General features: G+C 61.4%; 51 protein-coding genes, 1 tRNA gene and 1 pseudogene (1 of these 53 running past the window's edge). 27 read left to right on the top strand and 26 right to left on the bottom strand.

Going from position 1 to position 57,671, the window contains the following annotated elements:
- Positions 1 to 125: 125 nt before the first annotated feature.
- Complete coding sequence (locus HWX39_RS32105) at positions 126 to 425, top strand: hypothetical protein (RefSeq protein ID WP_175971625.1); 300 nt, start codon at positions 126 to 128, stop codon at positions 423 to 425.
- An 88-nt stretch (positions 426 to 513) separates the two neighbouring features.
- On the opposite strand, the gene HWX39_RS32110 is transcribed toward HWX39_RS32105, so the two are convergent.
- Positions 514 to 978 carry a hypothetical protein gene (locus HWX39_RS32110; protein WP_175971626.1) on the bottom strand — a complete coding sequence of 155 codons (465 nt, stop codon included), beginning with the start codon at positions 976 to 978 and terminating at the stop codon, positions 514 to 516.
- A gap of 134 nt (positions 979 to 1,112) precedes the next feature.
- Entirely contained in the window at positions 1,113 to 2,567 is a 1,455-nt protein-coding gene (locus HWX39_RS32115; RefSeq protein WP_175971627.1) for a site-specific integrase, read from the bottom strand.
- Positions 2,568 to 2,769: 202 nt separating this feature from the next.
- On the opposite strand from HWX39_RS32115, the pseudogene HWX39_RS32120 reads away from it, so the two are divergent.
- The 8 genes and pseudogenes from HWX39_RS32120 to HWX39_RS32155 form a co-directional block, all read left to right on the top strand.
- A pseudogene (locus tag HWX39_RS32120) lies at positions 2,770 to 3,318 on the top strand (Nif3-like dinuclear metal center hexameric protein); the annotation flags it as partial.
- Positions 3,319 to 3,536: 218 nt separating this feature from the next.
- Positions 3,537 to 4,157: a ubiquinol-cytochrome c reductase iron-sulfur subunit gene (petA, locus tag HWX39_RS32125; protein WP_175971702.1), complete on the top strand. Its 621-nt coding sequence runs from the start codon at positions 3,537 to 3,539 to the stop codon at positions 4,155 to 4,157.
- A complete protein-coding gene (locus HWX39_RS32130; RefSeq protein WP_175971628.1) occupies positions 4,154 to 5,536 on the top strand; it encodes a cytochrome bc complex cytochrome b subunit in 1,383 nt (460 codons plus the stop codon). Before petA ends, HWX39_RS32130 begins: the two co-directional genes overlap by 4 nt.
- A gap of 21 nt (positions 5,537 to 5,557) precedes the next feature.
- A complete protein-coding gene (locus HWX39_RS32135) occupies positions 5,558 to 6,316 on the top strand; it encodes a cytochrome c1 (protein WP_175971629.1) in 759 nt (252 codons plus the stop codon).
- 92 nt (positions 6,317 to 6,408) lie between these two features.
- Positions 6,409 to 7,020 carry a glutathione S-transferase N-terminal domain-containing protein gene (locus HWX39_RS32140; protein WP_006400565.1) on the top strand — a complete coding sequence of 204 codons (612 nt, stop codon included), beginning with the start codon at positions 6,409 to 6,411 and terminating at the stop codon, positions 7,018 to 7,020.
- A 71-nt stretch (positions 7,021 to 7,091) separates the two neighbouring features.
- Positions 7,092 to 7,619 carry a ClpXP protease specificity-enhancing factor gene (locus tag HWX39_RS32145; protein ID WP_175971630.1) on the top strand — a complete coding sequence of 176 codons (528 nt, stop codon included), beginning with the start codon at positions 7,092 to 7,094 and terminating at the stop codon, positions 7,617 to 7,619.
- A gap of 18 nt (positions 7,620 to 7,637) precedes the next feature.
- A tRNA-Thr gene (locus HWX39_RS32150) sits at positions 7,638 to 7,713 on the top strand.
- A 174-nt stretch (positions 7,714 to 7,887) separates the two neighbouring features.
- Positions 7,888 to 9,105 (top strand): integrase arm-type DNA-binding domain-containing protein, encoded by a 1,218-nt coding sequence (locus HWX39_RS32155; RefSeq protein WP_175971631.1) that lies wholly within the window; start codon positions 7,888 to 7,890, stop codon positions 9,103 to 9,105.
- 621 nt (positions 9,106 to 9,726) lie between these two features.
- Here HWX39_RS32155 and HWX39_RS32160 read toward each other — a convergent pair.
- From HWX39_RS32160 to HWX39_RS32225, 14 genes are all read right to left on the bottom strand, one after another.
- Complete coding sequence (locus tag HWX39_RS32160) at positions 9,727 to 12,588, bottom strand: DUF927 domain-containing protein (protein ID WP_175971632.1); 2,862 nt, start codon at positions 12,586 to 12,588, stop codon at positions 9,727 to 9,729.
- A gap of 127 nt (positions 12,589 to 12,715) precedes the next feature.
- On the bottom strand, positions 12,716 to 13,042 hold the full coding sequence (locus tag HWX39_RS32165) for a hypothetical protein (protein WP_175971633.1): 327 nt from the start codon (positions 13,040 to 13,042) through the stop codon (positions 12,716 to 12,718).
- Positions 13,043 to 13,051: 9 nt separating this feature from the next.
- Complete coding sequence (locus HWX39_RS32170) at positions 13,052 to 13,399, bottom strand: hypothetical protein (RefSeq protein ID WP_009908645.1); 348 nt, start codon at positions 13,397 to 13,399, stop codon at positions 13,052 to 13,054.
- Positions 13,392 to 13,604: a hypothetical protein gene (locus HWX39_RS32175; protein ID WP_175971634.1), complete on the bottom strand. Its 213-nt coding sequence runs from the start codon at positions 13,602 to 13,604 to the stop codon at positions 13,392 to 13,394. The genes HWX39_RS32170 and HWX39_RS32175 overlap by 8 nt, the downstream gene beginning before the upstream one ends.
- Positions 13,597 to 13,899, bottom strand: coding sequence for a hypothetical protein (locus HWX39_RS32180; protein WP_175971635.1), 303 nt, complete (start codon positions 13,897 to 13,899; stop codon positions 13,597 to 13,599). The genes HWX39_RS32175 and HWX39_RS32180 overlap by 8 nt, the downstream gene beginning before the upstream one ends.
- The gene (locus HWX39_RS32185; protein ID WP_009964272.1) at positions 13,892 to 14,068 is read right to left on the bottom strand and encodes a hypothetical protein; all 177 of its coding nucleotides are present in this window, start codon (positions 14,066 to 14,068) and stop codon (positions 13,892 to 13,894) included. The genes HWX39_RS32180 and HWX39_RS32185 overlap by 8 nt, the downstream gene beginning before the upstream one ends.
- A gap of 328 nt (positions 14,069 to 14,396) precedes the next feature.
- Positions 14,397 to 14,930, bottom strand: coding sequence for a hypothetical protein (locus HWX39_RS32190; protein ID WP_175971636.1), 534 nt, complete (start codon positions 14,928 to 14,930; stop codon positions 14,397 to 14,399).
- Positions 14,927 to 15,133, bottom strand: a complete 207-nt coding sequence (locus HWX39_RS32195) for an AlpA family phage regulatory protein (protein WP_175971637.1) — start codon at positions 15,131 to 15,133, stop codon at positions 14,927 to 14,929. Before HWX39_RS32195 ends, HWX39_RS32190 begins: the two co-directional genes overlap by 4 nt.
- Positions 15,134 to 15,257: 124 nt before the next feature.
- Complete coding sequence (locus HWX39_RS32200; RefSeq protein WP_175971638.1) at positions 15,258 to 15,956, bottom strand: DNA-binding protein; 699 nt, start codon at positions 15,954 to 15,956, stop codon at positions 15,258 to 15,260.
- A gap of 262 nt (positions 15,957 to 16,218) precedes the next feature.
- Positions 16,219 to 17,253 carry a hypothetical protein gene (locus HWX39_RS32205; protein WP_175971639.1) on the bottom strand — a complete coding sequence of 345 codons (1,035 nt, stop codon included), beginning with the start codon at positions 17,251 to 17,253 and terminating at the stop codon, positions 16,219 to 16,221.
- 121 nt (positions 17,254 to 17,374) lie between these two features.
- Complete coding sequence (locus HWX39_RS32210; protein ID WP_175971640.1) at positions 17,375 to 17,635, bottom strand: PAAR domain-containing protein; 261 nt, start codon at positions 17,633 to 17,635, stop codon at positions 17,375 to 17,377.
- A gap of 294 nt (positions 17,636 to 17,929) precedes the next feature.
- Positions 17,930 to 19,561, bottom strand: coding sequence for a DUF2875 family protein (locus HWX39_RS32215; RefSeq protein ID WP_175971641.1), 1,632 nt, complete (start codon positions 19,559 to 19,561; stop codon positions 17,930 to 17,932).
- A gap of 5 nt (positions 19,562 to 19,566) precedes the next feature.
- A complete protein-coding gene (locus HWX39_RS32220) occupies positions 19,567 to 21,972 on the bottom strand; it encodes a DUF3274 domain-containing protein (protein WP_175971642.1) in 2,406 nt (801 codons plus the stop codon).
- 6 nt (positions 21,973 to 21,978) lie between these two features.
- Positions 21,979 to 24,777: a type VI secretion system Vgr family protein gene (locus tag HWX39_RS32225; protein ID WP_244135135.1), complete on the bottom strand. Its 2,799-nt coding sequence runs from the start codon at positions 24,775 to 24,777 to the stop codon at positions 21,979 to 21,981.
- Between the two features lie 592 nt (positions 24,778 to 25,369).
- Between HWX39_RS32225 and HWX39_RS32230 the strand changes: the two genes are divergently transcribed.
- The 6 genes from HWX39_RS32230 to HWX39_RS32260 all read left to right on the top strand — a co-directional run bounded on the left by HWX39_RS32230 (position 25,370) and on the right by HWX39_RS32260 (position 35,186).
- Positions 25,370 to 25,945 carry a recombinase family protein gene (locus tag HWX39_RS32230; RefSeq protein WP_041189726.1) on the top strand — a complete coding sequence of 192 codons (576 nt, stop codon included), beginning with the start codon at positions 25,370 to 25,372 and terminating at the stop codon, positions 25,943 to 25,945.
- 38 nt (positions 25,946 to 25,983) lie between these two features.
- Complete coding sequence (locus HWX39_RS32235) at positions 25,984 to 27,138, top strand: HNH endonuclease (protein ID WP_175971643.1); 1,155 nt, start codon at positions 25,984 to 25,986, stop codon at positions 27,136 to 27,138.
- A 1,218-nt stretch (positions 27,139 to 28,356) separates the two neighbouring features.
- A complete protein-coding gene (locus tag HWX39_RS32245; protein WP_175971644.1) occupies positions 28,357 to 31,107 on the top strand; it encodes a type VI secretion system Vgr family protein in 2,751 nt (916 codons plus the stop codon).
- 19 nt (positions 31,108 to 31,126) lie between these two features.
- Positions 31,127 to 33,436 carry a hypothetical protein gene (locus HWX39_RS32250; protein ID WP_244135136.1) on the top strand — a complete coding sequence of 770 codons (2,310 nt, stop codon included), beginning with the start codon at positions 31,127 to 31,129 and terminating at the stop codon, positions 33,434 to 33,436.
- A complete protein-coding gene (locus HWX39_RS32255) occupies positions 33,433 to 34,914 on the top strand; it encodes a virulence factor (protein ID WP_175971645.1) in 1,482 nt (493 codons plus the stop codon). The genes HWX39_RS32250 and HWX39_RS32255 overlap by 4 nt, the downstream gene beginning before the upstream one ends.
- Before the next feature lie 14 nt (positions 34,915 to 34,928).
- Positions 34,929 to 35,186 carry a PAAR domain-containing protein gene (locus tag HWX39_RS32260; protein WP_175971646.1) on the top strand — a complete coding sequence of 86 codons (258 nt, stop codon included), beginning with the start codon at positions 34,929 to 34,931 and terminating at the stop codon, positions 35,184 to 35,186.
- Between the two features lie 122 nt (positions 35,187 to 35,308).
- On the opposite strand, the gene HWX39_RS32265 is transcribed toward HWX39_RS32260, so the two are convergent.
- The 3 genes from HWX39_RS32265 to HWX39_RS32275 form a co-directional block, all read right to left on the bottom strand.
- Entirely contained in the window at positions 35,309 to 35,893 is a 585-nt protein-coding gene (locus HWX39_RS32265; protein ID WP_175971647.1) for a hypothetical protein, read from the bottom strand.
- Between the two features lie 194 nt (positions 35,894 to 36,087).
- Positions 36,088 to 36,822: a LytTR family DNA-binding domain-containing protein gene (locus tag HWX39_RS32270; protein ID WP_175971648.1), complete on the bottom strand. Its 735-nt coding sequence runs from the start codon at positions 36,820 to 36,822 to the stop codon at positions 36,088 to 36,090.
- 1 nt (position 36,823) lies between these two features.
- Positions 36,824 to 37,909 (bottom strand): histidine kinase, encoded by a 1,086-nt coding sequence (locus tag HWX39_RS32275; protein ID WP_244135137.1) that lies wholly within the window; start codon positions 37,907 to 37,909, stop codon positions 36,824 to 36,826.
- A gap of 417 nt (positions 37,910 to 38,326) precedes the next feature.
- Here HWX39_RS32275 and HWX39_RS32280 point away from each other — a divergent pair, with 417 nt between their 5' ends.
- Entirely contained in the window at positions 38,327 to 38,869 is a 543-nt protein-coding gene (locus HWX39_RS32280; protein ID WP_175971650.1) for a hypothetical protein, read from the top strand.
- A 336-nt stretch (positions 38,870 to 39,205) separates the two neighbouring features.
- Positions 39,206 to 39,409 (top strand): hypothetical protein, encoded by a 204-nt coding sequence (locus HWX39_RS32285; protein ID WP_175971706.1) that lies wholly within the window; start codon positions 39,206 to 39,208, stop codon positions 39,407 to 39,409.
- A gap of 59 nt (positions 39,410 to 39,468) precedes the next feature.
- On the opposite strand, the gene HWX39_RS32290 is transcribed toward HWX39_RS32285, so the two are convergent.
- On the bottom strand, positions 39,469 to 40,269 hold the full coding sequence (locus HWX39_RS32290; protein ID WP_069255595.1) for a transporter substrate-binding domain-containing protein: 801 nt from the start codon (positions 40,267 to 40,269) through the stop codon (positions 39,469 to 39,471).
- A gap of 431 nt (positions 40,270 to 40,700) precedes the next feature.
- On the opposite strand from HWX39_RS32290, the gene HWX39_RS32295 reads away from it, so the two are divergent.
- Positions 40,701 to 41,003, top strand: a complete 303-nt coding sequence (locus HWX39_RS32295; RefSeq protein ID WP_175971651.1) for a hypothetical protein — start codon at positions 40,701 to 40,703, stop codon at positions 41,001 to 41,003.
- Between the two features lie 95 nt (positions 41,004 to 41,098).
- On the opposite strand, the gene icmH is transcribed toward HWX39_RS32295, so the two are convergent.
- The 3 genes from icmH to tssJ form a co-directional block, all read right to left on the bottom strand.
- A complete protein-coding gene (icmH, locus tag HWX39_RS32300; protein WP_175971652.1) occupies positions 41,099 to 41,881 on the bottom strand; it encodes a type IVB secretion system protein IcmH/DotU in 783 nt (260 codons plus the stop codon).
- Positions 41,878 to 43,224 (bottom strand): type VI secretion system baseplate subunit TssK, encoded by a 1,347-nt coding sequence (tssK, locus tag HWX39_RS32305; RefSeq protein ID WP_175971653.1) that lies wholly within the window; start codon positions 43,222 to 43,224, stop codon positions 41,878 to 41,880. The genes icmH and tssK overlap by 4 nt, the downstream gene beginning before the upstream one ends.
- A 103-nt stretch (positions 43,225 to 43,327) precedes the next feature.
- Complete coding sequence (gene tssJ, locus HWX39_RS32310; protein ID WP_011350757.1) at positions 43,328 to 43,939, bottom strand: type VI secretion system lipoprotein TssJ; 612 nt, start codon at positions 43,937 to 43,939, stop codon at positions 43,328 to 43,330.
- Between the two features lie 374 nt (positions 43,940 to 44,313).
- On the opposite strand from tssJ, the gene HWX39_RS32315 reads away from it, so the two are divergent.
- The 9 genes from HWX39_RS32315 (at position 44,314) to tssA (ending at position 54,985) form a co-directional block, all read left to right on the top strand.
- Entirely contained in the window at positions 44,314 to 44,943 is a 630-nt protein-coding gene (locus tag HWX39_RS32315) for a tetratricopeptide repeat protein (RefSeq protein WP_175971654.1), read from the top strand.
- A 45-nt stretch (positions 44,944 to 44,988) separates the two neighbouring features.
- Positions 44,989 to 45,504, top strand: coding sequence for a type VI secretion system contractile sheath small subunit (gene tssB / locus HWX39_RS32320; RefSeq protein ID WP_006484395.1), 516 nt, complete (start codon positions 44,989 to 44,991; stop codon positions 45,502 to 45,504).
- A 15-nt stretch (positions 45,505 to 45,519) separates the two neighbouring features.
- Positions 45,520 to 47,010, top strand: coding sequence for a type VI secretion system contractile sheath large subunit (gene tssC / locus HWX39_RS32325; RefSeq protein WP_011350759.1), 1,491 nt, complete (start codon positions 45,520 to 45,522; stop codon positions 47,008 to 47,010).
- 70 nt (positions 47,011 to 47,080) lie between these two features.
- Positions 47,081 to 47,584 carry a type VI secretion system tube protein Hcp gene (locus tag HWX39_RS32330; protein ID WP_006477093.1) on the top strand — a complete coding sequence of 168 codons (504 nt, stop codon included), beginning with the start codon at positions 47,081 to 47,083 and terminating at the stop codon, positions 47,582 to 47,584.
- 62 nt (positions 47,585 to 47,646) lie between these two features.
- Entirely contained in the window at positions 47,647 to 48,132 is a 486-nt protein-coding gene (tssE, locus tag HWX39_RS32335; RefSeq protein ID WP_006477092.1) for a type VI secretion system baseplate subunit TssE, read from the top strand.
- A gap of 76 nt (positions 48,133 to 48,208) precedes the next feature.
- The gene (gene tssF / locus HWX39_RS32340) at positions 48,209 to 50,044 is read left to right on the top strand and encodes a type VI secretion system baseplate subunit TssF (RefSeq protein ID WP_175971655.1); all 1,836 of its coding nucleotides are present in this window, start codon (positions 48,209 to 48,211) and stop codon (positions 50,042 to 50,044) included.
- Positions 50,008 to 51,108 (top strand): type VI secretion system baseplate subunit TssG, encoded by a 1,101-nt coding sequence (gene tssG, locus HWX39_RS32345; RefSeq protein WP_175971656.1) that lies wholly within the window; start codon positions 50,008 to 50,010, stop codon positions 51,106 to 51,108. Before tssF ends, tssG begins: the two co-directional genes overlap by 37 nt.
- Positions 51,109 to 51,151: 43 nt before the next feature.
- On the top strand, positions 51,152 to 53,821 hold the full coding sequence (tssH, locus tag HWX39_RS32350; RefSeq protein WP_175971657.1) for a type VI secretion system ATPase TssH: 2,670 nt from the start codon (positions 51,152 to 51,154) through the stop codon (positions 53,819 to 53,821).
- 42 nt (positions 53,822 to 53,863) lie between these two features.
- Positions 53,864 to 54,985 carry a type VI secretion system protein TssA gene (tssA, locus tag HWX39_RS32355; protein ID WP_071335508.1) on the top strand — a complete coding sequence of 374 codons (1,122 nt, stop codon included), beginning with the start codon at positions 53,864 to 53,866 and terminating at the stop codon, positions 54,983 to 54,985.
- Positions 54,986 to 55,066: 81 nt separating this feature from the next.
- On the opposite strand, the gene HWX39_RS32360 is transcribed toward tssA, so the two are convergent.
- The 3 genes in view from HWX39_RS32360 to tssM are tightly spaced (at most 4 nt apart) and all read right to left on the bottom strand, a layout consistent with a single transcriptional unit that may run on beyond the window.
- Entirely contained in the window at positions 55,067 to 56,029 is a 963-nt protein-coding gene (locus HWX39_RS32360; protein WP_175971658.1) for an OmpA family protein, read from the bottom strand.
- 4 nt (positions 56,030 to 56,033) lie between these two features.
- A complete protein-coding gene (tagF, locus tag HWX39_RS32365; RefSeq protein WP_175957678.1) occupies positions 56,034 to 57,023 on the bottom strand; it encodes a type VI secretion system-associated protein TagF in 990 nt (329 codons plus the stop codon).
- On the bottom strand, positions 57,020 to 57,671 hold the end of the coding sequence (gene tssM / locus HWX39_RS32370; protein WP_175971659.1) for a type VI secretion system membrane subunit TssM. Its footprint extends 3,296 nt past the window's final position; only the last 652 of its 3,948 coding nucleotides appear in the window; the start codon falls outside the window, past its right edge; it ends in the stop codon at positions 57,020 to 57,022. Before tssM ends, tagF begins: the two co-directional genes overlap by 4 nt.

Here is a 57,671-nt window from a genome sequence, read left to right on the forward strand (position 1 = left end):
GTTCTGATAAAATAATAATAAGAAAACAAAACCAAAAATCAAGTCCTTTAAGAAATTAAAGGGCTTTTTTTATTGCTTTTTCTATCTTTTCTTTTAATATGATTAAAGACAATGGAGAAAAAACAATGGGAACAATGGCAAAGAAACCTTTTTATGTGAGTGATAAAATAGGATTGTTTAAGTTTATTGATTGCCCTGGCTACGGTATAAAAGCTATGGGTGTCGGTCGTTCTGGTGTCTTGGTGGGTGAGTGCGACAATAAATTTAATCTCATCTATATAACTGACTTTGAGAAACAAAAGAACATTTTGTCAATTTTGGAAAGATTGAGAACAGAAAGCTATAAACAAAAGATTGAAAGATTTAATCCTAAAATGTTGACAAGTCATTATAAAATCACTAAAAGGTTAGATATGATTGATTGATTTTCTTGATTTCTTTCCTGTGTTCTTCCTTATGACTTTGACCAAAAAAAAGCCACCTAAAAGGTGGCTCTTTTGTTGGTAGATCTGTTTATGCGAACAAACCATCAATGTATTTCTTGCCTTCGTCGGTGTCGTAGTAGGCTTTACCTTCGGCATTGAGCTTGCTGATAAAGTAGTCCTTGCCTTTGCCTTTAAGGTTCGTCCAATAGGTTTTAGCATCTGCTGTGAGTGCTTTACAATCCCTGCCTTTCCAAACCTTGAAAGTAGAGCTACGACCTTCTTTTGTTTTGATTGCTTCCTCAACAATAACCACCTTCGTTTCTGTGGTGGCAGTTTTCGGGAGAATAATCAAACCTTCACTTGCCAAAAGATTAGTCAAGATTTGTGGTTCAATCTTGGCATCTTTGATAGTATCAATCAAGGTTTTGGCTTGTGCTTCTGCCTTTTTCTTGGTGTCTGCTTCTGCTTTTGAAATCTTGGAAAGCTCTTCATAATCGGTAGCAGTAGCAGTGCCATTTTGAACCTTGGTTAACAGTTCTTGCAGAGTAGCCATTTGAAAATTCTCCTTAAAGAAAAAACCTTGTCGGTTGGACTTCAACAAGACTGTTCTTGTTGATAGGTGTCATCATCGTTCATAGGAAAGAGATCGTCAACACTTTTTTTATCTTTTTAATGTAAAGTTTTTTATTATTCCGTTAGTTCTAAAAGTAGGTTTAAAAGCTCTTTTTCTTCTTCTGCTGACAATGATTGTTCTTTCTTTTTGGCTCTCAAAAACTTTAATTTAGCCAGTTTGTCAACCTCGGTAAGTATTGGGTTTAAGTAATGTTTATAACTGACTTCATTATTATGACCGTTAGAATTAAGCATCCCTTGTTGTGTGGATAAATTAGTGTTTCCTTTGGTGTGAATTTCTTCAAATTTTCTCACACTTGAAAAACCTAACAATTTGGCAATAAGCATTGTATTGCCTTCACCACCAACAGAAAGCATTTTAGATACTTTGGTTCTTCTTAAATCGTGAAAGTGAATATCTTCAAGATTGTTGGCTTTCATTAGTCCAGAAAAGACACGACCAAAGCCCATAATAGTATAGGTAAAAAATCTATCTTTTTCTGCTTCTTTTGCTGGCTTCAAATTTCGTAAAAACTCTCTGGCTGTTTCGTCTAAATATACATCCCTTGGTCGTCCACTTTTTGTTGTGGTCAAATGGATACGTCTAAAATCATCAAAAATTTGTGAATGTTTTAGATAAATAATTTCGGACCTTCTCATACTTGTTAGCAAAGATAAACGGCAAATATCAGCTAATTGTTTATTGGAGTAGGTGCTAATGACTTCTAAAAATTTGCTTTCTTCTTCTTCTGTTAAAACTCGTTTTCTATAATTAATGGTGTTTTGTAAAAGTTTCTTATTATACTCTTTGGTTACATTCCTAATGTCTTCGTAAGCTTCGTCAATATTTTCAAGGTTGTTATAGACATTAGAAATAAATGTGATTTCACGAACTACACTAACGGGCTTGACTGCTTTATTTTTAGCATCGCCTTCAAGTCGTGATTTGATATAGTTATTAATATCAATCTTGCTAATCTCTGTTCTAATATCAAACTTACCAAAAAGACGATAGGTAAGTTTTTCGTGTCCTATTCCCATTGCTTCTTTTTCTTCATTGGTAATATATCTATCGGGAATGGATACAGAACAGATTTTATTGATAAAAGCCTTCTTCATTGCTAGGTTTCTTCTTTTGAGTTCTGGCAATGCTTTTAGGGCTTCTTTGTCGTCAATGTCTATTCTCTTAAAGCCTTCGTCTTTAAAGGCTTCGTCTTGTAGCCATCTTTTTGCTACATATTCAAAGGTAAAGTCTTTTCCTTCTTTTTCTTTGATAGCTTCTTTTCTTGCTTTTTGTCGTTCTTCTTCACTGATTGAATAGATAAGCTCTTTCCCTTTTTCAAGTTTTGATAGGGTAAGAAAACTTACTGCTTCTTTAAGATTGTCAAAATAATTATTCTTTTTTCCTTGGTAGTCTTTACGAGAAATACGAACACGGTATTTCGTAGTAGTGCTACCATCTCCATTAGTCCACTGAACAACCTGTATCCCTCTTGGTGGCTTGTTGTTCGGTGTTTTAGCTGTTGCCATCGGCTGTCCTATTGGGTGATTTGTTGGGTGAATTGGTGGTAAATTTGCCCAAAAATTCTAGCAAATTTGCCCAATGAGAGTCAACCGTCCACTTTCAACCGATTGGAGCTAAGTCCATGATTTTTAAAGAGAAAGGAGGTGATTTACAGCCACGGCTTGAGAATATTGTTCTCGGCGGTGGCTGTAGATCACCCCAAAAAGTTTTTGGCGCAACGAGGCGCCGCAGATCACGGGTCGCAAGTACCAGCGCCTGAAGCTGCTGCTCGCGAACGACCTGAACCTGTTCGCGTTCCACCTGCCGCTCGACGCACATCCCGAATTCGGCAACAACGCGCAGCTCGGCGAGCGGCTCGGCCTGATCGGCGAGCAGCGTTTCGGCGAAGGCGACCTCGGCTGGATGGCGACGTTGCCGATGCCCGTCACGCTCGAGCACTTCGTTGCGAAGGTCGAGCGCACGCTTGGCCGCACGCCGCTCGTGCTCGGCGATCCGGACATGCAGCTGCGCCGCATCGCGTGGTGCACCGGTGCCGCGCAAAGCTATTTCGATGCGGCGATCGACGCCGGGGCGGACGTGTTCCTGACCGGAGAGGTGTCCGAATACGTGACGCACACGGCCGCCGAGAGCGGCGTCGCGTTCGTTGCGGCAGGGCACCATGCAACCGAGCGCTACGGAATCCAGGCACTTGGCGCCCACTTGTCCGAAGAATTCGATATCGAACACCTTTTTATCGATATCCATAATCCCGTCTGAATGCCGGATTTGCGGCAGCGCATCGAAATTTCACAATGTAGCGAATGCTTAAAAGTGAAATGATTTAATCGCTCCGATAGTGGGGGAAAACCCTTAACTATCAAACACTTCGAAGGGATTTTCATCTCCGGGCCTTGTAAATGACGACTCCATTCGCGCAAACTAGCGGCGGAATGGAAAGTCGTGACGGAAAATCCAACTCAGAAGTGGGGCGTGTGATGCGAGACAAGGAAGACAAACGCGTCGACAGCGGCCGCCGTACCTGGCTGATTGCGACATCCGTAGCAGGTGGCGTGGGAGGCGTAGCCACCGTCATACCTTTCGCGGCGTCGCTTGCGCCGTCCGCGAAAGCGAAAGCGGCCGGTGCACCGGTCGAAGTCGACATCAGCGGGCTGAAGCCTGGGGAAATGGTGACCGTGCCGTGGCGCGGCAAGCCGGTGTGGATCCTGAACCGCACCGACGCGATGCTCGCCGACGTGGTCAAGGCCGACAAGGAAGTGGCCGATCCGACCACCGAAAAGCCCTATACGATGCCGTTGCCCGCATATTGCGCGAACGAATATCGCTCGCGAGCCGATCGCAAGAACATCCTCGTTGTGATGGCCGTGTGTACGCACCTCGGCTGCACGCCAAGCCAACGCTTCACGCCGGGTCCGCAGCCGAACCTGCCGGACGACTGGCCGGGCGGTTTCCTGTGCCCGTGCCATGGTTCGACCTACGACCTCGCCGGCCGTGTGTTCAAGAACAAGCCGGCGCCTCAGAATCTCGACATCCCGCCCTACATGTTCACGTCGGCAACGACCCTCGTGATCGGCAAGGACGAGAAAGGAGAAGCGTGATGGCCGACAACAAGGAAGTCTCCACGACAGGTCTCACCGGCTGGATCGATCAGCGCTTCCCGCTCACGTCCACCTGGAAGAAGCACGTTTCCGAGTACTACGCGCCGAAGAACTTCAACTTCTGGTACTTCTTCGGCTCCCTCGCGCTGCTGGTGCTCGTCAACCAGATCGTCACGGGCATCTTCCTGACGATGAACTACAAGCCCGATTCGACGCTCGCGTTCGCGTCGGTCGAGTACATCATGCGCGAGGTGCCGTGGGGCTGGCTGATCCGCTACATGCACTCCACGGGCGCGTCGATGTTCTTCGTGGTCGTCTACCTGCACATGTTCCGCGGGCTGCTCTACGGCTCGTACCGGAAGCCGCGCGAACTCGTGTGGATCTTCGGCTGCGCGATCTTCCTGTGCCTGATGGCCGAGGCGTTCTTCGGCTACCTGCTGCCGTGGGGCCAGATGTCGTTCTGGGGCGCGCAGGTGATCGTGAACCTGTTCTCGGCAATCCCGTTCGTCGGCCCCGACCTGTCGCTGTGGATTCGCGGCGACTACGTCGTGTCGGACGTCACGCTGAACCGCTTCTTCGCGTTCCACGTGATCGCGATTCCGCTCGTGCTGGTCGGCCTGGTGATCGCGCACCTCGTCGCGCTGCACGAAGTGGGCTCGAACAACCCGGACGGCATCGAGATCAAGGCGAAGAAGGACGAGAACGGCATTCCGCTCGACGGCATTCCGTTCCATCCGTACTACTCGGTGCACGATTTCCTCGGCGTGTGCGGCTTCCTGATGGTGTTCGCGCTGATCGTGTTCTTCTCGCCGGAGATGGGCGGCTACTTCCTCGAGGCGAACAACTTCGTCCCGGCGAACCCGCTGCAGACGCCGCCCGAGATCGCGCCGGTCTGGTACTTCACCGCGTTCTACGCGATGCTGCGCGCGACCACCGACCCGTTCAAGATCGTGCTGATGATCGTGATCGCGCTGCTCGGCGTGCTCGCGCTGATCCGCGCCCGCGGCAAGTGGAAAGCAGGCCTGCCGGTGCTGGCCGCGGCGATCGTCGTGTTCATGTACCTGACGGAGTCGAAGTTCTGGGGCGTCGTCGTGATGGGGTCGGCGGTGATCACGCTGTTCTTCCTGCCGTGGCTCGACCGCAGCCCGGTGAAGTCGATCCGCTACCGGCCGTTGTTCCACAAGGTGTTCCTCGGGATCTTCGTCGTAGCGTTCCTGACCCTCGGGTTCCTCGGCACGCGGCCACCCTCCCCGGCCTCGACGCTGATCGCGCAGGCCTGCGCGCTGATCTACTTCGCGTTCTTCCTCGGCATGCCCGTCTGGACGCCGCTTGGCACGTTCAAGCAGCCGCCGGAGCGGGTGCGCTTCAAGCCCCATTAACGTGAGCGAGGAGAGAACGACATGAAGAAACTGCTTTCGACACTCGCGCTGATCGGGGCGACCGCGTGTGCGCTGCTGGCGGCGCCGGCGATTCGGGCGGAAGGTAATTTTCCGCTCGACCGGGCGCCCGATAACACGGAAAATCTCGTTTCGCTTCAGCACGGCGCGCAATTGTTTGTAAACTATTGCCTGAACTGCCACAGCGCGAACCTGATGCGCTACAACCGCCTGACGGATCTGGGCATATCCCAGAAGGAGATCGAAAAGAATCTCCTGTTCACGACCGACAAGGTCGGCAACACGATGTCCGTCGCGATGCGGCCCGAAGACGCGAAGAACTGGCTCGGCACCTCGCCGCCCGACCTGTCGGTCGAGGAGCGTGCACGCGGCCGAGACTGGCTGTACACGTATTTGCGGAGCTTCTACCGCGACGATACGCGGCCGACCGGATGGAACAACGCGGTGTTCGAGAACGTCGGCATGCCCCATGTACTGTGGCAGCTGCAGGGGCAGCGCACCGCCAAATTCGAAGACAAGACGGACGAGGAGACGGGCGAGAAGGTTCATACGCTCGTCGGCTTCCAGCAGGTCACACCGGGGACATTGTCCGCGGTGGATTATGATGCTGCGGTTGCCGACCTGGTGGCGTACATGACCTGGATGTCCGAGCCGGCTCAGCAGACTCGCAAACGCCTCGGCGTATGGGTGCTGATCTTTCTCGGTGTCCTGACTTTCCTGGCCTGGCGGCTCAATGCCGCGTACTGGAAAGATATCAAGTAATCACGCCTGACCGGCGTGGGGCCGGCGCAAGGTGGAACCCCGGATGGAGTTCGCCGCGTGCCGGCCCTCGGCTTTTTTGAGGAAACGCAAACATGATGGTTCTGTATTCCGGCACAACTTGCCCGTTCTCCCAGCGTTGCCGGCTGGTGCTGTTCGAGAAGGGCATGGACTTCGAAATCCGTGACGTCGACCTGTTCAACAAGCCGGAAGACATTTCGGTGATGAACCCGTACGGTCAGGTGCCGATCCTGGTCGAGCGCGATCTGATCCTGTACGAATCGAACATCATCAACGAGTACATCGACGAGCGCTTCCCGCATCCGCAACTGATGCCGGCCGACCCCGTGCAGCGCGCACGTGCACGCCTGTTCCTGCTCAACTTCGAGAAGGAGCTGTTCGTCCACGTCAGCACGCTCGAGAACGAGAAGGGCAAGGCAGCGGAGAAGAACCACGAGAAGGCACGCCTCGCGATCCGCGATCGCCTGACGCAGCTCGCGCCGATCTTCGTGAAGAACAAGTACATGCTCGGCGAGGAATTCTCGATGCTCGACGTCGCGATCGCGCCGCTGCTGTGGCGTCTGGATCATTACGGCATCGAGCTGTCGAAGAACGCGGCGCCGCTGATGAAGTACGCCGAGCGGATCTTCAGCCGTCCGGCCTACATCGAAGCACTGACGCCGTCCGAAAAGGTCATGCGTCGTTGATGGTGCAATGAGTGCATGACGGAGAGGGCGGCGCGGCGTGCCGCGCCCCCGCTCCGGGTTCGAGGATTGTGATGCAAGAGATTTCAACGAAGCCTTATCTGCTGCGCGCGTTGTACGAGTGGTGCACCGATAACGGTTACACGCCGCATATCGCGGTGAGGGTCGACAACTCGACGCGCGTGCCGCGTCAGTTCGTGCGTGACGGCGAGATCGTGCTCAACATCAGCTTCGAGGCGACGAGCCAGTTGCAGATGGGCAACGAGTGGATCGAGTTCACGGCCCGGTTCTCCGGGAAGGCGCACAAGATCGAGATTCCGGTTGCCAACGTGCTCGCGATCTATGCGCGCGAGAACGGGCAGGGCATGGCGTTCCAGGTCGATGCGGTCGCGGGTGAAGGCGCGGATTCGGGCGCGTTCGACGAAGATGCGGCGCAGCCGGATGATGCGCAGCGCGACGAGTCGCCTGCTGCGTTGACGCCGGTGGCCGACAGCGGCGCGAACGAGGAGCCTTCCGAAGGCGCCGACGAACCGCCGAAAACCGACGGCGATGGCGACGGTTCAAAAGGTGGCAGCAGACCTCGCCTCAAGATCGTGAAATGAGGTAGAATCTCGCGCTACGCCGGCTTAGCTCATCTGGTAGAGCAGTTGATTTGTAATCATCAGGTGGCGGGTTCGAGTCCTGCAGCCGGCACCAAACACTAGTTTCAAGTAGTACCCGGAAGTCCCAAAACCCGCGTCCAGCCTAGCGCTGACGCGGGTTTTTTGTTTCAGGACGTCCCGTGAGAGGCCGGGGCATCCCCAAAATTTGGGGGTAAGATTCGGGGTATGACTTCCGGGATTTGGGGGTATGCCGTGCCCCCGACGAACAATGAAAACCAAACCTCTTACCGACGCCAAGTGCCGCAACGCCAGATTCGATGAGGCCGGGGGAAACAAACTCTTCGACGGCGGCGGCCTGTATCTCGATCTGCGCTCCAGTGGTTCGAAGAAATGGCGGCTCAAATACCGGTTCAATGGCAAAGAAAACCTGCTGACGTTCGGCGACTATCCCGCGACGTCGCTCGCTGATGCTCGGTCGAGGCGTGACGAAGCGAAGCGGCTGTTAGCCGAAGGGAAGAACCCTGCGTTCGAGCGCGACGTCGAGAAGCAGACTCGCGCAATTGCCGCACAGAACACCTTCGGGGCCGTCGCGCTGGAGTGGTACGAGGCGCAGCAAGCGACATGGAGCGCTTCGCACGCGAGCCGAGTCAAGAAGCAGCTTGATCGGGAGGTGTTTCCGCTGATCGGTCAGCGTCCGATTTCGTCGATCGGTGCACCGGATTTGCTCGCGGTCATTCGACGGATTGAAGGGCGAGAGGCGTTCGAAACCGCGCGCAAGACGTTGCAGACATGCGGCCAAGTGTTTCGCTATGCCGTCGCGACAAGCCGTGCCGAGCGAGATCCGTCGCCGGATCTGCGAGGCGCGTTGAAGGCGGTGCCCGTCAAGCATATGGCGCGAGTTGGCGAAAGCGAGCTGCCGGAGCTGCTTCGCTCGATCGCTACCTATGAAGGCGAGCCCGAGACTCGGCTCGCTCTGCGATTCCTGGCATTGACCTTCGTTCGCACTATCGAACTGCGGCAGGCGGAGTGGACCGAGATCGACTTGGAGCGCCGAGAGTGGCGCATTCCGGCCGAGAAGATGAAGATGCGCCGCGTGCATATCGTGCCGCTCGCCGAGCAGGCGATCGCGCTGCTTTCCGAGCTGCGCGGGCTTACGGGCCACCGGCGCTGGCTGTTCCCGAATAGCCGCAGACCGTTGCAGCAGATGAGCGAGAACACGATTCTGTACGCTCTGTACCGTATGGGCTATCGCAGCCGCATGACCGGGCATGGGTTTCGGGGTCTTGCTTCAACGATCTTGAACGAGAAGGGATTCAATTCCGACTGGATCGAGCGCCAGCTCGCCCACTCGGAGCAGGATGGCGTGCGGGCGGCATACAACCATGCCGAGTATCTTTCTGAGCGCCACCGCATGATGCAGTGGTGGGCGGACTATCTCGACAAACAGGGTGGGGCGAAGATCATCCCGATCGCGGCGGCAAGATAGATCCGTACCGCTGCGAGTATGACCCCCTTCCGTGCGTTTCCCACCAGTAAAACGGAAACGGCCTAGGCATAGGGTAAGCCGATGATTTGGCCCCTTATTATTATGTGCCCCCCCTATGTTTGCCGTCAGTAGAGAAAAAACGCGGGTGTGAGCCCCCGCGTCTTTGCCCTAGACGCAGGGTCCCCCGGTTTCTGGCCACCCCGACACTTGCAGACCGCGCAACAATGCCCGATCCGGACGCATCGCGGACACCCCCCTCAAAAACGCGTTACCGACACCCCTCGAATCCCGGAGAGCCGCGCCCCGTGTAGCTTCGCGATCGATCGAGTCGGTCGACGCCTGTCCGCTCGATGCAAAACGAGTTGGAGATTTGGAGATAAACGCCTGAATCGGCCGCAAAGCCCTGTCGGGTAAGGCTTCGCGTGTCTCCAAACGATTTGGAGAACGCTGGAGATACTGGAGATAAACCGGGCTGGATTGTTACGGCTGAGGCAAGATTCGCGGCAACCGCCCGCCCAGTTCCATCTGGAGCGGATCGCTCAAAGTAACTTTGACGCGCGGGCCCAAAATGCCGCGCAAAGGAATGCCCGCCACCGCCCTCCGGGACGGCGGCGGCGCATTTCACAGCTCAAGCGTGAAGATCGACGGCAGCACGCGATAGACCATGAACTTGCCATGACCGGGGATGTACTCCTGCCGGTACGGATAGCCGTCGCTGCGCGGCATCAGCACGCCCCGCTTCATGAGTGCCTTGGCGACGATCTTGTGGTCGAAGCCGGCGCACACGTCCTTGCGGAACACAGCCGCTTCGATCAGGTACTCCGTCTCGACGCTTTCGGCATCGTCGGCGCTCATCTTGCCGCCGAACTCGGCGTAGTACTCGCGATCGGAGGCGATGGGCGTGCGCCGCTCGTCGCGCTTCACGTGCTGCTTGAAACCCGCTCGATGCGGCACGTTCGGCCGATGGTCGTCCTGCGCCCGGTTCATCCACACGAAACGGTTGTCGCCGTGTGCGGCGAGGAAATGCTGTACCTGCCGCACGGCTTCGGCCTCGTCCGAATTGCCCGTGCCGCCGCGCAGTTCGAGCCAGCCTTCGAAGCAGCGACGCGCGGCCTCGACTGCTTCGCCCTGCGGCCAGCCAGTCAGCCCGTGCGCCGTCGCCAGCTCGCCGGCCACCGCAACGAGGCAGAACCGTTTTGCGACGCGCGCGACCTGCGAATGTGAGCCGTCCGGCACCCATTGCCCGACCAGCTCATCGACGCGCATGCGCAGATGCTCGGCCAGCTCGCCGGCCTGCGACGACGCCCACTCGATGAACGCGGGGCCGGCCGTGCCGTAATGCATGCCGGCGTGCCGCTCTAGATGCTCGATCAGCGCGGCCGGCGTCGGGAAGCCGTGCAACTTCTCTACGACGCCCATTTCGCCCACCTCGGCCGGGATCGCGGGCAAGCGCACCTCGATACCGCCTTTCATGGGTTTGTTGCCCTCGGCCATCAGCGCGGACACGCTCTTTTCGCCGTTCGACAGGAACAGCAGCCTCCACGTGAGCACCGGCTTTGCCGAGCCGCTACGCGACGCGCGGGCCTTGCCCGACTCATTCGCGAGCATGTAGATCACATCGCCGACCAAGCGCGGCTCGACCTGTCCGATTTCATCGAGGATCAACAGCGCGTCGCTATGCTGCGTGGCCACGGCTTCGAGCGCGTTGTCGGTCGCCTTCCAGCTCCGCACATAGTCGGGCGAGCCGAACACGGACGCGGCAATGACGCCGCCCGTCGACTTGCCCTTGGACGTCGTGCCGAGCAGGTGAAAGCCGCCCGACTGAAGCCCGGAGAAATGCAGCAGCGGACCAGCGAAGGCGGTAGCGACGCAGAACAGCAACCGGCTATTGCCGACGCAGTAGGCCGCAACCTCGCGTTGCCAGTCGTCCAACGTGCCGCGCTCCTTGAACTGGCTCTGGATCGGCGTATCGGCCTGATAGATCAGCGCCTCCTTGCCGGTGCCGATGACGCGATCGGGCAGCACGAACGCGCCGTGATGCCAGCCGACGCGCGGCACGCAGCGCACGCGCTCGTCCGGTTGCGCCATCTGCACATAGTTCGCGATCTGCGTGCGAGCGATCTGCGTCACGCCGAGCTTCACGCCCATATCGAGCAGCATGCGGCGCAGCTCCGTGCCGTCGCCGGCAAAGAGGCCGGCCGGCACCGCCCACCGTTTCAGGATGCCGTCGCGGTCCGTGAATTCGAGCAGGTAGCCCCACTCGCTGTTCATTTCGTTTCGCGTCTCCGCGATCACATCGATACGCGTACTGACCCAATGCGGCGGGAGCGGATCGCCCTGATTGTTGAAGCCGTGAAACCACACGCCCTTGTCGTCAACGACGAACCGCGACTTGCCGTCCTGCGCGCGGGCCGTTTTCGGGCGCTTGGCGGGCTTCGCGGCGGCTGGAGCGGTCTTGCCCTTGCCGACGTCAGCCGAGCCGGCCGGCGCGAGCGCAGCACGCACGGCGGCGGTCACCGCATCCGGGCCGAGGTGCGCAGCCAGGTCGTTGAAGTCGGTGCCGGCTGCCGGGCGATTCGGACCGAAGTCGGGCACGGCGACGATGCCGGCGACTGCCTCGGCCGCCGCGCGGGCCTTCGTCACGCCCGGATTGCCCTTCGTCGTGTGATCGTCGTCGGCGCATACGACAATACGAGCGTCCGGATACTGGCCGCGCAGCGCTGTCGCGACCGCGTGCAGGTTGCCGGCGTCGAACGCGACGGCGGCCGGATAGCCCGTCGCGGCCGCGAGCGTCGCGCACGTGGCGTAACCCTCGCCGATCAGCAGTGTGGACGGCGGGGAAGGTAGCGGGCCGCCGATCAACGAGAAGCAGCCCGTCTTGCGGCCGTTCGGCAGATAGCGTTTCTGGCCGTCCGTGAGGATGAATTCCAGCGTCCAAAGCTTGCCGTCTGCGTCACGCGCCGGAATGACGAGTGCGCCGTCGCATGCGGCCGTGCCGATGCACAAGCTACCGCGATAGACGCGCAGCGCGTCGACCGGAATGCGCTTGCGAACGAGGTACGGGTGATCGGCCGGCGCAGGCTCGGCCGCCGACCAGATCGATTCAGCGAGCGCCGACGCTGTTTGCTGTTTCTCGGTCAGCTCGGCCAGCTCGGCCGCTTCGCGGGCCGCGCGCTCGGCCTTCTGCCGCTCGCGCTCTGCTGGATCGACCGGCTTCGCCCGATGCGCGCGCGGATCGAAGCCGCCGAGCTTGGCGAGGTGAAACAGCGTGTTGATGGTGATCTTGCCGCCCTTGAACGACTTCCACACATCGCGCGCGTCCTTGCCGTTGTAGTTCTGCGCGCCTTGGCTCCATTCGTTCCAGAGGGCGAAGCCCTCCTCGCCAAACTCGGCCTTGAGCGCCATCCCCACCTGACTCCACGTGTCGCGGTCGTCGGGCGGAACATAGCCGAGCGCGACTCTCGCCCGCTCGAATTCGGACATGGGTGCGTTACTCATAGGTTCCCACTGGACGCGCGTCGGTCGGCTTCCGATTAGTAGTCCATATCGGGAAAGCAGCTACCCGACGCGCGAAGAATTGAATGATGCGGCGATGCCTAGCGGCGCGGCGTCAGCCGGCCGCGCGAGGCACCGACAGAACGGCCCCGCCCGACGTGACGTCGTTGCTGTAGACATAGCGGCCGAGCCGCGACTCGCCAAGGGCGTCGTTGGCCGCCTCCAGCGCCGCGCCGATCGACGGCAGGGACGCGCGGAACAGGCTCAGGACAAGCCAGTAGTCGTCATCGGACATGGCCTTGTCGGCCGCCCAATGCAGGCTGTCCAGCAGCTCCATGGCGTCACTGATCCGCGTGCCGATGCGGTTGCGATCGGGGCGGTTCACCTCGGCCACGAAGTGCGACGCGAGCGGTTGCGCGGCATTCTTGTTCGTCTTCGCCATGACCGCCCCTCAGTGCGTTGTACGCGGTTCACGCGTAACAAGCCCGAGCGCCGCGAACAGGTGCTGTTGCACGCGCCCCATCAGGCCGGCTGCGAACGCTTGGCGGCTGATCGTCACACGATGCGCGTCGACGTCGCCTGCGTCCTGCATGGCGGCTTCCATGCCGCGCGCGAACGCGGCGGCTTGATGTGCCGCGTAGTCGTGCAGCCGCACGTCGCCTTTCAGGTCGAGCCATGCGTCGGCGCAGATCGCGCCGAGGTCGACGGCGAATTGCAGCTCGATCGGAGCCCCGGTATCCAACGGCGGTGCGTTGTCGAATCCGTCGACAACCGCGGTTCGGATGCGCTGATCAGTCATGGCACACCTCCGGCTGCGCAGTACGGCGCATTTCGGCCGAATACCGGCTCGCAACGCTTTGCCCCATGTCGACGAGCGCGCGCTCGTAGGTGCCCTCCGCAAGATGCGAACGGACAGCATCCAACAAGGCTTCGAGTTGGGCGAACTGATGGGCCGCACACATGGCGATCATCGTGACTTCGTGCGGCAGGCGGTATTTAGACATGGCGCACCTCCAGAATCGACGCGAGGAGTTGCCCGACGTCGATCGTGCAATCCAGCTCCGCTTCGCCGCGAATCGGCGTGAGGTTCCAGTCGTGGACGGCTGCGTGCGTGAATTCGCCGGACCGCCGACCGTAGACGCTGCGCCCCGAGACGGGGCCGCCCAAGATCCGCACGCGCCAATCGTGATCGGGCGTCGGACGAGCCGATGCCACCTCGACCAGCATGCCGATGCGTGAGCGTGCATCGCATTGCGTGACGATCGCCAGATCGCCGATCTTGCAGCGCAGGTCAGCCATGACGCACCTCCGCACGGACGAGCGCCGCGATTGCAGCCAGTGCCGCGCCGGTTGCATCGAGCGCGTCCTGATACGTGCTGGCGGTTGCTGCGTCGCGCAGTGCTGCGCGGACGATGGATTGGATGAGGTGGGATTGCTGCCCGGTACGGGCGTGCGAGGGCTGGCGCATTGGGTGCGACCTCCGTTTTCGTGGTTACGAACCCGGCCCCCAACGCCAATTGGGGTGGCCGGGCACATGGCGGAGTTGGCGTACCGGCGAAAACGGAAACCGGCGTGCCCGAAGGCACCCCCGCCAAGGCCCGACCATTGAAGGCGTGCGTTGACGCGCGGACGAAAAAATACCGCCAGATGGCGGTCGTCCGCCGTTTTCAGATTCCGGACGCCAATCCGGGCCGCTGTTGTTTCAGCGACGCTCACAGGATACCTCGCGTCGCTACGAGGCGCAAATCGCAACATTCCTGGTAACGCAGGCATGGCCAAGTAACTTTGGAACGACCTCATACTTGGTCGTCCCCCTTAAGTGCGGCGATCGCCATCTTGATCGCATCGATGTCGACACGCGACGGAGCACGATATGCGACCGTTTGGCCGAGCGCCGCACCACGCAGAACAGCGCGTGCTGCCGAGCGACGTGAAAAGTCGGAGCAGTTCGCGTAAATATCGCTATAAATCGCGCGATATGCCGCCAGGAGGTCGCGGTTATGCTCGAGGTGATATGTCTCCGCATCGTGCGCTGCAACGATAATCGCTTGGACGAGTTTGTCAGATGCCGCACCCAGTCGATCGGGCGCTAGGCGGGGTGATTCGAGCATCAGCGTCGCGGCGAGCGTGACGGCCACGGCGACAAGCTTACGGGCATCGTCACCCTGATTCCACAGAGTCGTCTCAACCTCGTCGAGAATGGTTGCAACTCGGCGAAGCTTCTTATCATTGCAGCGACGGTACGCAGCATCGCGAGCCATCGTGGCAACGCCCATTGCGCGACCATATGGACCACCTCGACTAATTGCCATCATGCTGACAGTGTTCATGCGTGCCCTCGCTTCGCCTGCGTGTCAATCCACGTATTGATGTCGGATTCGAGCCAGCCGACAGCGCGCGCGCCAAGCGGAATTGGCTTGGGGAACGTGCCGGCCTGAATGCGCCGATAGATCTCGCTTTTGCTGAGACCAACACGGCAAAGCAGGCCGTGCATGCGCACAACGCGAATGGACGGGGACGAAGTGTTTTCCATCTTTGCTCCGGAAGTGATGAGACCGTGCGGGTTTGCACGGGATAAGTCCGAAGCATGAGGTTCGAAACGCAAGTATCGTATCGACAACCGCGTTTTCGATTTCACGAACGCAAGTTTCGAATCGTCAGTTGCGTTTCTCTGGTTTCGACGCGCTCAACCATTTTTTGCGGAGTTCACGGACATGGGCGGACGACACATTGAAACGTGCCGCCAATTCTGAGCTTATGGACCGCCCCATGAAGTCTTCGCCATTCCGCGCCCGGCGCGTGAGCTCGTCCAGAATCTTGTTTTTCTGAGCGTGGGCGAGACGTTTTTGTTGAGCCGGACCAATCTTGGCGCTTGCCCGCTTCTTGGCTTGATGTTGACGCTCCCGCTCTTCCGCGCGCGCCGTCGCAACACGGAAAGCGCTGGCATCCTCAATTGCCTTGACTTGCTTTTGCAGTTCATCGATCTGCTGGTGCAGAGAGGCAGCGGCGTCGCGGCGTGCAAATTGGACGACTTCTTGAAGCATTGCACTGCCGAAGGACGGATGCCGGATCAGTTCATCAACGGAATTCAGGTGATTGGCATCAACACACCGGACAATCAGTCCTGCCAGTGTCTTCGTCGCCTCTTCGGCAGATGCACGAGCAAATAGGAGATCGGGAAGATGATCGAGCCGTCCCGGTTCTGCGTCGGTTGCTCTCGATTGCGATGCTCGATGCCGCTCTGCGACATAGGCGTCGGAACGAAGATGCTGTTTAAGGGGAGTGCGAGACTTGTGCTGGAACGGTCGGGATTTGGCCGACGCCGAAGACGGACGAGCGTTGTTCTTGTCGAGCAATGAGGCACCCTTCTGTGCAATCTCCTTCGTGAAACACCAAGCCAGCCGGCGAAGGTGTCCGGTTTTCGGGTGGCCGCCCTAGACTTGGCTGACCAATTTTCTCATGAGTGGTCGTCCAGCTCCCGTTGACATGGGCACCATGGCGGTGAAGTTTCTCTAATTTCTCCTGCTCGCGGTACCGGGCGGGGCCCGCCGGCCGCAGATCCTCGCTGCGGAGAGCGGCCTGTCCCGTACACTTGTCGTTCCCTTCGCGGTCGCTCTATCATTGCATTCCTAAACGATCCGGTCTTACGATCGTCGGTCCAACGAAGATCAGCTTGCGTTGCGAGAAATTCGGGCCGTGCGGCTGCATCTTGAAATGCGGTCGTCGCCAGTGACCTCTGACCTTGCGGTGTGTTTCATCTGTCGGTATGGATGCAATGGAATCGGCATCAAGCACGGCCGGCCCGACGAGATGGCGGTCGTAGAGATGGGCGATTTCAAGCAGCCTCTCTGCTCGTTTGCGTTTGCCTAGCCCTGCAAAGTTGCGAGGTGCGTTGCTGAAAGCATCGTCGCGCCGGACGTGTGCAGCCGATGTGCTCAGAAACAACAACATCTTGATCGCGTAATCGACCGACTGCCGTAAATATGTGCGGATGGAAGAGTACTGCTCGGACTCGCCCGCCACTTCATCGAGTAATGCGCCGATCGTCTTGTCTGGATCGGAGAGTGGTAGTTCGATCACGTCGAGCGTTTCGGCACTTGAGCCTTTTCGTTGCCGTGTCCAAGTCGCACAACCTAGCCCGTCGATGCCCTTAAACAGCACGGTTGCCTCGCTTCGGTCGTTGCGGCCCCATGACGAAGGCTCGGGAATCACGCATACCGCGTCTGCCGGCAACTTGGCCATCCCGATCGGCACGTCGTCGGCAATGTAGGTCGCGTCGAGCAATCGATGCATGGGAGGCGTCGGTTCGTAGATGGCTCCATTCCGCAATTCGAACGCCTGCCAGACCGCACAGTGCGACGCGATCATGCCTAGTTCGTCGGGGGGCATGTCGGGAGTGCCGTAGGGCAGCAGGCGCACGGCCATTTCCCGGAATAATCCGACCAGACTAACGATCGAGTCTTTTCTAAGGTACTCGGTCAACTTGCTCGATTGGGGGCCGAGTACCTTCCACCACGCATTCCACGCATCCGGAGCGCCAGTGACGCGGTATCGGATGGGCACAGGAAGGCGGGCGTATCGTTCATCGCTGGTCTGCGAACCCTTGGTGAGTGCTTCGGCTAACAGGGCGCGTAACTTGACTTCGTCGTGCATGGGGGTTACCTGAGCGGAAGGCGGTTTGTCACCTTAGGTTCGCCCGTGGGCGAACATTCCCGATTCGTATTCGTAGTGCGGCAGGGGGTATCCAAGTAACTTCATCGCGATCGCAAAAAAGTCAGCCTCCCGTGCTTGACTGACTCGCAATCAGCTTCGCACCGCAAGCCAGTTCGTCACCATCGCACGCGGCCGGGCTTCCCCCGAAGCGACCGCGCCCCGATACCTTCGCGATCGTGGTCGGGCCGTGGATTTCACAGATTGCCGGATCGTGCAGCCGAGCGATCGCCCGGCCCTTGATCCGCGAATGCGGTGCACCAGCAAGGACACGCCCTCCGTGGCTATGTTCGTCGCCTTCGACGACATAATTTTTATCGCTCATGATGTTACTTTCCTTGCATCGGAATTAGCATCGCCGCGTACTGCTGCCTACGTTCAGCGCGGCGCCGATTGATGCGCCCTCTCGAAACCCGTGCAAAAAAAATATGTCGTAGCCAATCAGTAGCGTAATCAAAAACGCAAAAAAGATGGCCAATATTCGTCTTTTTGATTTTATTAAAAAATAAATAACTATTGCGAAAATTAAAATCAATATGGGAGATGCTAATAATAGCCCAACGGCAACAACAATTGAAAAATCGTGTTCACTCACGAGATTGTTCCAAATCGTCGATTACTAGAAATCCCAGCTAAAGGTCTGTGGATTGGCCTGCCGTGCCGCCGCGTCGGGCGGACTCAGCATCACGATCGTCGCGTGTAGCGGATCGCGCAGGTTCACCAGCGCGCTCGTCTTGCCGTCCTGATAACCCGTCATCAACGCCAGCGCGAGCTGGACCCACGTCGAGCTGGTACCCGTGTCGCCGCCAATGCGGCGCTGCATGTCGAACGCGTCTTTCGGATCGTCCAGATCGATATGCTGCGGGTTGTCGTGCAGCGACTGCACTAGTAGCGCGAGCTGGCTGGTCGACGCGCCCGTATCGTAGAACATCCGACCGGGTTGATTGCCGGGTGTGAGAGTTTGCAGTGCGTTTTGCCAGCCCCCTTTCAGCTTCTCGAGGCGCTCGCCTTTCTTCAGCGGCTCGCCGTGGCCATCGCTTAGATCGACGCGCACTGGACGGTGCAGGTACGCGAGCACGGGCCAGTCGTCGTACTCTTTCAACTGCCAAGTCGTCCACGGCACCGGTACCCACGGGTTCGGCTTGAACCCTTCCGGAGCTTTCAGCGGCGTTGTTTTCCAGAACTCCGGCAGCTTTGCCTGCCAGTAGTCCCACGGCATTTCCTCGTGGACCGTTTTATCACTCCAGTATGCCTTTTGGAGTGTCCAAAAATAATTCCACAGCTTGATCACGTCGTACTGTGTCTTGGTGTTGTCGATCGTTTCGGGGGCGTCGACGACGTACGGACGGATCAGGCGGTCCACCCGATCCTTGCGTGTCACCAACAGCGCAACGAAACTGTCGGGCTGCTTTGGCACAAAATTGCCATTTTTGTTCGATTGGTCGAGATAGTCGCCACCGGGGGTGCGCATATATGCGCGAGTATTGAGCCCGTCCTCGATCAACAAGACAACGGCGGGCAGATCAGGGTGCCGATCGAAGAAATCGAATGCGCGCGCGACTACATCGTCGCCATGTTCAGTCTGGAATTCATCGAGGCGGATGTACAACGTATTGCCGATGCCCGCACCGTTGTCCGCTTCACTGATCTCTCCAGACATGCGGCTAGCAAGAGGATCGGCAGAATTGCGAGGTGGCCCTGCCACAATTACCGGAATTGGCCAGTAGTCGGTCCAGTTCCGTAACGTATAACCAAACACGTTATTTAATCGTTGGCTGTACGCTGTGCTGCGTGTATCGCTCGACCACGGGTATTCCTTTGGATCCTGCAACAGCAGTGTGCCTTTCGGGCCGGCCTCATCCAGCCGCATCAACAGTGCTCGCTGGCGGAATCGGTCGACCGTGACGCCGAAGCGGCGCACTTCAAGGGTGAATCGCGAATCGCGTGGCGCGGCAGCAGTTGCTGCTGCTGTGTCCTCGCGTGCGACTGCCGATTGCATCACAACCGGGTCGGACTGACGCGACGCGTGCTGGCTCGTCCAGATGGTATAGCCGGTTGCGATCGCACCGGTGACCAGCAGGATCGGTAACAGCCACACCAGTACGCGTTGATTCATCGATATCGTCTCCCAAGAGAAATAGCCATTCATCGTAACCAGCTTGAGCACGATGCTCCAGGCCAGCGCTAGGACGATCAGCAACGCGGTCAGTAGTCGCCTGCCCGACGGGCGTGTAGAAAGTGTGGAAGTCATTGTTCTTAGAATTTATCAATCAGATTCTTGACGGCCTGTTTGCCCTGTTCGGCGGTCTGACTCAGGCCTTGCCGGGCGGCATCGACTTTTTGTCCAATGGCCTGCTGGGCCCGTGCCATATCCTGCTGGACCTGTGATTTAACCTGTTCGGCCTGGGCCTTCAGTTTCTGGTTGCGTTGTTCGATGCGTTCCTTTTCCAGCCGCTGTTCTTCCTGCTTCTTGCGCTGTTCTTCCTGCTTCTTGAAGTCCTGCTGCTGCTTATAGACTTCGCTCACAACCTGACTCGGTGGTGTGTGGGGCACGAGACGGTCGGGCGGAAATGTCCCGTCGCTGTAGTACTGACAGGTTGCTTCAACGATTTCACGCGTGACGTGGTCAAGCTGTGCATAGCGTTCATTTCCGGCACTGATAACTTTCTTTATGGGCGTACGCCAATCGGCGATCATGCGCAGCAATGGCGCCCAATAGGGATCGTCGACGGCGCGGCCCTGGCCGATGGCGACATCGAAGGCGGTGGCGCAGCGATGATTGCGGCGGCCGCTCATGACAGCGGAGTGATAGGAGTCACTCGCTCGAAACTGGTTCATCAGGCGCAATTTGGCCTCGTTGAGGGTTTCGGTGCGTAACACCTGCAACTTGCCGGCGTGGGGCGGGAAAGTAGGCTGCACGCGCAGGACTCGGCATTGATCGTCGGACGCCTTTTGCGTGTTGAGTACGTTTTCGACCTCACGAGTGTCCGGGACGCGGCCGCCGATGTTGAAAGCTGGCCACGCGATTGTTTGAGGCCGTTGCTGTAACGCTCCGACGCCACTATTCGTACTCAATGCAACTTCCGCTTCGAGCTGATCGAGTGCCTGTTTGCCCGGTTCGACTTCACTCGCACTGCCGTCCAACGGGGTATTCTGAGTGCCGTCAATCACGTTGGCTTGCATTTCCGGCGGGAACGGTGGCGGCAACGCTTCGCCGTTGATCGTCCGAACCGTGCCGACCGGAATTTCGGCCCGCTTCCAGTGCGTCTCGACATACCCGGACGTTCCATGCGCACTTTCCCCCTTTTCTCGCAACGTGAAGGGGCCGGGTGCATTGCCGACGCGGACCGGCTGACCATTGCGCAAGCGACGCGTGAACACGCGTTGACGAAAACCATCGGACAGCAGCCGGACTGACTCGGGTTTCGCTCCTGCTTTTGACGCCTGGACGCTGATTGAATCGGGCAGGCCGGCCGCGCCCATGCCATTGACACCGTTTAGCGCCACGGTAGCATCCTCTGGACAGAAATACAGGTACACCTTGCCCCGGTTGTCGCGCTCGGCGAACGCGAGTACTGCATTGCCGACGACATCTTGGGGACCTGTCAGGCGCATGGTCTTCCCCGATGTCCACTTGGTGCCTGCAATGCCATGATTGTCACGCACGACTTTGCCCTGGGCATCGACGGCGCTGAGCGTGTCGAGCGATGGTGCGCCATGCTTCGCCTGCGCAACTAGCTGTGTGAGATTGGCGAGGGTTTTGGTACGCGCGTAGGCAGTTTGTTGTTCGCCGCCGCTCTGGGTCCAGCGCTCCATGCTTTCCTGTTCGAGCGAATACGGCGAATCGATCAGGATCAGCGTGTCGGCCGGTCGGTCGCCGACACTGCAGGAGTTCGGATCGAGGCCGTTGATGAGGAAGGCCTGGGCGAGAAGCGAGATCAAGGTCCCCTGACTGTGAGCAATGATGTTGACGGTCTCGTCAGGATTGATGATCCGGATCTGCCGGATCAAGGCTGCCAGCCGCACTGCGGCCAGCACCATGTAGTGGCGGTCTGGGGCTTCGTATAGCGGATGTGTGGGATCGCCCTGGGCGGTATTGAGCAGCGCTGTGACCGTCCCGCCAAAGAAATGCGTGCCGAACATGTCGGGGATGTCGGTGGTGGCGTTGGCGAAGAAGCCGCCGTTCTTGGCGCGGTGCACGTCGAGCCGGTTGCCGAACTTATCGACGTATTGGCCGTTGACGGTCTGCTTTTGGGGATCCTTTGGCAAATCATCTTTACCTGCGCGCACGCCCCAGTAGAAGGGAATAAGGGGGCTGAGGGTCTTTTCGCCCTCCTGACGCCGATAGAGGACGTCATCGAGGTCTTGCATAAGTTCGGCGGCAGTGACGGGTTTCTTGCTGGGGTCGTCGCTGGCAGTGCGGCCGTGCTTGTATTCGGCCGCCTGGAGATCGCCGCGCCCAAGCCGGTCATTGAGGCCTTCGCAGAGGCCAGCCTCAACGGTACCGAAGTCGGTACCGAGATCGTTGACGCCGTGGATCAGAATCGTGGTGCAGGGCAACCGATTCGGGACATCGACGTTAACGTGGGCATCCTGGGGGCGTCCGGGTTGCGTGACGGCCTTCTTTTCGCTGACCACGCGCGGGGAGGGTGATGTCGGCATGGTGCGTTATCCTTGGGCGTCGAAGACCTGAACGTGGGCGATATGCATTGCGTCGCTGGCGGCTAGTTGGGTCAGTCCTTGTTGATCGGAGACGCCCTGAATCACCTGCCCATTGTTCAACGTGATTTTATATGGCCGATTCGGTACAGGATGCACGCCATCACTGCTGTCGGTACCGGGATAGCGCAACCGGAATTTCTGGTCGGTGCCAGCCTGGCCGAAGGTCTGCGGGGCGACATGATCGGTGTCGGCATCGAGGAAGTCGTGGCCGTTGGTGTGGACAGTGAACGCGCTGTTCGAGCCGACACGAACACCCCCACCGATCTTGATGTAGCTGCCATCTTCGGCGACAAGGCGTAGTGACTTGCCGCTGATCACCACGTCGCCATCGGTCGCGGTGATTTGGATGCCCTGCTTCGCGGTGGCCGACAGGTTATCTTGCTGGGCTTGCAGCATGAGCGGCCCGTCGCCCGCGATTGCGCGCACCCCCTCGCCTCGTCCAAACAGGTGAACGCCTTGGCCGGCCGATGCAGTGAGGCGCTGACCGCTGACGAACTGCATGTGTTGCTGCGCGACCTGATCGACGTTCTCTCCGGCGTAGGTCACATGGGTTTTGGGCGTCAGGTTGACCGATCCGCCCGGTGCACCGATTGCCATCAGGGCGGATGCGTTGGTCGACGGCGCAGCCCCGGCGTTGGCCGTGCCCTTGTCGACGTCGCCGGCGTGCCATTGTTTGAAGGCGGTAGCGACAGCCTGTTGGCCGGTGGTATCTGCGGCCTGGCCTCCGTGCTGACCAGCGTAATCGCCGAGCGATTTAAACAGATCCGAACACTCGCTGAGCAGTGTGATCAGTTCGTCGCGATCGAGCTGGTCGCCGCTAGCACGCGTGCGTGCATAGGCGGTGAGCAGGATGCCGCGCGCGGCGCGAACTGCTGCGGCTGCGTCAGTGCGCAGTTCTGCACCCTCGCCGCGAGCCTGACCGTGGCCGTTTTCGCGTGGGTGCGTCAGATTCCCCAGGTTCAACTGAGAATGCGCATGCTCACTTCCCAACTGGGTGCTGATCTCGTTCGGCGTGTCATCCATACGCAATTGGTTGTAGCGCCGCCCTTTAATCTCCTGGGTTTTGATGCCCGACACGTAGCGATTGCCGGGCAGTGATCCGGTATGGGTAAATGCGGTCGGCGTGTTCACGCCATTGGGTAGGACTCCCGTAATAACCAAGCGGTCTGGGTCACCGGAGATGCAGTCGATTAGGACCTCCATGCCTGCACGGGGCAGAAAGGTAGCACCGAAGCCCACGCCAGCAAGACTGGTAGAAACGCGGATCGGGACGCTATCGCCGGCATCACCGTTGGTGCCGGCGCCTGCTGCGTGCTCATGATCGGTCGGATTGAGCCCCTGGAGCTGTACGTGCACACGGCCATCCTTGTCGCATACGACCTCCTCACCCTCGTGAGTGACGATGACGCCGGTAAGCAGGTGAACGGGTGGCAGATCAATGCCTGGATCGTATGCCGGCGTAAGTGGCACACCGCGCCGGACGGCGGTGAAGGTGTTTTCGTAACGGGTGTCGTTGCTGTCGCTAAGCGATGCGGGCAAAGCTGGCTCAACCTGAGACAGATGGCGGCTCGCTTCAAACAATGCTCGCGCGCGTTCGCTCAAGTCCTTCGGCAGGTTGTTCCAGATGTCATGCCGGATGGAGGTAACGACGAACTGACGCTGGTCGACAGATTGCATGTCGAGCTCGACGTCGCCCGTGACAGTGATATACGTGCCTACTGCCAGATCGCGCACGCTGCTTACGCCGTTGACGCGCTCGGCGGCGAACTGGTGCGCATGGATGCGAGCTTGAGTGAGGCGATCGAGGTCTGCCCACGAATCCCCCGCGTGCGGGATATCGATGGCCACGTCGGTCAACAGCCGGGCAAGATCGTTGCCCGCCTCGCCTTGATCGAGGTCTAGAGGCACGCTGTATTGGTCGACTCGGGCCTTCTTGTAGTCCCACGACGGCCGACTGGCTTCACCTGACACCAACTGCTGGTGCAGCGCGAACAAGGTGATGGTATCGCGCTGTTCGGTGCCGGCGTCGCGCGGATGTAGGCGTACGGCCCCGGCAGGCGCTTCGGGCAACCGCATCGGATCGTCGCAAAATACCAGCGTATGGACCGGCGGCTCGTTGGGGATGCCGTTCGCACCTTTGGCTGGCCCGGATTTAGCGAACACGGTGATACCATCGCGCCGCAACAGTCGACGCATGAACTTCGCGTCCGATTCGTTGACCTGTCGTGTCAGTTCGCGTGCGGGATAGCGATCGCGATTCAGATTGGACAAATCGAACTCAAAGGCACGTGCAAGCGCAGGGCTGCGATCTCGCCACTCGCTCAGCATGACGGTGAGCACATCGACAACATTTTTCTTGCGAAAAATCCGCGAATTGGTGCGCTTGTCCATTAGCGACAAGGCATCACATACCGTCAGCTGGTACACGCAGAGATCACCATCACTTTGCCCTGCCTGAACATCGCGAATGATCGCGTTGACGCAATGCTGTTGCCCGCGATCGGTGGCGATCTGAACAGAGACGGGCATGCCCATGAACAGCTTTGGGGGTAAGTGGTGACGGGCCGACACGCAGGTTAGCGCGCCGTGGATGCCAGTCATCAGCCCTTCCTGGATATCGGCGTGCTGAAGCGCGAGCAAATGGCCCAACGCGCCTTGTGCCTGGCCGAAATTGAGGCCGACGGGACGTTGATTCCAGTCGACTGCGCCCGTTGCAAAATTATTGAAAGTGTCGCGAATGCCCACGTCAACCTCTCTTCATTATTCACATCTTGTTAATCCATCCTTGGTCGGACGGATTCTCTCAGTGCATCAATTGATCGCGTCATGTGGCAGCACGTGTCGCTTGCGGCTTGGTGCGGGTTCGCTAAGGGAGCGGACTGTCTGATCAAATAGAATGCTTGTTGGCATTCTAACGTTGGTATATCGAGGTAACGCTCGACATTCGTTAAACAATGTCCGGACCCAAATCACAGATCATCTGTTGGCCACCCGCCGCCCGCGGATGCTTGTGGGCCGTTACGAACCTCGGACTCGTCGCGAGCCGGCAGGTGACGAACCAATCACCACGGAGCAGCGAGTGCGGTCGATTGTCCTGCATGTGGCGAAGGAAATATCGTCGATGTGTGGCGCAAGCTAGCAGTCTCACAGCCGGTTGTCAATCCGTAGGAAGAATCGAGGCGTGCCGCGCGACATGGACTTGCGGACGAATAAAAAAGCGTCCGAAATCGATCCCTTGCGGACATGGGGGCGTAGAGGTGTCCAAAAGTAAGGCTTTCATATTTTCGGACATGAGGTATGATTCGGACATCCTTTTCGAACATATTGAGAGAGCCGCATGTCCCGGACCTTCGCATACGCCCGCGTCAGTACGACCGACCAGACGGCAGCTAACCAACTCCGCGAGATCGAGGCGGCCGGCTTTGCGGTCGACAAGCGTCGGGTGGTTACGGAGAGCATTTCCGGTAGCGTCAGCGCGCAACAGCGCCCGGGGTTCGCCGAGTTGCTTCTCAAGATGGAAGAGGGGGATGTGCTGATCGTGACTAAGCTGGATCGACTCGGTCGGAACGCGATGGACGTGCGCGAGACGGTTGAGGTGTTGGCAGATCGCGGCATTCGGATTCACTGCCTTGCGCTCGGTGGCGTTGACCTGACAAGCGCGGCCGGCCGTATGACGATGCAGGTCTTAAACGCCGTTGCCGAGTTTGAACGCGATTTGTTGATTGAGCGAACGCAGGCCGGCATCGCACGGGCAAAGGCGGAAGGGAAAGCAATGGGCCGGCCGGCCGCACTGTCAGACGTGCAGCAAGAGGAGGTATTGAGGCGACTTGGTGAAGGCGAGAGTGTTTCTGCTCTAGCTCGGGAGTTCCGGACCAGTCGGCAGACGATAATGCGAGTGCGGCTACGCGCGTAACCCGCCCGAATCAAAGACACCTACTTGACGCCACGGACATGACGCTCTGCATTTACTGTCGAGAATTGAAGCCAGACGAGGAATTCACGCTGGAGCATGTTATCCCCCAGTTCCTTGGTGGGGCGTACGTTCCTGATGTCTTCAAGACCAGAAGGGTATGCAAAAGCTGCAACAGCAATTTGGGTCTTTTCGTCGATGCCAGTTTCGAAAAGCACTGGTTTGTCACTGAGAAGCTTCGCGAGATCAGCTTTTCGACCTTCGATCCCAATCAGGATGTTGGGTTGCCGCTTGTATGTATGGGGCATTCGGACCTGCGGCCGCCGATGATGGAGGAGGGCGAGACGTGCGAGGCGTGGCTCGGGCCGTTAGGCGAGCAAATCTACTGGGTGCGGAAAGACGACTCGAAGCTGTACTGGTACGCCGGTGGTAATCCGAGAACAGTCAAGACTGAGCGCAGTCGTGCCTATTACCTATTCAGTGAGCGATCACCCAAGGATCCCGACTTGTCGTTGCGAGCGTTTCGTGACTCTTTCGCAGGGCGACGCGTCAAGAAAGTAATGTGCACAACCGTCGATTTCGATCCGAAGTTCATCGGATTCTCCGACCCTGACGAACTCGATGAAGCTCGGATTGCCTACATTCTTCAGAACTGTCGATCGAAGCAACAGCGTCATAACCAACTGAGGATGTACACGCAATATGACCTTCGCTTCATGGCGAAATTAGCTATCGGGATGGCCTATTGCCTTTTCGGTGAACGTGTCCTCGATACGCGCTATGCCGACGAGTTGTACAAGGGGTTGTGGCATCGCCCGGATGAAGAGCCGCCCGAGCTGAAGGGCACAACAGATTGGATGAAGCAGCAGGATCCGCACTTCACAAAGATCATGGGTGATCCCGATGCGATCACTATCGCGATCGTGCCTGTCACTGGTGCCGTCGCCATCAATTTGAACCTCGGCGAGTCTATGAATTGGACCGTCCAATGCGCTAGCGGTGAAAACCTGACTGGCGAGGACTTTGACAAGCTCGGGCTGGGGCGTGTCGTCGTTCTGTACCGACAACTTCAGCGATCCGTTGACTTGCCCATGAGCGACTACATCGCGCATAAGATCGGCATTCGGGCACATCCACAACTGACGGAAATCGGCTCGATGCTGAATCGCTACCGAGATTACCTCAAGAATCTTTGATCGAATGTGCGCCGTTAGGCGGCGGCGGGCCGGGGCGCTCTTTGCGCTGAAAGTTCCAGATCGGGGCGATTCGCCGGCTCTTCGCCGTGACGTGTCTCCAAAGCTATCTCCAAGTTTTGGTGTGTTTTGGAGATATGTTTGGAGATGGATTTCTTTTTTGCAAACATGCACTTCTGTCACTTGTCTCCAAATCTCCAACTTGGACATCGTTTTCCGGCAGATACGTTGGACTCCGGCAAGTGATACGGGGCGCTCGTTTAGCGCTTGGGGGTATGTTTGGGGGTGTGGTGCTAAAAGTGAGATTGATATGATTATAAAAATCAGTTACTTGATGCGCTTTTAGCGATCCTGCAGCCACCATATTGAACGAAGGGCCGGGAGGTTTTCCTCCCGGCCCTTTGTCGTTTCTGCGTTCGTTTTTTCCGGCCGGGGGGATTGTCGTGCGTCCCGGGCCGCGACATGCAGCACACAGCTTACCGTTTCGACATCGACCGATACGTCGAGCGAATCTTCCTCGCAAGAACCTACAAGCCTCGCTTCGACACGCAGGCTACAGTACGTCGCTCACGATTAATGCACTTCCGGATCAGGAGGCCATCATGAGCAAAGTGCTTGATTCATCATCGACGCAATCGGCGCGACACCATTCGTTCGTCTCGACCGGCTGACGAAAGCGCACGGCCTTGAAGGCATCATTCTCGCGAAACTCGGCTACCTGAACCGTGGATTCTCCAAGAAGGATCGCGCGGCGCAGGGCATTATCGACAAAGCTGAACGCAGCGGCGAGTTACGACCGGGCCAGACCGTCGTCGAACTGACGTTGGGTAACATCGGTACCGGCCTGGCAATCATCAGCGGCGTGAAGAGCAATCCGTGCGTCGCGGTGGTATCGAAGGGCAACTCTGCCTGTTGATCGGGCATTTAGCTGTGCGAGACGTCATTTTCCCGAGCGCGTATCTCTCGAAGCAACCCTTGGTGAGGGTTTGAAAATAGACACAACGTAACTCGCCATTGCCGCCGATGTGTATCGTCTGATTCCCGAATCGATTTGCAGGTGTATCACCGGCCGTCTTGTGCGTTAGAGCCAGCGCTCTGTGGAATATTGTCAATTTCGGGAAGCGACAAACTTGTTTTTATGACAATTTGATAAAATCGCGCGAAACAGCGGCAGCGCACCAGAAGTCCGTGTGCCATAACGAATCAAACTGAGAGACCGTCGTGAATATCCGAGAAGCGTTCCGCAATTTCGTATCGGGGATTGATACGAATCGGCGCCCCGTGACACTGAACTGGGGTGCCTCACAAAAAGACCTGGGCGCGCAGCTCGCCTTGCAGCATGTGAGTATTCGCGAAAGCATGATGACCGGCATCGATGGCCGCCTGACTTGCGTTTCGCAAAACGGAAACCTCTCGCCCAAGCTGTTTATCGGTACACCCGTATCGGTCGGGCTGGTTACCGATCGCGGCGGCAAGCACGCGATCAACGCAATCATCAGCGCGGTTCAGGTCGGACGATCCGATGGTGAGCTCACGATTTACCAATTCACCGTGACCGATGCGGTGAATCTGCTCCACAAACGCACCAATTCCCGTATTTTCCGCAACGTGAACGTGATCGACGTGCTCAACGTCGTGCTTAACGAATGGCGGCAGCGTAGCCGGACGCTCGCCCGTGCATTCGAGTTCGATCTGTCGGGACTGAATCTATCCCGGTATCCGAAGCGTTCGTACATGCGCCAGGTCAACGAGTCGGATGCTCGCTTCGTCTCGCGACTCTTGCGCCGCGACGGCATCACGATGTTCGTCCGTCCCGGGCGGGCGAGTGGCCAGCCGAATGACGGCGAGCTGCCCGTGCACACGATGGTGTTCTGCGACGATCCGCACAATTTGTCCGAAGGGCCGTCAGGTACGGTTCGGCTGCATCCGCGCGATGCGGGCACCGAAGAGCGCGACACGATCACGGTGCTGACCATGCGCCAGGAACTGATCTCGGGCCAAGCAAGCCGGCCGACATGGGATTACCGGAAGGCGAACGTCGACCAATCGAGCCGACCGGCAGGCCTCGACCAGGGAGAAGCCGGCAACGACCTGGCCCAGTTGCTGACCGATATCGTGATCGAGAGTCCGCACGTGGCGGACTCGTGGGCGGATCTCGACCGGATCACCGAAGACCGGATTCTGGCGCGCGAAGCGCACGCGGTCCGTTACGACGGCAAGAGTGGCATTCGCGATCTCCAGATCGGCACCTGGGTGACGATCACGGGTGATTCGGACTGGAATGCACGGCCCGCCGAGCAGCGACAGTTCGTGATCACGTCGCTGCATCACAACGTATGGAACAACTTGCCGAAGGAACTGAGCGAACGGGTGCAGATGTTGTTATCGACCAGTCACTCGCTCGAGCAGCCGCCGGTGACGGGCAGCCAGGATCCGGCCGATCAGGATACGCGCTACGAGAACCAGTTCACGTGTGTGCCGCGAGGCACGCCGCTGACGCCGATCTATGACATGACGATCGATTTGCCGCTCACGCCGTTGATCACGGGGCGCGTGGTCGGGAGCGGATCGGACGAAGTCACTTGCGACGAGACCGGCTGCGTGTACGTGATGATCCTGGGCCAGGACTCGGAGGATCACAAACATGCGCAAGGTGCGGGAACGAACGGGAACCTGGGTGACAGTGCACCGATCCGTGTCGCATCGAGCCTGGCGGGGCCGACCTTCGGCCAGACCATTCTGCCGCGCGTCAATACAGAAGTGCTGTTGGGCTGCCTGGGCGGTGATCCCGATCGCCTGATCATCCTCGGGGTCTTGCCGAACGGCGCCAACATGCCTGCGTCTTTCAGTCATACCGGCAGTCTGCCCGGTAACCGCTACCTGACCGGCATCAAGACGAAAGAGATCGGCGGGCAACGGTATAACCAGCTTCGACTCGACGATACGCCGAAGCAAATCAGTGCACAGTTGGCGTCCGAGCATGCTCATTCCCAGTTGAATCTCGGATATCTGACCCAGCCGCGCGATAACGGGCAAGGCGCCGACCGTGGCCAGGGCGCGGAACTTCGGACCGATGCCGCTGCGGCATTGCGCGCCGCGCAGGGGATGCTGTTGACGACCTACGCGCGTACCCAGGCGAGCGGCGGCCAGCTCGATCGTGACGAACTGATCCAGTTGCTCCAGCAGTGCACGGATCTGTTCAAATCGCTCGGCGATTATGCGGGGCAGCACGGCGGGCAAGCGACCGACACGGCGGGGCAGTCGACGCTCTCCGCCGCGTTCAAGGACTGGGAGCCGGGAACCAGTGGCAACGGTGCTTCGCAGGCGCTGATGGCATTCGGTGCGCAGGACGGTTCGTTGAACATAACGCCGAAAACGCACGTGACCTACGCGGGCGAGAACATCGATCAGGTTGCCGCCAACCATCTGCAATTCACGAGCGGCCAGAAACTGAACATGCAGGCCGGCAACGGGCTGTGGCTGTTCGCTCAAAGCGCGGGAATCACGACGATCGCCAATCAAGGCAAGTTGCTGATGCAAAGTCAGAACGACGATACGCAGATCGATTCCGCGAAGAATTTCCAGGTGACGGCGGCGGGCGGCAAGGCGTCGGTGCTAGGCAAGGACCAGGTCGTGCTGATGACGTCCGGTGGAGCTTACCTGAAGCTTGACGGGGCGAATATTGAATTGGGTTGCCCGGGAACGTTTACTGTGAAGTCGGCCGGCCACTCGTGGCAGGGCCCCGCCAGCATGAGCGGCGAATTGCCGACGTTCAGCCACTCGCCGCTCGGGCGTGTGCCGAAGCTGGTTCGGGCGACGGATGGGCAGCCCGCACCGGGATTCGATGCCGAGGTCAGGAAGGTGTCCGGCGACTTGCTGGGCCAGAAAACCGATGAGGCAGGGAAACTGCCGCCAATCAACGGCAACCAGTTCGAGCAACTGACCGTGCAATTCATCAAGAAAAATATCTGAGCATTCCGGGGAGTAACGCATGACCGATTCATTTCTGAATCCGCTGGGTCCCTCGTCGCCCAGCGCGCCGCCGGTTGCGGGTGGCAATCCTGCGGCAAGCGCGAGCGAACCGCCAAGTATCGTGATTGGCGAAGGCCAGGGGCCGACGCTCTTCGATATGCAAAACGAACTGATTTGCGTGAAGCAGCCGCCGCTGCCTGGCGTGATCATTTTCGTGCACGGCGTGAACTCGGAGGGGGAATGGTACAAGGGCGCGGAAGAGGGTCTGTGCAAGGGGTTGAACCGGCGGCTCGCCCGGCTCGATGATCAGTTGAATCATAGGGGCGTGACCGGCGGTCAGATGAGTCCCGTTCAATATACGGATAGTCTGACACCGGACGGATTCCTGAATCCCAAGCTGTGGGCTGGAAATTATATTAAGCCCGATCCTTCGTTTTCTCCGGTGATCCATTTCCGTTGGGGCTACAAGGCCAATAAGGAAGAGTTGAAGGAATACGGGGACAAGATTTTTCTGAACGAGAACAACTACTGGGGCGGCGGCCCGTTTGCGAACGGCTGTTCGAGCTTGCCGGATCTGTGGCACGAGGGGCTCGACGACCGGATCTTCGGGTGGATTTCTGTCCAGGCACTCAATCCGACGACGCGCCCCCTGTACCGGACCCCGCCCCGTACTTACGGGGTGCTCGCCGCGCTGCGTCTGGCCAAACTGGTGGAATCGATTCGCAATAAGCAGGCGAACGTGCCGATCACGATCGTATGCCACAGTCAGGGGAACATGGTCGGTTTGACTGCGGCGTTCTTCGGCGACCAGTTTGAGGCGGTGACCGACCGCTGGGGCAACACTGGGCGCTGCGTCGCCGATGCCTATGTGCTGGCAAATCCTCCCTATAGCCTCGCCAATACCGACACGGGAATGGATACGTGGGCTCAACGGGATATCAAGGATTCCAAACACCGGCGTGGCCGCGAGACTTACGAGGCCCGAACAAAGACGCTACGCGCGTTTCTCGACATCATTCGGGCCCGCTCTGCGTTCGAAATGCCCGCGGACAAGCTCGATAGAGAGATGGGCAATTGCCGGATTTCGGAGAAAGGCAAACCGTATTCGGCCGACGCCGATCGGAAGTCGCACGGCTTGAACGGCTACACCCATGGTCGCGTGACGTTGTATTGCTGCCCTCACGACCAGGTGATTTCCGCCGTGACGGTTCAGGGAATAGGATGGCGCGGGCTCGGGTATATTGACGACGACAAGAAAGAGCCGTCGAAGGAACTGATAGATATAGGTGCGGAAGGCGTGCTGACGCAGCGGGTGTTTGCGACGCACTGGAAGGTGGGTGAAGTCGGCGACTATCGCTATTGGGAGAATGACTGGCGTCACGGGAAGGAGGGCACGAAACCCGGTTTCTGGTTTCCGCCTTCCCCGCCGGCAAAATTTGGTCTGGTCCGCGCGTGGAGCGGAAACGAGAATCCGATTGCCAAGCTCTTCACCACGGCTTCCGCACCGGTTTTCTACCTGGTGACGCTGGTGACATCGAGTTTCAAGATGTTTCCCGTCAATGCGGACCCTCCGAAATACTGGACGGTGACCGCAAACGCGCCAGCGCTCGACGAGCCGTTCACGCCGCAAACGTTCCGAAGTAATGATCCGCATAATCCGATCCTGGTGAAGGATGGTAACGCCGAGAGCGATTTCAACGAGGGTTACGATACGCCCGCTGCGGCCCGGAACGCCGAGAAGGCGGACAAGAAATCCGATGATCCCTACGATACTTACCAATCGCAGTCGCCCGACGATGTCGCCAAAGGTGATGTCAATAGTGAAGCTTCGCAGCGTTACGAAGATCACGCGATCCTGCGAATGCGTGCGCGTCGTGATGGTCGCAAGGCGTGGGTGGACGAGAACGGCAACGTGATCGGCGAGGATGGCAAGAGCGACGCGCCGGAAGGCTACCAGGAGTGGCACAACGAGCAGGTGGTGGAGATTCTCGACGCCGGCAAGCTAAACAACCCGACCAATCATTCGACCACGATGACGAACCCGGACCATGCGCAGAAAGCATTGGCGTACGACGTGGCAATCGGGTTGTGCTACTTGTCGCCCAAGGATTTGACCGAATTGCGGATCGAAGCGGATTGGCGATTTGGGAGTGCGATGGCGGATGATCATCCAAGCCACAAGTATTCTAAGTACTTCGAGTTGGGGAAATTGGAGAAAAAGTTCCTGTCCGAATGGGTCGCAGATAAAGATAGTGAGGCCAAGCGTCCGGAGAAGATCGTCGATGAGCGTGAAAATGAGCTTTACCTGAAAATCGGGGGGGTGGTATGAGCCAACTGATCTCAACCTTGCCCCGTAGATTGGTTGTTGCCATCGTGGTGCTGATTGTCACGATGGGTATCATGTGCAGCTTGAGTGTTTTCGCCGGGCATACGCCTCTTGGTGAATTGAGCGCGGGAGATTGGATGAAGCGACTGTTGATAGTGCCGTCCTTGGTAGCGATTCTGACGTTTGTGGCGTCGACCATCATGATGGTGACGCCCGCGCAAGCGGCTACCCTGAAGCAGAAAGATGCAGCTGTGCTGAATGCGGGCGAAAGTGCCGCGCCGTTCGTAGCGCAGGTGGTCGGACTGGAATGGCTGAACCCGCTACAGCGGCGCGACTACCCAACGGAATGGCAGGTTTTGTGGACCATGGGGCTTGTAAAACCCAACAAAAACGACGACATGGTCCGTACGGATCCGAAGTCGTTTACGACACTTCAATCGGTCGCAGGGGTGGCCTATGGCAATCAAGGAACTGAGACGTTCAAAGGCTTTTATCACAAATACGTCAGTAAATTGCTTGGCCTGTTCGGTGATCGCTATGTGATGAACGCCAAATATTTCTATACGGTCAAGTCAAAGAGTAGGAGTGACTGGCGTGAACTGGCTGGAATGCGTGTCGAGTTCGCCATCCCGGAGCGACTTGATCCGGTGGAGGCGAAGACATACTTCCAAGGCGAATTCGTCGACAACTATGAGATTGGAAATTCCTCAGCCAAGGATCTCTGGAGCCGTGATACCCCACCCGACGTCCACGTCAACCAAGGCGGAGCGAACGCAGGCTTCACGTCGCTGAACCGCGCGCTGGATTACCTGCAGGCGAACCCGGACAAGAGCGCATGGGTCATGAACTGGGACGCGCCGAGCTTCCCGCCGAAGGACGCGCAGATCAACGAGAACATGGTGGTGCTGTTTCTGGTCGGGCCGAATTTCAAGACGGAGCGTGAGCCGCTTGCATGGATCGGTCGCGCGGCGACGGGCAACGTCAGGGACTTCGAGGCGAAGGCCGGCACCACGCGCACGGTGCAGGCATGGAAAGCCGCCATCGACAGTGCTGCCCGCAACGCGGGTGTGACAGTGCCGTCGTTGAATTTCGTGGTGCATGACGCTGGGCGCGGCGGTGAGGCGGCGTCGGAACGGATAGGCGCACTGTCGCAGACGTTGACCGAAGTGCTGCCGGATTACAATTTCAGCAAGCAGACGTTCAATACACCGGCGTTGCTGGGCGCAATGGGAGCGGGTACGGCGTTGACCGACGTGGTGCTGGCGATCGGGCGTGCGAATCACCTTGGCGAGAAGGTGCTGGTGGCGGGGACGACGGACGCGCAGCACCCGATGGCCGTAGTGATCGTACCGCCGTCGAAAATCACGCCGATCGATCCGGACAAGGACTGGTTCCGCGCCCGGGGCGAGAACAACGCCTATCTGCCGTGGTGGGGCCGTCGTCACGACACGGACTACGGCATGCAGGGCTATTCCTACTGATCGGATGGCCGACCATGCGAGGGATCATTCGAGTGGGCGACGTCCATAGTCACGGTGGCTATGTCGAGACGGGCGCGGCAAACAGCGATGTCATGGGGCGCGCGCCTGCGCGTGTCGGTGACCGCTGCACGTGTCCGTTACATGGTCCGTGCGTTGTCGTCGAGGGGGATGGGCAGTTCGACATCGAGGGTGCGCATGCGGCATTTGAAGGCCACAAGACTTCATGCGGCGCTGTTTTGATTTCTTCGTTGACGACGTCAGGGCGCTCGTAAAACTCGTACTGTCCGGACAATCGCGCTGCGGTGACGGAGGGTTCGGGGCTGGTACCCGCCACGCTATCCAACGAAGGGCTAGGCGATGTTTGCGTAGCCCTTTGTTGTTTCCAGGCCGGTTTTCAGTCGGCCGGTTGAGCGGGCGTCCCCGCCCCGATCTGCACCACATGCGCCGCACGCAGCGTATCGCCGAACATCTTCCCCATCGCCGCACCGCACTTTTTCGCGAGACTGTCCGAATCGAGACACGTCTCCCCATCGGCGCGCGCCTTGTAGATCGGCTTGATCGTGTAACGGGTACCAGCCGGCTTGTCGCCGGTCGCCGGGACGAGGGTCGTCGTCACATTCGATACCTCCATTTGCCACGTCGCGCTGATCGGCGTGCCGTAACGCGCCATCTCGGACTCCGTGAACAGGCGGATCGTGTGACTCGGCCCCATGGCCCGCAGTGCCGCCGGTACCGGATTCACGAACTTCATCTCGTCCAGTTCGACGACTTTCGTCGGCACACCGGCCAGTGCAGCCTGGATGCCTTCGCCCAGTCCGGCGAGATACGCGCGACCTTCGCTGCCGAACGCAGGCCCGTCGAATGCCTTGCCGTTCACGACGACCAGGATTGCGGTCGCTTCGGTCGGCGCGATGCCCGCGGTGTTTTCGCCGATGAGATTGGGCGTGGCGACGCAGCCGCTGACGAGCGCTGCAACCACACATGTTGTCAATCCACGCAGTGTTTTCATTGTTTTCATGGCCGGCCTTTGGGAGAACGTCGTGCCGACTCGAGGCTACGCAGTCGAGCGCCACGTGATCTCGTGATTGTGTTGGATGCGGCGCGGTTTGCCAACGCCTCGCCCACCCTCTGCCAGAGCGCAATCGTGTCTCCCGGGCCACAAGCAAACATCGATCACATCTGCCTGAACAACCCCGCATACGCCCGACTCACCGGCAGCGTCTCCCGCTGCCCGCGCACGCGAATCCGCAACCTTCCCAGCAGATCGCGCTCGACGCGATCGATCGCTGCGTACGCAACGATCACGCCGCGATGCACCTGCGCGAACCGCTCCGGATCGAGCCGCTGCATCAGTTCCTTCAGCGGCGTGCGAATCACGAGCCGTTCACCGGCGGTGACGATTTCCGTGTATTTCTCCGACGCCTGGAAATACAGCACGTCGTCGACCGACACGAGCCGTGTCGCATCCTTCACGCCAACCGTCAGCCACCGGATCGGTGCCGCCTCTCTCGCTTGCGCCGCCTGCGCCAGCGCATCGGTTTGCGCGGGCGCCGGCCCGCCGCGCTGCAGCTTCGCGATACAGCGCAGCAGCCGCTCGTCCGTTACCGGCTTCAGCAGGTAGTCGACCGCGGCCCGATCGAACGCGTCGACCGCATATTCATCGTAGGCCGTGACGAACACGACATGCACGTCGGGCACCAGCGCAGCGAGCTTCAACCCGTCGATGCCGGGCATCCGGATGTCGAGGAACGCGATGTCCGGGCGCGGCGATGCGTTCAGCGCGGCCAGCGTTTCGATGCCGTTGCGCGGCATCGCGACGATCTCCAGTTCGGGCCAAAGCTGGCCCAGCCGCTGCGCGAGCGACGCGGACAGGTTCGGTTCGTCGTCGGCAATGAGAGCAGTCGGCATGTCAGTCGATCGGAATCAGCAGGGTAGCGGTGACGCCATGCGCGGCGGCGGCGTTCGTTTCGACAGAGACGCGGCCGCGCTCGCCGTGCAGCGTCCGGATGCGCGCCGCGACGTTGGCGAGCCCGACGCCGCCATGCAGGCGCGTGTCGCCTTTGCCGAGGCCGACGCCCGTATCGATCACGTTGAGTTCGAGGCTGTCGCCCCGCATCCTGCCGCGAATCACGATCATGCCGCCGTCGATCGACGGCTCGATCCCGTGCAGCAGCGCATTCTCGACGAGCGGTTGCAGCAGCAGCGGCGAGAACGGCAGCGCGTGCAGATCCGTCGGCACGTCGATCGCATACGAGAGCCGCTCGCCGAGCCGGATCGACGCGATCTTCAGCAACGCGTCGACGAGCTCGAGTTCTTCACCGAGCGTGGAAGTCGCATCGCGCGTGCGTCGCAGGCTCGCACGCAGGTAGCGGTTCAGGCTGTCGAGCATCGTCGACGCGCGAGCCGGATCGCGCTCGATCAGGCTCTGCACGTTCGCGAGCGTATTGAACAGGAAGTGCGGCTCGATCTGCGCCTGCAGCAGCGCCAGGCGGGCGGCCGTCTCGGCCTGGCGCGCTTCGGCGGCTTCGCGGCGCTCGGTCTCGAGCGTCGCACGCATGCGCATGGACTGCAGGAACAGCGACACGCACACGAACAGGATCGCCGAGATGAGAAACGACGGCCCGTAGTTGTCCCACGTGCCGATGCGGGCGCGCCCGAACACGTGCGGCACGTTTCCGCCGACGATCGTCGCCGAGATCTCGAAGCCGATGAGCACGCTGGCCGGTGCGATCACGATGGCTTTCAGCACGAGCCCAGGCTTGCGCGGCAGCAGCCGGTCGGCGGCATAGCTGAACAGCAGCGCGCAGAAACCGATCGCGTTGGAGACGACGAGGTAGGACAGCAGCGGTTCCTGGAAATGGAGCGCCCAGAAACCCAGGCCGACGACCGAGTTGAAGCACGCGAACGCAAGCAGTGCGGCCGGATCGCGCAACAGCCGCGGCGAGGTGCCGGCGGATGGCGGCGGAATCGGCGAAGGGTCGGACGTGGCTCGCATGGTGTCGGGTGAGGGTATGGGCGCGCGATGCACCGATGGCCTGACCTTGCTGCCGGCCGGGACGGCTGCGTGCGCATTGCGACGAACCGCGCGCGGCTTCGACGAAGCGCTTCGGCTGCCGACGGTTGGCCGGGTTCCGTCACGAGTGTAGTGGAAGGGGCCGCGGATGGACACGGGGCATCGCAGGTTGCGCGTCGAACACGACGCACCGAGCGGCCGGTTGAAGGCGGCTCTTTCGGTGCAGCAGTCGCCTGCGGCCGGATTCATGGGTGCATCGGCCTTCCCGATCCGCCGAGCGATCGTCGCCTCGATGCGCAACTCATCCGCGAATTCCGGCGTCCCGTCGCAAGTCGCGCCGCCTGCCGGGACCAGGCAGTAAGGTGTTGCCGTGTCCACTCCGATCAGGCGAGCCCGGCCATGTCCGCGATCTTTCACCTGAAGCCATACGTCTACGTCATGTTCTGCGTGCTGCTCCATATCGGCATCAAGCGCTGTTTCCCGCGCGAGGTGCCGGTGGCACGACCGCTGATCTCGCCGGTCGCGTTCGGGATGCTCGGCATCGCCAGCCTGAACGGACTCTTTCCGCATGCGGGTGTCGACGCGAATGCGATCGCGCTGGCGGCCGTCCTGGGCGGCGCGGCGCTGGGCTGGCTGCACGCGGGCCGGTGGCGGCTCGAATACCGTCCGGCCTCGTCGGGGCTGCGTGTGCGCCTGCCCGGCGACGCGAGCCTGCTCGTCACGTTGATGCTGACGTTCGTCGCCGAAACCGGCATCCATTACGCGGTCGCCGTGCACGCGCCGTGGGCGGCGACGAGCGGCTTCGTGATGCTGTCGTTCGCGGTATGGGGCGTGCTCGTCGGGATGACACTCGGGCGCGCGGTGAACGTGGTCGTGCGCGGCATGCGCCAGGCGAGCGGATCGGGGCGTGGGGGTTTCCCGTATTCGGTCGATCCGCGATGAAGGGGGCGCAACAGCCGGCCAATGGGGCAACTGACGGCCAGGCATGCGATGCTGAGGGTATTCAACCGAGACTGCGTGTAACGAGCGCTGTTCAACACCGCGTTTTCCTGTCACGGCCACGTCACGGCGCGCTCATAACGTTGCACGTTCCCGTCGCGGCGGCACCGCCGGACCGGGAACGTGCGCAACCCGCTCGCGACGACGTGCCCGCGTCGCAGGCGGCCCCACCGGGATCTCGCTCCCGGCGGCGCGGCGGTCACGCATCGCGCCATTTCATTCGAAAATACGATCGACGACGGTTCGAACCGGATCGCGGGCGATCAGGAGACAGGGACCATGCTGAGTCCGCATGAATTCTCGATGCTGTTGCGCGTCGCGCGTGCGCCGGACAGCGTCGATCCGTCGAATCCCGCGTTCGCCGTGCTGGTCGAGAAGCGGCTGGTGGACGATACGCAGGTGCGCCTGAACGCCGTGGCTGCGCGCCCGGCGCTGACACCGATCGGCCGGATGCTGCTGGCGCGCTTCGATCAAGCGGCCTGAAGGGGCGCGTCACGCTTTCGTCGAGACGAAGAACGTGACGCGTTGAAGCGCCGAGCCGCTTACTGCGCGACCGGCACGGTCACGTCGCTGCCGAACCAGTGCATCGAAATTTTCTTCAGCGTGCCGTCCTTGCGCAGCGAATCGAGCGCGTCGTTGATCGCCTTCTCGAACTTCGGATTGCCCTTGCGGAACGGGATCGCCATTTCCTGCTTGCCGCCGTTCAGCACCGCGCCCGCGCGCAGCGGCAGGTTCGACGTCTTGATCATGTACGGCAGCATCAGGCGGTCGTCGAGCGTCGCCTCGATCCGGCCCGCGGCGAGGTCGCGCAGCTTCTCCGGCGCGCCCGGATACGTCTGCACCTCGATGCCCGGCACGGTGCGCGCCATCTGGTCATAGTTGGTACCGAGCGTCACGCCGAGCTTCTTGCCCTTGAAGTCGTCGAGCGACTTGAAGTTGCGCGTGTCGTCCTTGCGCTGGATCAGCTGCGCGGCCGAGTACGTGTACGGCTCGCTGAAGTCGAGCGCTTCCTTGCGCTGCGGCGTGATCGTGACCTGGTTGACGATCACGTCGAACTTGCCGGCCTGCAGGCCCGCGATGATGCCGCTCCATTCGGTCGGGATGAACTGCGTCTTCACGCCGAGCTTGCCGGCGACGGCGTTCGCGACGTCGACGTCGAAACCTTCGAGCTGGCCCGACGTGCCGCGCGAGTTGAACGGCGGATACGTGCCTTCGAGGCCGACGCGCAGCACGCCGGCTTTCTTCACCGAATCGAGCAGGTCTTCCGCATGCGCGGCGACGGCCGTGAAGCCGAGGGCCGACGCGAGCAGCAGGCCCGACAGCAGGAACTTCGAACGTTTCATCGCTGATCTCCAGTGTTCAGTATGGTGTTGTGTGGTGAGCGCCGGGCGCCGGCTGGCCCCGGTGGGCCGCAATACGGGCACGTAGACACTACTCGCAACCGCGCCGCGCCGAAAGTCGAATCGGCCCTGATTGCGATCGATTTCAGCGGGCGGTGGGCGTACCGCGCAGTACGACGAAGGGCCCATCTGCGAGGAACGACCGGTCGGACAGCCGGCGCCGGTTTGCGTGGCATATGCTCTGCTCGGGAGCATCATCTGCGTCGAACATGAAATGGCCGGCCGGCCCGCGCAACGTCCTCGCACACAAGATACCGGTGAGCTCCATGGCCGGTATCGGTCAACGTCACGGGCGCGGAATGGGCATAATGTCGGCCACGCCAACGTGGCCCTGCGGCGCCTCGTCAAGCCATCCCGTTACAACCGCGCTACCCATGTCGACCATTACCGCGACCACCATGTCGCTGAAACACATTCTTGAAAACCCCGGCGATTTCTCCGGTTGGCTCTGTCTGCCGCCGATGCCGTGGACGCTCGATACAGAAGGCGTATTCACCGAAGACGCCGACAGTACCGAAGCCATCGCACTTCAACCCGGCTGGCGCATCACACTGAACAGCGCAACGATCGAAGACATCGTGATCAACGCGCATGATCAGGTTGACGAACCGAGCATCGCGCAACTGCTCGACGCATTCGTGTACTACATCGATAACGACGAGTTCATTCTGCTCTGACGACGCACACTCCGCGCCACAGTCAAAAAGGACCGCCGGGCGGTCCTTTCTTCATCAAGCAGCCGTGTTCGAACGAAGCACTACGTCGACGGCTCTCAAGGCAACGAAATCGTCAAATTAGCCGACTCCGGCCCGACCTTGATCACCTGCGAATAAGGCGCCAGCGCCTGCAGCGTCTTGTCCTTCAGATACGTGTTGAGCCCGAGATACCCGAGCAGCGCGACCAGCGCGAACACGGCCCCGATCGCCCAAACCGGCACCTCGCGCTTGAGTCGATGCGCGATCTGATCCGGCAACGGCCAATGCGGCGCGAACGGCGCCCGCTTGCCCTTCATATGCGCGATCTCGTCCCCCAGCCGCGCGGTAAGGTAAGCCAGCTTCTCCGGCCCTTCGAGCAGATACTTGCCCTGGAACCCGAGCAGCAGGCACATGTGAAACACTTCGAGTGACTGCAGCCGCGCCGCGCCCTGCGCGCGGCAATCCTCGAGATACTGGAAGAACTTCTCGCCCGCGAGCTGCTCGCCGAACAGCACGAGCTGCAGCGGCCGGCGCTCCCAGTCCGTGCGGATCTTGAACTGCGACGACAGCACCATCTCGTCGATCGCCGCGCAGAACGCGAACTTCGCGCCGTACACGTCTTCAGCCGCGATATTCAGCTTCTTCGCGCCGCGCTCGAAGTCCGACAGGAACTCCTGGATCCGCGTGCTGAATTCGCCCGCGCTCTCCGGCTCCCGCCCGTTCTTGAGCAGGAACAGCATGAAGAACCCGTCGTACAGCAGGTCGAGCAGCGAACGGGCCTGGAACGAGGCGTCGGTCGACGCCGGGGTATGCAGGGGGGCCGGCGCGTTGTCGCCGAACAGGGAAGGCGCGTAGCTCATGATGTGACCGCGATCAGTTCGAATTTCAGGTCATTGATGCCAGTCGGCGCGTAGATCATCGCGGACTGGGCCTGCAGCATGCGCTCGTACAGCGGGCTACGCGAATCGAGCGCGAAGTAGCATGCGCCGGGGCGGACCGGAATCGCGGGCGGCACCTGCGGCGTGTACGACAGCCGCACGCCGGGCATTGCCGACAGCACGAGCTTGTCGACGTCGTCGGGCGCGCCGACCTTGAAGCGGGCCGGTACCGCGTCGACGAGCTCGACGCTCGGCATGTCCGCGGACACCGCCAGGTAGAACTCGGTCTTGTCGTCGATCTTGCCGGAATCGAGGCGGCCGAGGTGGAACGACGGGCGCACCTCGTCCAGCGTGATCGCGAAGTAGCGCGTCGAGATCACGGTGTCGAGCAGCTCGCGCAGCATCAGGTCGAGACGCGCAAAGCTCGGGCCCGGATCGTCGTGGCGGTACACCGGCAGGTCGGCGAGCGTGTAGCCCTTCGAGAACGTCATCAGCTGGCCCGCGAGACGCAGCAGTTCCTGGAACAGCCGCTCCGGATGCAGCGCGGAGTGCTGGTGCAGGTGCGCGAGCGTCGCGAACGCGGCGTTCGCGGTGTGCAGCAGCCAGAACGACGCGATGTCGCCCGAGCGGAACTCGATGATGTTCTTCGACGGCTCGCGGTGGAAGCCGTACAGCGCGTTCACCTTCGCCTGCAGCGCGTCGACGAGCTGGCGCAGCCGCTGGTGCAGGATCGGCGACGCGTCGATCGCGAGGCACGGCGGCACGAAGCTGTCGTCGATCTCGAAACCGGACGTCGCGGTGCGGCGCACGCGCACGAGCGGCACCGACAGCAGCTGGTCGCGCGGCTCGCTGTGCGCGATCAGCTTGACCTGCGTCTTCAGGAACGTGATGTCGGCTTCGGCCGCGTCGGTGAAGTTGTCGCCGACGCTCGTCTGCTCGCTGACGAAACGCGTCATGAAGCCGGCGGACGGATCGTCGCTGTAGTTGGTGCCGTTCTCGCGCAGCGGGTGCAGCGCAAGATAGAACACGAATTCGTTGATGCCGTCAGGCAGCGTGTCCAGCGCGATCGGCGGCGGCAGGTCGTCGGCCTGCGGCGCGGCATACAGCGCGCCGTCCGGGAACACGAGCGCGAGCTCGGCCACCCGCAGCACGTTGCTGCCGAGCGCGTCCCGGTCGATGCGCACCGAGCGCACGCCCCAGTTGTACGGCTGGATCGCCTGGATCGATTCGAACAGGCGCGCTTCGTGGTACGCGTCCTGCCGCTGAAAGTGTTGAGGCCGGAGGAACAGCCCTTCCCCCCACAGCACCTTGGCCGAATAACTCATGTCAAATCCGGTTAATGTCGCGTTGCGATGTAATCGATTTGTTCGTGCCCGAATTAAATCGCCAATTGTTAACTCTTGTTAATTGACATTCGTGCGTCATTGTTTAACCGCAGGAGACCGAAGAAAGCAAATTCAGCGGTTGCGAAGGCGCACCCTGTTGCGGTGCGATGACAGTGCCGTCGGTGACCGTCATCGCGCAATTATGCAGGCCGATGATTATGCCGGATTTCTCCGACTTCACCGGGTCGAACGTCAGTTTCCATCGTTGCAGTGCGGGATCGCGGAACAGCGCGACGATGCCGAATGCCTGCGCTTCGCGCGAAACCTTCTCGGTCGCCGTATAGCGCTGGCCCGGAATCAGCGTGATTTCGCGCACGTTCAGCAAATCCGCGCCCAGCGCGGCCTTTTCCTTGGTCGGATCCGTAAATGCGTCGAACGGCGCCTGCTGGAACGACGTCGGGTCTTTCAGCGTATAGAGCCGCACGACGAGCGCGAGCGGTTTGTTGTCGGTCGCGGCGTTCAGGTTCGGCGCGGCGGCGAGCGTGATGCCGAGGTTGCGCGGCGGCTTTTGCGCGTCGGGCACCTCGGGCTTGCCGATACCGGCCGCGGACATCACGGCGCTCGCGGCCGAGCCGAGCAGCGGGGCGGCCGCGCATCCGGCCAGGAGGGCGCAGGCAACCAGCGGCAGCGCGTAGCGAATCATCAACGATCTCATCGTATTTCCGGCGTGCCGCCTTTTATCCCTGTCAAATCTGCCGGGTATTTCCGCGTTCGCTGCGTATCCCCGGCATTGCACTGTTCAATTATTAAGCACGCCCGCATCGTGGCAGGCGCCCGGAAAATTTTGCCGCCACCCCGGCGGCACGTCGCGGAACCAGTAAAACTTGCCCATTCCGGCCGAGAGAAAAATCGCTGCGAGCCCGCCGCGATAGGCCATTGGAGGGGGTAGCGCCCGGTTTTAAAAGGAATTACTCTTCACACGACGATTGAATTATGAAAAATTGATCGGTACTATACCCGCGCGCTTCTTGCAAAGCAAAAGAACCAGATTCTCAACGATTTAAAACTCACGCGCCGGTGGATATAACGATGAAAGACCGTCTCTTCGCAAAACTGTCTGGGGTAGTAGTGGCTTGCGGCGTGATCGCCGGCTGTGCGAGCCAGCCTCCCGCACCGCCGACCGCCGAGGTGTTCAACAAGTCGCTGGCGGACGCGGACGCAGTTGCGAAGGCGGGGGATCAGGACAAGGCCCTCGGCCTGTATCAGCAGCTCGCGAAGTCGGATCCGACGCGCGAGGAGCCGTGGTCGCGCATCGCGCAAATCCAGTTCGCGCAGAACCACTACGGTCAGGCAATCGTTGCCGCGCAGGAAGCCCTGCAGCGAGACGCGACCGACCGTCAGGCGAAGAGCGTGCTGGCCGTGGCCGGCCTGCGGATCGCAACGCAGTCGCTCGGCGAGCTGCGCCAGGATTCCTCGCTCGCGGGTGACGCGAAGTCCGACGCACAGGCGCTCGCGAAGCAGCTGCGCGACACGCTGGGCGAATCGGCGCTGTTCCCGCCGGAGCAGAAGCTTGTGAAGCCGCGCCCGCCGCGCCGGGTCGTGCATCGTCCGAAGGCCGGCGGTGCTGCACCGACGGCCGAGGCGGCCGCCACTACGCCGACGCCGCCCACCACGCCGCAGAAGGGCAACGCGGATCCGTTCGGCGCGCTGCGCAACTGACCGCAAACTGACGCGATAACCACAACTAACCTGGGAGCCGTCGAGATGGCCAAGAAAGAAAGCATTCAGAAAAGCTTGCAGAAAATACGGCCGCCGCGCGTCCAACTGACCTACGAGGTCGAGAAGGGCGACGCGATCGAGGTGAAGGAACTGCCGTTCGTCGTCGGGGTCGTCGGCGATCTGGCGGGCCAGTCCGAAATCGAGCAGCCGAAGCTGCGCGACCGTAAATTCGTCAACATCGATCGCGACAATTTCGACGACGTGATGAAGGCGATCGAGCCGCGCGCCGCGTTCCAGGTGGAAAACCGCCTGAGCCCGGAAGGCGGCAAGTTCGCGGTCGACCTGAAGTTCCGTTCGCTGTCGGATTTCAGCCCGGACGAAGTCGTCGAACAGGTCGAGCCGCTGCGCCGCCTGCTCGAGGCGCGCTCGAAGCTCGCCGACCTGCGCAACAAGCTCGCCGGCAACGACAAGCTCGAGGATCTGCTGTCCGAGGTGCTGAAGAACACGCAGCAGCTGCAGGAGCTCGCGAAGGGCACGGGCGGCGACAAAGACGGCGAATGACGACGGAGTGTTGAGATGAACCAGCAAACGGCTGCGGCCCAAGCGAGCGGCGCGGATTACGCCGCCGGGACTTCGCTGCTCGACGACATCGTCGAGAAGAGCAAGGTCGCGAAATCCGATTCCGAGCATGCGCGTGCGAAGGACCTGATCGGCGAACTCGTGCACCAGGTGCTCGACGGCACGGTGATCGTGTCGGACAACCTGTCGGCCACGATCGACGCGCGCGTCGCGGAACTCGACCGCCTGATTTCCACGCAGCTTTCCGCGGTGATGCACGCGCCGGAATTCCAGCGCCTCGAAAGCACGTGGCGCGGGATGGATTACCTGGTCAAGGAAAGCAACACCGGCCAGACGATCAAGATCAAGGCGCTGCACGCACCGAAGCGCGACCTCGTGCGCGACTTCAAGGGCGCGAGCGAGTTCGACCAGAGCGCGCTGTTCAAGAAGGTCTACGAAGAAGAGTTCGGCACGTTCGGCGGCTCGCCGTTCGGTGCGCTGATCGGCGATTACGAGATCTCGCGCCAGCCGGAAGACATGTACTTCATCGAGCAGATGTCGCACGTCGCGGCGGCCGCGCATGCGCCGTTCATCGCGTCGGCGTCGCCCGAGCTGCTCGGCCTCGAGTCGTTCTCCGACCTCGGCAAGCCGCGCGACCTCGGCAAGGTGTTCGATACGGTCGAATATGCGAAGTGGAAGTCGTTCCGCGACGCCGAAGATTCGCGCTACGTCGGCCTGACGCTGCCGCGCTTCCTCGGCCGCCTGCCGTTCAATCCGAAGGACGGCCAGACCGCGGAGAACTTCAACTTCGTCGAGGACGTCGACGGCACCGACCACGACAAGTACCTGTGGTGCAACGCCGCGTGGGCGTTCGCCGCGCGCCTGACGGCCGCATTCGACGACTTCGGCTGGTGCGCGGCGATCCGCGGCGTCGAAGGCGGCGGCCTCGTCGAGGATCTGCCGACCCACACGTTCAAGACCGACGACGGTGAAGTCGCGCTGAAGTGCCCGACCGAAATCGCGATCACGGATCGCCGCGAGAAGGAGCTGAGCGACCTCGGCTTCATCCCGCTCGTCCATTGCAAGAATTCAGATTACGCCGCGTTCTTCGCTGCGCAGTCGGTGCAGAAGCCCAAGAAATACAGCACCGACAGCGCGAATGCGAACGCTGTCCTGTCCGCCCAGCTTCAGTACATCTTCTCGGTATCGCGCGTTGCGCACTACCTGAAGGCGATGATGCGGGACAAGATCGGCAGCTTCGCATCGGCGCAGAACGTGGAGACTTTCCTCAACCGGTGGATTTCGCAGTACGTCCTGCTCGACGACAACGCCTCGCAGGAACAGAAAGCGCAATTTCCGCTGCGCGAGGCATCCATACAAGTGTCGGAGATTCCGGGCAAGCCGGGCTCGTATCGTTCGGTCGCGTTCCTGCGCCCGCACTTTCAGCTCGACGAACTCTCGATTTCTCTGCGACTTGTCGCTGATCTGCCCAAACCGGCAAATTCATAAGCGAGTAGATCGCCCGGGCGGGCCGCCTGGGTAGGACGTTAAAACCACCTCTTTGGGGAGTCGAAGGGCCATGTTACATATGCACTTGCAGTTTGGTAGTCCCGCGGTGAAGGGCGAGTCCGCGGACAAGGACCACCAGGGCTGGATCGAACTGAAATCATGGGATCACTCGATCGTTCAGCCGCGTTCGGCAACCGCATCGACCGCTGGCGGTCACACGATGACGCGTTGCGAGCACGGCGACATGATTTTCACGAAGGAAATCGATTCGTCGAGCCCGCTGCTGTACCAACACGCTTCGGGCGGCACCACGTTCGACGAGGTGACGGTCCATTTCTCGCGCGCGGACGGTGAAGGCAAGCGCGTGCAGTATCTGGAAGTCAAGCTCAAGTACGTGATCATCTCGAGCATCGCCCCGAGCGTTCGCGAAGAAGGTCTGCCGCTCGAGACGTTCTCGCTGAAGTACGCAGCTGTGCAGTGGAAGCAAACCCAGCAGAAGATCGGCGGCAACCAGGGCGGCAACACGCAAGGCGCCTGGAGTCTGACGAAGAACGACAAGACCTACGCGGTCTAAGGTCGGTTGCGGCAACGGGGCGCACGGCGTCCCGTTGTCGTTTTCGCAGTTTTCGCCGGCCGATGAAACGATTCGAACCCAGTTTTCTCGACAAGCTGTTCGACGACGAACCGCACCTGCCGGCCTCGGCAGCGATGCGGCAATTGTCGCTGGACGAGCTCAAGAACACGGTCGCCCGCGACGTCGAGGCGATCCTCAACACCCGTATCGCGCACACCGAGAACGAGCTGGCCGCGCTGCCGGAATGCCAGAAGTCGGTGCTGACCTACGGGCTGAACGATTTCGCGGGGCTGAGCCTCGCGAGTCACTACGACCGCGCGTTCATCTGCAAGTCGATCCAGCAGGCGATCGCGCGTCATGAGCCGCGCCTGCAGCAGGTTCAGGTGACGTTCGAGCTGAACGAGCAGGCGACCAACGCGCTCTACTTCGCGATCCAGGCGCTGCTCGTCGTGCACCCGGCCGAAGAGCCGGTGAGTTTCGACGCGATGCTGCAGCCGTCGACGCTCCAGTATTCGGTCACGCGCGCACGCGCGGCCAGAATGCAGTAAATCAAGCCGCCGAGCGGGCCGGACCGCCCGGTGGTGGACCAGGTCCGGCAGGAAATATTGAGGTTCGGGGTCGTCGATGGAAGAATTGCTGCCGTATTACGAGCGCGAATTATCGTTTTTGCGGCGCTATTCGCGAGATTTCGCCGAACGCTATCCGAAGATCGCGGCGCGGCTCGCGCTGTCCGGCGAGCATTGCGAGGATCCGCACGTCGAGCGGATGATCGAGTCGTTCGCGCTGCTTGGCGCACGCATCAACAAGAAGCTCGACGACGATTACCCCGAATTCACCGAAGCGCTGCTGGAAGTGCTGTATCCGCACTACCTGCGGCCGTTCCCGTCGTGCTCGATCGCGCAGTTCACGCCGGCCTCGCCCGGCCAGCAGACCGAACCGGTCGTGATCGATCGCGGCACCGAGCTGAAGAGCCGCCCGATCCGCGGCGTGCAGTGCCGGTTCCGCACCGCCTATGACGTGACGCTCGCGCCGATCCGCATTTCGGAAGCGCGCTACACGCCGGTTGCGCTCGCGCCGAGCGCGACCGTGCTGCCGTCCAATGCGACCGGCGTGATCTCGATCACGTTCGAATCGCTCGCCGCGCAGCTCGATCTCGGTGCACTGAAGCTGCCGACGCTGCGCGCGCACCTGCACGGCGAGCAGTCGTTCGTCGCCGCGCTGACCGACTGCCTGTTCGTCAACGTGCTCGGCGCGTATGTCGAGCCCGAGCGCAACGGCCGCTGGACGGCGCTGCGCAAGCTGCCGATCGCGCACGCCGGCTTCGACGAGGACGACGCGCTGATCGACTACCCGGCGAAATCGCATCCCGCGTATCGCCTGCTCACCGAATACTTCGCGTTCCCCGACAAGTTCGATTTCGTCGACTTCGACATCGCGGCGATCGCGCGCGCGAGCGGCCGCTGCCAGCGCGCGACGCTGCATCTCGTGCTGCAGGACGTGCGCAGCGATTCGCATGTCGCACGGCTGCTCGAACTGCTGACGGCGAGCCACTTCCGGCTGTTCTGCACGCCGATCGTCAACCTGTTCCGCCAGCACGGCGAGCCGATCCGCATCACGCACCGCGCGGTGTCCTACCCGGTGATCGCCGAGGCGCGGCGCGCGTTCGCGTACGAGGTGTATTCGATCGATTCGGTGAAGCTCGTCAGGCAGCAGGCGCACGAGGAATCGGTGATCGAGTTCCGGCCGTTCTATTCGCTGCATCACGGCGAATCGGCACGGATCGGCCATTACTGGTTCGCGCGCCGCAACGACTGGGTCGCGCAGAAGAGCCCCGGCTACGAAACCGAGATCTCGATCGTCGACATCGATTTCGAGCCGACCTCGCCGCAGACCGACACGCTGAGCCTCGACCTCACCTGCACGAACCGCGACCTGCCGTCGATGCTCGCGTTCGGGCTCGAAGGCGGCGACCTGTTCCAGGAAGGCGGTGCGCAGACGAGCGGCATTTCGCTGTTGCGCCGCCCGACGCAGAGCGTGCGCTTCGAGCGCGGCCGCGCCGCGCACTGGCGGCTCGTGTCGCACCTCGCGCTCAATCACGTGTCGCTGGTCGCGCACGGCCTTGCGCCGCTGAAGGAAATGCTGACGCTGTACGACCTGCGGCGCACCGCCGTGTCGATGCGCCAGATCGACGGCCTCGCCGGCGTCGAGCAGCGCGGCGCCGTGCAGTGGCTGCCCGGCAAGCCGTTCGCCACCTTCGTGCGCGGCATCGAGATCCGCCTGACGATCGACGAGGAACACTTCGTCGGCGCGAGCCTGGCCTCGTTCGTGCGCGTGCTCGACAGCTTCTTCGGGCTGTATGTGCACCTCAACAGTTTCATTCAATTAGTCGTGGTGTCGAAGCGCACCGGCGAGGAGATCATCCGATGCAAGCCCCGAACCGGCGAATCGATCCTGGCGTAGTCGACGCGCTGCTCGACGAGCCGCACCGCTTCGAGTTCTTCCAGGCCGTGCGCGTGCTCGAAGGGCTGTTCGCGCGGCAGGCGTCGGATGCGCCCGGCGCGTGGCGGCAGGGCGATGTGGTCGCGCAGCGCATCGAATTCCGCAACACGCTGTCGCTCGGCTTTCCGCCGAGCGAGATCGAAGGCGCGCGCTCGTTCGACGACGACGGCACGCAGCTCAAGACGGGCGAGGCGCGCGGCGCGGCGCTCGCGGCCGGCGAGCTCGGCCACGTCGAGCTGACGCCCGCGTTCTTCGGGCTGCTCGGCGGGCAGGGCGCGCTGCCGCTGCATTACACCGAGCAGATCATTGCGCGCGAGCACCTGAAGCGCGACCATGCGGCGCGCGCATTCTTCGACGTGTTCTCGAACCGCGCGACCGCGCTGTTCTATGCCGCGTGGAAGAAATACCGGCTGCCGTTCCATTACGAGCTCGACCGCGACGAGCGCTATCTGCCGCTGCTGCTCGCGATCGCCGGCGTGCCGAGCGACGAGGTGCGCGACAGCCTTGCGGCCGGTGTGGGCGGCGTGCTCGACGAGGCCGTTGCCGGCTATGCGCTGGCCGCGCGCCACCGGCCGATGTCGGCCGCGTACCTGCAGCGCACGCTGTCCGACTATTTCCGCGTGCCGGTGAAGATCGACCAGTTCGTCGGCAAGTGGTACGACGTGCCGCCCGACCAACTGAGCGTGCTCGGCGAAGTCAACGCGGTGCTCGGCGCGACGGCGCTCGTCGGCGAACGCGTCTGGCAGCGCGACATGCGCGCGCGGATCGTCGTCGGCCCGCTGTCGAAGCGCGACTACGAGGCGTTCCTGCCCGGCGGCGCGCACGCCATCGCGCTGGAGCGGATGCTGACGCTGCTCGCCGGCGTCACGCTCGAATACGAGGTGAAGCTCGTGCTCAAGCGCACCGAGGTTGGCGCGAGCGTGCTCGGCGCGGGCTCGCGGCTCGGCTGGGACGCGTTCCTGTGCACGCGCGAAGCGCATGAGGACCGCACCGACGCCCGCTACGAACTGCACGTGATTCACTGATACCGAACGACAACAAACACGCAACGAACCTGAGATCGACGCCATGAGCACGCCTCTGAAGACCCTGATCACGAAACTGAACCCGCTGTGCCGTCACGCGACCGAGCGTGCGGCAAGCGCGTGCCTGGCGCGCGGCCATTACGAGGTCGATCTGGAGCACCTGTTCCTCGCGTTGCTCGAGGAGCCGGCGGGCGACCTTCCGCTCGCGCTGCGCGCAAGCCGCGTCGATCCGCATGCGCTGCGTGCCGACCTGGAGCGCGAGCTGACGCGCCTGAAGACGGGCAACACGCGCACGCCGGTGTTTTCCGTGCACCTGATCGCGCTGTTCGAGCAGGCGTGGCTGATCGCGTCGCTCGATTCGCAGCTCGGCCGCATCCGTTCCGGGCACCTGCTGCTCGCACTGCTGACCGCGCCGGATCTCGCGCAGTTCGCGCAGCGGATGTCGTCGCAGTTCGCGGAAGTGAACGTGACGGACCTGAAGCACAAGTTCGACGAGATCGTGGCCGGGTCGAGCGAGGCCGAGCCGCGCCAGGCCGAGGCGGACGACAACGGCATGACGCCGGCGGCTGACGGCGCGGCACCCGCGGCCGGCCCGTCGAAGACGCCCGCGCTCGACACGTACACGACCAACCTCACGCAGCGCGCACGCGACGGCAAGATCGACCCGGTGATCGGCCGCGAAGCCGAGATCCGCCAGGCGATCGACATCCTGATGCGCCGCCGCCAGAACAACCCGATCATGACCGGCGAGGCCGGCGTCGGCAAAACGGCGGTCGTCGAGGGCCTCGCGCTGCGCATCGCGGCCGACGACGTGCCGCCGCCGTTGCGCGGCGTCGCGCTGCACGTGCTCGACATGGGGCTGCTGCAGGCCGGCGCGAGCGTGAAGGGCGAGTTCGAGAACCGCCTGAAGAGCGTGATCGACGAGGTGAAGAAGAGCGCGCACCCGATCATCCTGTTCATCGACGAGGCGCACACGATCATCGGCGCGGGTGGCCAGGCCGGCCAGAACGACGCGGCGAACCTGCTGAAGCCGGCGCTCGCGCGCGGCGAGCTGCGCACGATCGCCGCGACGACGTGGAGCGAATACAAGAAGTACTTCGAGAAGGACGCGGCGCTCGCACGCCGCTTCCAGGTCGTGAAGGTCGAGGAGCCGGGCGAGCCGCTCGCGGCCGCGATGCTGCGCGGGATGTCCGGCCTGATGGAGAAGCACTTCAACGTGCGGATCCTCGACGACGCGATCACCGAGGCCGTGCGCCTGTCGCACCGCTACATCAGCGGCCGCCAGCTGCCGGACAAGGCGATCAGCGTGCTCGACACCGCGTGCGCGAAGGTCGCGCTCGCGCACAGCGCGACGCCGGCGGCGATCGACGACACGAAGAAGCGCATCGAGCGGATCGACGCCGAAATCGCGTCGCTGGAGCGCGAGGCGGCCGGCGGCGCGTCGCACGACGAGCGGCTCGGCGAGCTGCGCGGCACGCGTGACACCGCGCTCGAACAGCTCGCGAAGGACGAGGCGCGCTATGAAGCCGAGCGCGCGATCGTCGCCGAGATCACCGCGTTGCGCGAAGCGCTCGACAAGGCCCGCGGCCCGTCGGAAGACGGCCAGCCGGTCGACGTGCAGGCGACCCGCGACAAGCTCGCCGAGCGCGTCGCCGCGCTGCACGCGCTGCAGGGCGGCGAGCCGATGGTGCCGCTGCAGGTCGACGGCCATGTGGTTGCCGAGATCGTCGCCGCGTGGACGGGCATTCCGCTCGGCCGGATGGTGAAGGACGAGATCGACACCGTGCTGAACCTGCAGCCGCTGCTTGCCGCGCGCGTGATCGGCCAGGACCATGCGCTCGACGCGATTGCGCAGCGCGTGCGCACCGCGACCGCGAACCTCGAGGATCCGAACAAGCCGCGCGGCGTGTTCATGTTCGTCGGGCCGTCGGGCGTCGGCAAGACCGAGACGGCGCTCGCGCTGGCCGACATCCTGTACGGCGGCGAGCGCAAGATGGTCACGATCAACATGAGCGAGTACCAGGAGGCGCACAGCGTGTCGGGCCTGAAGGGCTCGCCGCCGGGCTACGTCGGCTACGGCGAAGGCGGCGTGCTGACCGAGGCCGTGCGCCGCAACCCGTATTCCGTCGTGCTGCTCGACGAGGTCGAGAAGGCGCACCCCGACGTGCTCGAGATGTTCTTCCAGGTGTTCGACAAGGGCGCGATGGACGATGCGGAAGGGCGCGAGATCGACTTCCGCAACACGCTGATCATCCTGACGTCGAACGTCGGCTCCGCCGCGGTGATGCAGGCGTGCCTGAACAAGCCGGCCGAGGAACTGCCCGACCCGGACGCGCTCGCCGAGACGCTGCGCCCGCAGCTGTACAAGACCTTCAAGCCCGCTTTCCTCGGGCGGATGAAGGTCGTGCCGTACTACCCGATTTCCGACGACGTGCTGGCCGAGATCATCGAGCTGAAGCTCGAGCGGATCCGCCGCCGGATCGAGACGAACCACAAGGCGGCGTTCGAATGGGACGAATCGCTCGTCGATGCGGTGCTCGCGCGCTGCACCGAGGTCGATTCGGGCGCCCGCAACGTCGACCACATTCTCAACGGCACGCTGCTGCCGGAGATCGCGGGCCACGTGCTTGGCCGGATCGCCGACGGCGAGGCCATCGCGCGCATCGCGGTGCGCGCGGACGAGGCCGGCGAATTCACGTACACCGTCGAATGAGCGCGGCCGCGCATCACCAAGCATTGATGAACTGACCGAACCATGCCGATCAATCTCCCCGAGCTGCTGACGCCGATCAGCGATGCGTCGCCCAGCGGCGACGACCTGCTGTTTTCGAACGAATTCGACGCGATCCAGGATGCGCGGCGCTACGACGATCCGACGCTCGACCAGGGCGAATGGGTGACCGAGATCAAGGAGGCCGACTGGGGCTTCGTGGTCGACCATGCGGGCGAACTGCTGCGCACGCGCACGAAGGACCTGCGGCTCGCCGTGTGGCTGACCGAGGCGCTCGCGCTCGAGGACGGCATCACCGGCCTCACCGAAGGCTATGCGCTGCTCGAGGGCCTGTGCCGCGACTTCTGGGACACCGTGCACCCGCTGCCCGAGGACGACGACACCGAGCACCGGCTCGGCAACGTCGCATGGCTGTCCGGCCGTACGGCCGAGCTGCTGCGCGCGGTGCCGATGACGGACGGCGCGTCGAACGCGTTCAGCACGCTCGACTGGGAAGTGGCGCAGCACGTTGCACAGGCCATCAAGCGCGACCCTGAACACGCGGACGAGATCGCACGCGGCAAGCCGTCGATCGAGCAGATCGATTCGTCGCGGCGCGTGACGTCGATCGCGTTCTACACGGCGTTGCTCGCGAACCTGAAGGCGTTCGAATTCGCGCTCGATGCGTTCGAGGAGCGGCTCGTCGAGCGCGCCGGCGATTCCGCGCCGAGCTTCCGGCAGGCGCGCGACGCGTTCGAGACCGTGTACCGGCTCGCCGAGCGCTTTGCGCGCGAGCAGGGCTATACGGGCAGCGCGCCGCACACGCAGTCGGCGCCGCAGGCGCAGCCCGAACGCATCGAGCCGGTGTTCGGCAATCCGATCCAGACCGAGGAGACTCATGTGCAGCCGCAGCCCGTACCGCGCGCCCCGGTGCCGCAGATGATCGCCGGCATCCAGAACCGTGCGCAGGCCGTCGATCAGTTGCGCGCGGTCGCCCGCTATTTCCGCCAGACCGAGCCGCACAGCCCGGTCGCCTATCTCGCCGACAAGGCCGCCGAATGGGCCGACATGCCGCTGCACAAGTGGCTCGAGAGCGTCGTGAAGGACGACGGCTCGCTATCGCATATTCGCGAGCTGCTGGGCGTGCGGCCGGACGAGCAGTCGTAAACGCAACACGGGCGGCGCATCGCTGCGGCCGCCCGTCGTGTGCCGTGCCGCTTCGCATGGAAGCGGCCGGTCGATTCCCCGTTACTGCCCCACCCGGAACTCGATTCTCCGATTCCTCGCCCGCCCGTCCGCCGTATCGTTCGGCGCGATCGGCTGATCCGGCCCGACGCCCGTCGTCGTCATCTGCTGCGGCGGAATGCTCTTCGTGATCAGGTAGCCCTTCACCGCATCCGCGCGCGCCTGGCTCAGCGCGATGTTCGACGTGCGGTTACCCGAGTTGTCGGTGTGGCCGATGATGTCGACGGTGCGGTTCTGCATCTTCGCGAGCGCGGCCGCCATCTGGTCGAGAATCAGCTTGCCCTGCGGCGTGAGCGTCGCGCTGCCGGTCTCGAACTCGATCGTGCGGTTCGCGAGCGTCTGGTCGAGCACGCCCTGTTCGGACGCCGATACGCGCAGCCCGTTCCTGATCGTATACGTCGGGTTCAGCGTGTTCGCCATGTCGCTCGCGAGCTGCTGGCGTTGCGCCTCGTTGTGCACCTCGCCCTTCATCTCGATCTGCGTGCCGTTGATCTTCAGCTGCCCCTTGCTGATCTGCTTGAGCTGCGCGCCGAGCAGCTTCTGCACGTTCGCGCTCCAGTTCGGCGGCGTTGCGACGTCACCCACCTCGATCTGGTCGACGACGTTCGTCGCGCCGTAGGTATCGCGCAGCTTTTGCAGCACGGCGGCCTTGGTCGCCTCGTCGGGCACCTTGCCGCCGACGACCACCTGGCCGGGCGTCGCATTCGCGGGCGGCGGCGTGACGGTGTTCGCGGTGCCGGCCGTGCCGTGCACGACGGCGCCGGAGGCGGTCCCCGGCGCGACGCCGGTGTTCGCGGGCAGCGCGGTCGTCGCGACCGTGCCGTTGCCGACCGGCGTGACGGTCGCACCCGTGTTCTGCGCGAAGGCCGCGCCGCCGGCGAACAGCCCGGCGGCGAGGAGGGCGGCGACGGCGGGCGAGAAGGCGGCCGAAAAGCGTGCGCGCCGGACGTGAATCGTGCGATGCATCCCGTCAGCCTCCGATGAACGCTTCGCGGAACGCGTCGATGGCGACGCGCAGCGAGAGTTGCGGTTGGTCGAGGTAGCTGACGAGCTTGCTGATCTGGTGATCGTTTTGCGCATGGGCGTCGATCCACTCGGGATCGTCGATGTCGATGTTGTGGGCGGCGTAGGTCTGCGGGTCGACGACGCTCAGCAGGGTTTTTGCCGACGCGCCGTTGAAGCCGATGATGAGCCGTTCGCGCTCGGCGATCGTGCCGATGAAGATCGCGAGCTCGAAGTCGGCCTGCGCGACGAACGGCGCGATCAGTTCGAGCCAGAACGCGGCGACGAGGCTGCGGTAGAACGGATCGACCGGCAGCGGCAGCGTGAGGCCGCGCTCGATGTGCGACGAGCCGCTCTGCATCACCGGCCGCAGCAGCGAGCCGAGCGCGAGCATCGCGCCGCGCAGCCGCACGGGATGACCGCTTTCGAGCAGCATTTCCTGGAGGCCGTGCAGCGACTGGTGTTCGACGAAATCGTTGAAGGTGCCGTCATGCGACGTGCCGGGGCCGCCGACGTCGATCGGCACCTGCGTGTCGCCGAGCGCCTGCAGCGCGCCGGGCGGCTCTTCCTTGCCGAGCAGCGGCGGGATCTGCGTGGCGACGCGCGACCACAGCCGCGCGAACGCGAGCGGGCTGCGCGCGAGGAACGCGAGCGGCCGGTCGACCTCGAGCGCGGTTGCGCCGAGGAACGGGAAGCGGCGCATCGATACGTCGTGGCTCGCGACCATGTGGCCCGCGATCGCGAGCTTGCTGCGCGAGCCGAGGAACGCGAAATGCATCGGCTTCGCGTCCTCGTAGACGAGCTTCCAGCGCGGATCTTCCGCGAGCAGTTCGAGCGCCTGCGCGATCCAGCGGTCGAGCGTCTGCAGCAACTGCGGGTTGTGCGGGCTCTTCACGAAGTCGCCGCGCGACGGAATCTTGCCGAAGTAGGCGATCTGCGCCTGTACGGTTTGCGTCATTGCGCCCCCTGGGCATTCGTTGCGTTGGCGGCCGCGACGGCCGGCGCTGCGGCCGGCGCGCCCGTGCCGGCGGACTGGGTCGCGTTCTGCGCGGCGCCCGCGCTCGCGTCGGCGACCGACGACGGCAGCTGCAGGCCGCGCAGGCTCTGCTGCTGCGGCTGGTCACCGCCGCCGCCGGACGGTTGCGACGTGCTGATGATGCGCATCGTCACCGATACGTTCACGCTGCCCTGCGCCCACGTCAGGTCGAAGGTGCCGTCCGGACGGCGCTTGCGCTGCGCCGAGTTGATCAGCTTCTCGAGACCGTAGCGGCCCGGCTCGTTGACGAGCTGCACCGTGCGGCCGTCGAAGGTCGTCGCGGACAGCGTCGCGCCCGGCGAGCCCTGCGGGTTCGGCCACACGAAGTTGGTCCACTGCGGCGGCGTGTTGCGGTAGCGCAGTTGCTGGCCGTCGATCGCGATCGTGTATTCCGTCGTGCCCGTGCTCGGCTGCGGCAGGATCTGGAACACGGTCTGCGGTTCGGACGACGCGGCCGCGCTGCCTGCCGCACCGCCCGCGAGCGGCGCGACCCAGCGCGCGAAGCCGTTCGTGAAGTCCGGCGTGAGGCCGATGCCCATGTCGCCCCACGTGCGGGCGGCGAGGGTGTCG

It is taken from the genome of Burkholderia sp. BCC0322 (assembly GCF_902833045.1).
Classification (GTDB): domain Bacteria; phylum Pseudomonadota; class Gammaproteobacteria; order Burkholderiales; family Burkholderiaceae; genus Burkholderia.

Bases quoted from the DNA above. Each gene is read 5' to 3' on its own strand.
- HWX39_RS32105 (WP_175971625.1), top strand. From the start codon at position 126: ATGGGAACAATGGCAAAGAAACCTTTTTATGTGAGTGATAAAATAGGA.
- HWX39_RS32110 (WP_175971626.1), bottom strand. From the start codon at position 978: ATGGCTACTCTGCAAGAACTGTTAACCAAGGTTCAAAATGGCACTGCT.
- HWX39_RS32115 (WP_175971627.1), bottom strand. From the start codon at position 2,567: ATGGCAACAGCTAAAACACCGAACAACAAGCCACCAAGAGGGATACAG.
- petA (WP_175971702.1), top strand. From the start codon at position 3,537: ATGCGAGACAAGGAAGACAAACGCGTCGACAGCGGCCGCCGTACCTGG.
- HWX39_RS32135 (WP_175971629.1), top strand. From the start codon at position 5,558: ATGAAGAAACTGCTTTCGACACTCGCGCTGATCGGGGCGACCGCGTGT.
- HWX39_RS32140 (WP_006400565.1), top strand. From the start codon at position 6,409: ATGATGGTTCTGTATTCCGGCACAACTTGCCCGTTCTCCCAGCGTTGC.
- HWX39_RS32145 (WP_175971630.1), top strand. From the start codon at position 7,092: ATGCAAGAGATTTCAACGAAGCCTTATCTGCTGCGCGCGTTGTACGAG.
- HWX39_RS32155 (WP_175971631.1), top strand. From the start codon at position 7,888: ATGAAAACCAAACCTCTTACCGACGCCAAGTGCCGCAACGCCAGATTC.
- HWX39_RS32160 (WP_175971632.1), bottom strand. From the start codon at position 12,588: ATGTCCGAATTCGAGCGGGCGAGAGTCGCGCTCGGCTATGTTCCGCCC.
- HWX39_RS32165 (WP_175971633.1), bottom strand. From the start codon at position 13,042: ATGGCGAAGACGAACAAGAATGCCGCGCAACCGCTCGCGTCGCACTTC.
- HWX39_RS32170 (WP_009908645.1), bottom strand. From the start codon at position 13,399: ATGACTGATCAGCGCATCCGAACCGCGGTTGTCGACGGATTCGACAAC.
- HWX39_RS32175 (WP_175971634.1), bottom strand. From the start codon at position 13,604: ATGTCTAAATACCGCCTGCCGCACGAAGTCACGATGATCGCCATGTGT.
- HWX39_RS32180 (WP_175971635.1), bottom strand. From the start codon at position 13,899: ATGGCTGACCTGCGCTGCAAGATCGGCGATCTGGCGATCGTCACGCAA.
- HWX39_RS32185 (WP_009964272.1), bottom strand. From the start codon at position 14,068: ATGCGCCAGCCCTCGCACGCCCGTACCGGGCAGCAATCCCACCTCATC.
- HWX39_RS32190 (WP_175971636.1), bottom strand. From the start codon at position 14,930: ATGAACACTGTCAGCATGATGGCAATTAGTCGAGGTGGTCCATATGGT.
- HWX39_RS32195 (WP_175971637.1), bottom strand. From the start codon at position 15,133: ATGGAAAACACTTCGTCCCCGTCCATTCGCGTTGTGCGCATGCACGGC.
- HWX39_RS32205 (WP_175971639.1), bottom strand. From the start codon at position 17,253: ATGCACGACGAAGTCAAGTTACGCGCCCTGTTAGCCGAAGCACTCACC.
- HWX39_RS32210 (WP_175971640.1), bottom strand. From the start codon at position 17,635: ATGAGCGATAAAAATTATGTCGTCGAAGGCGACGAACATAGCCACGGA.
- HWX39_RS32215 (WP_175971641.1), bottom strand. From the start codon at position 19,561: ATGACTTCCACACTTTCTACACGCCCGTCGGGCAGGCGACTACTGACC.
- HWX39_RS32220 (WP_175971642.1), bottom strand. From the start codon at position 21,972: ATGCCGACATCACCCTCCCCGCGCGTGGTCAGCGAAAAGAAGGCCGTC.
- HWX39_RS32230 (WP_041189726.1), top strand. From the start codon at position 25,370: ATGTCCCGGACCTTCGCATACGCCCGCGTCAGTACGACCGACCAGACG.
- HWX39_RS32235 (WP_175971643.1), top strand. From the start codon at position 25,984: ATGACGCTCTGCATTTACTGTCGAGAATTGAAGCCAGACGAGGAATTC.
- HWX39_RS32250 (WP_244135136.1), top strand. From the start codon at position 31,127: ATGACCGATTCATTTCTGAATCCGCTGGGTCCCTCGTCGCCCAGCGCG.
- HWX39_RS32255 (WP_175971645.1), top strand. From the start codon at position 33,433: ATGAGCCAACTGATCTCAACCTTGCCCCGTAGATTGGTTGTTGCCATC.
- HWX39_RS32260 (WP_175971646.1), top strand. From the start codon at position 34,929: ATGCGAGGGATCATTCGAGTGGGCGACGTCCATAGTCACGGTGGCTAT.
- HWX39_RS32270 (WP_175971648.1), bottom strand. From the start codon at position 36,822: ATGCCGACTGCTCTCATTGCCGACGACGAACCGAACCTGTCCGCGTCG.
- HWX39_RS32275 (WP_244135137.1), bottom strand. From the start codon at position 37,909: ATGCGAGCCACGTCCGACCCTTCGCCGATTCCGCCGCCATCCGCCGGC.
- HWX39_RS32280 (WP_175971650.1), top strand. From the start codon at position 38,327: ATGTCCGCGATCTTTCACCTGAAGCCATACGTCTACGTCATGTTCTGC.
- HWX39_RS32285 (WP_175971706.1), top strand. From the start codon at position 39,206: ATGCTGAGTCCGCATGAATTCTCGATGCTGTTGCGCGTCGCGCGTGCG.
- HWX39_RS32290 (WP_069255595.1), bottom strand. From the start codon at position 40,269: ATGAAACGTTCGAAGTTCCTGCTGTCGGGCCTGCTGCTCGCGTCGGCC.
- HWX39_RS32295 (WP_175971651.1), top strand. From the start codon at position 40,701: ATGTCGACCATTACCGCGACCACCATGTCGCTGAAACACATTCTTGAA.
- icmH (WP_175971652.1), bottom strand. From the start codon at position 41,881: ATGAGCTACGCGCCTTCCCTGTTCGGCGACAACGCGCCGGCCCCCCTG.
- tssK (WP_175971653.1), bottom strand. From the start codon at position 43,224: ATGAGTTATTCGGCCAAGGTGCTGTGGGGGGAAGGGCTGTTCCTCCGG.
- tssJ (WP_011350757.1), bottom strand. From the start codon at position 43,939: ATGAGATCGTTGATGATTCGCTACGCGCTGCCGCTGGTTGCCTGCGCC.
- HWX39_RS32315 (WP_175971654.1), top strand. From the start codon at position 44,314: ATGAAAGACCGTCTCTTCGCAAAACTGTCTGGGGTAGTAGTGGCTTGC.
- tssB (WP_006484395.1), top strand. From the start codon at position 44,989: ATGGCCAAGAAAGAAAGCATTCAGAAAAGCTTGCAGAAAATACGGCCG.
- tssC (WP_011350759.1), top strand. From the start codon at position 45,520: ATGAACCAGCAAACGGCTGCGGCCCAAGCGAGCGGCGCGGATTACGCC.
- HWX39_RS32330 (WP_006477093.1), top strand. From the start codon at position 47,081: ATGTTACATATGCACTTGCAGTTTGGTAGTCCCGCGGTGAAGGGCGAG.
- tssE (WP_006477092.1), top strand. From the start codon at position 47,647: ATGAAACGATTCGAACCCAGTTTTCTCGACAAGCTGTTCGACGACGAA.
- tssF (WP_175971655.1), top strand. From the start codon at position 48,209: ATGGAAGAATTGCTGCCGTATTACGAGCGCGAATTATCGTTTTTGCGG.
- tssG (WP_175971656.1), top strand. From the start codon at position 50,008: ATGCAAGCCCCGAACCGGCGAATCGATCCTGGCGTAGTCGACGCGCTG.
- tssH (WP_175971657.1), top strand. From the start codon at position 51,152: ATGAGCACGCCTCTGAAGACCCTGATCACGAAACTGAACCCGCTGTGC.
- tssA (WP_071335508.1), top strand. From the start codon at position 53,864: ATGCCGATCAATCTCCCCGAGCTGCTGACGCCGATCAGCGATGCGTCG.
- HWX39_RS32360 (WP_175971658.1), bottom strand. From the start codon at position 56,029: ATGCATCGCACGATTCACGTCCGGCGCGCACGCTTTTCGGCCGCCTTC.
- tagF (WP_175957678.1), bottom strand. From the start codon at position 57,023: ATGACGCAAACCGTACAGGCGCAGATCGCCTACTTCGGCAAGATTCCG.